The following is a 57,671-nucleotide window of genomic DNA, read 5'->3' on the forward strand; positions in this document are numbered from 1 at the left end:
TTGGAAAACTCATTAATGACCACATCACCATCTTTGATCATACGGTCAACCCAACGCTGCAATTGAGCGGTTTTTTTCGCGCCTTGTTGCGGTGTCAAATAAGACAAAATCACCGTTTCATCTTCATTACGCAACAACTTCCCAATGCGTAAAAATTGGCGACGACGAGCTTCATTTGATGTAATTAGTTTTACATCCAAAAGAGCTTCAATCAAACGCTCTTCAACAGGTAAGTTTTGAATTTGTTTAGTGTTCAACTCTGCAAGTTGAGAACCCAAAGATGCCATACGTTGTACGGCTTTTTTCTGTTCAGTTTTACTTGCACGTCCTTCTAAAGATTCAAAGTCTTCTTCAGTAAAACTATGCGGTCGACGTGCCACGATTAATCTGCCTCGTAAAATTTTGCTGCAAATAGTGCCTGAATCTCAGATAAAGCTTGTTCTTCATCTGCGCCTTCAAGCACCAAGCGTAAAGTGGTGCCCTTTCCTGCGCCTAGCATCAGGAGGGACATAATATTTTTGGCATCCACCAATTTGTCTCCTTTTCCAATTTGGATTGAAGAACGGAATTTAGTGGTCACTTCAATGAGCTTGCCAGATGCACGCGCATGTAACCCTAGTTTATTAATTACGTCAACAGTTGTGTCAATCATGCCCAGTGCTTCATTTCTCGATGGAGGACCTGAATAGACCATTTTGCCTCAAGGGCTTTTTTTAGTCTATCCACAATATATACAGAGCGATGCTGCCCACCCGTACAACCAATTGACACGGTCATATAGTGACGATGCCCTTCAGCAAAAGCTGGTAACCATTTATCTAAAAACTTATAAATATCTTGGAACATTTCGTGCGTTTGCTCACTTTGTTCCAAAAATTTTTGCACAGGAGCATCCAGTCCTGAATACTTTCGTAGTTCTAAATCCCAATGTGGATTGGGTAAATGTCGAACATCAAACACATAGTCAGCATCCAACGGAATACCGTGCTTAAAGCCAAAAGACTGCAAAATCAAAATCAGGTTATCCGACTGCCCCAACTTTGACAGCAAGGTATGCTTTAAATCGTGCACACTTTTATCGGTGGTATCAATATGCACGGTTGAGCGCAAATTAATCGGCAATAGAAGGGTTTTCTCTTCTTGAATACACTGGTTCAAACTTTGAAAGCGTGTCGCCAACGGATGCGGACGACGTGAAGCACTAAAGCGCGCAATCAGCTCTTGGTCACGCGTGGTCAAATAAATAATATCGACCGTACCATGCCTTTGCAATTGTTCAAACACCAAGTCGAACTCTTGCAAATCTGCACGTGTACTGCGTACATCTACACCAAGCGCCAACTGCTCAAGATTATTTTCCCGATCCAGCTTGGCAACAATCTCTGGGAGTAAAGCCAAAGGCAAATTATCAATACAGTAATAACCGAGGTCTTCCAACAATTGTAATGCAGAGGATTTACCCGAACCAGACTGTCCTGTAACAATTAAAATGCGCTTCATCTTAATCCTTTGAGAGGTGAGCTTGACTAAATATGTTTCACTTTCAAGTTATCAATTAAACGAGTTGCCCCGAGTTTTGCCGCAATGAAAAGCACCACATCTTGGTCAAATGCATCCATTTTTTGCAATGCAGGTGTGCGTGCTTCCACATAATCCACAACAAAACCAGCCTGTGTCAATGTCGCCTTTATATTTGCTAACACATCCGCTAAAGCGGTACCGGCTTGTAGCGACTGTTCAGCCGCTTTTAAGCTTTGATATATGGTCGGTGCCTTTTGACGGTTTTCTTCGCTTAAATAACCATTACGTGAACTTAAAGCCAAACCATCTTCAGCACGTGCAATTGCCACACCCATCACTTCAAGCGGCATATTCAAATCACGAACAAACTGACGAATCACAGCCAACTGTTGATAGTCTTTTTCACCAAAGAAAGCAAAATTAGGTTGCACAATATTGAACAGTTTCGTCACCACAACAGCGACACCATCAAAATGACCTGGGCGTTGTAGACCACACAAATCATTGGTGATATCTGAAACAGTAATATTGGTCAAACGTGGGCTGTTGCCATACATTTGCTCAACCGATGGTGCAAACACGATGTCACAACCAACCTCGGCCAACAAGCGCTGATCTTGTTCCAAGGTACGTGGGTAACTGTCAAAATCTTCATTGGGTCCAAATTGAATAGGATTCACAAAAATGCTGACTACAACCACATCACAGAGTTTTTTCGCTTCGCGTACAAGGTTCAAGTGCCCCTGATGCAAGTTCCCCATGGTCGGGACGAAACCAATACTTTTTCGAGCCGTTCGCGCAGGGTTCAATGATGCTGATAGGCCTTGGATCGTGGTTTCAGTTTTCATGTTTTACAGCTCGACTTGGAATGTTTGTTCTTTCGCAGGGAATGAGCTATCAAGCACCGCTGCATGGTATGCCTTGAACGCATCCAAAATCGCCGTTTCCCCTGCTTGTTCTTTCATAAAGTTACGCACAAATTTTGCAACACGACCAAAAGTCAGTCCAAGCATGTCTTGTACCACCAAGACTTGACCATCGGTATCCACACCTGCACCAATGCCAATGACAGGTACATGTGGGAACAACTCACTAATTTCTTTACCGAGCTGCGCAGGCACACACTCTAATAACAGCACCGCAGCGCCTGCATCGACCACAGCTTGGCAGTCCGCAATTAATTGGTCTGCCGCTTCACGTGTACGTGCTTGTAATTTATAGCCACCAAACACATGTACAGACTGTGGGGTTAAACCTAAGTGTACACATACAGGAATACCGTTTCGTGTCAAAACTTGAACCGTTTCAGCCAGCCATGCACCACCTTCAACTTTGACCATTTGCGCGCCCGCTTGCATCACCACTTTTGAGCTTCGCAAAGCATCATTTAAGGTGGCATAACTCATAAACGGTAAATCGGTCATGATTAAGGCATGTTGATTACCACGGCGTACAGCTGCGGTATGATAAGCCATATCTTCAACTGTAACAGGCAAAGTGGAATCACGACCCTGTATCGCCATACCTAGCGAATCGCCAATTAAAATGGTATCAATTTCAGCAAGTTCCATTGCCTTTGCCATACTTGCATCATAGCAAGTCAGGCAGGAAAATTTGCGACCTTCTGCTTTAAATTTTCTTAAGTCATTTAAACTAATCATCAAACTATTCCTTTCAACATCTTTAGCTCGGCTAAATTAAATCTCTGCCCAATTGCCTGCATCCAGCACGCTCAACGTGGGTTGTTGTACAACAGGCAGCTGTTTCAACGCAATACCATCAATGTGTAAATTGGGGTCTAAATCCAGTAGTGGAATCAACACAAAATCACGCTCCATCACACCGACATGTGGCACGGTTAAGCGTTCATGCTGAATTTTCTCTTCTGCATAGATCAGTAAATCTAAATCTAAAGTGCGTTCACCCCAATGGCGTAAACGTACACGTCCCGACTCTTGCTCAAAACGTTGCAGTTCATCCAGCAAAGCCAACGGCGCCAAGTCTGTGCTGAGTTGCACCACAGCATTTAAATAATTGGGTTGGTCTTGCGGTCCCATCGGTGGGCTTTGATACAGCTTGGAGATCTTCACATCGCCAAGACTGGCCAACTTGTGCACCGCTTCAGTCAAAATCACCTTAGAGTCGCCTAAGTTACTACCTAGACCAATGTACGTGACGATGCTCATTGTGTCGGCCCAAAAATCACGCTGCTTAAATCACGTTGAACACGTTTACGTTTTAAAATTGGGTGGTCTGCGCCAATCTCTGTCGAGCTGTGACCTGCTCCCCTACCAGTCTGCGTACGAGCTTCAGCGTGTTGCTTCGGTTTACGTGCACGGCGACTGCGCGATTCTTGCTCTTGCACCAGAGGCTCAATTTCATGACTTACCGTTTTGGCAATCGCTGCTTCTTCAGCACTTGCTTTACCACTGCGACGTGATTTTGCACGTTGGCGGTTATATTGGCTGATAGCACGTTCTTTTTCATCGGTGCTCATCAACTGATACGCGTCCCACCATTGTCCCATGCCGAGCGTACCCTCATCACCGGATTTTTCGCGAAGTAACAAGAAGTCAAAGCCTGCACGGAAACGTGCATGGCTAGATAAGGCTTGAATTTGCTGTGCTTTCGGATTGAGTAAGCGAGTTTGCATTTCCCACACTTCACGAATGAAGGTTTCGGCAAAGCGCGGAATAATAGTCCGCGTGGCTTGGCGTTTTAATACATCCAGTCCTGCTTGTGCACGCGCTTCAGCTGCAACCACACCCTTACTGCTATAAAACTCACAACGTTCTAAGAACGGTTGCCATAACAATACCGCATAGAAAAATGCAGGGTTGATGGTTTTGCCCACTTGAATACGCTGATCGGTATTCTTAGCGGCACGTTCAATAAATGGGGTAATATTCGGTTGGATATCTGCAAATAACTGCTTCCAAATGCCGAAGTCAATCAGCATTGGCAACACACGATTTAGATGTCCCATCGTGAACAACTTCTGAGATTCATCATATAAACGGTGCGGCGAAACATCACGCAGCAACTGCGTCATTTCCAAGGTGAAAACGTCGAGAATTTGCTGATCGATTGAGAAACCTAATTTTGCAGCAAAACGCAAAGTCCGTAGCATTCGCACAGGATCTTCTTCAAAACGCGTTTGTGCATCGCCCAGTAGACGTAAGGTTTTATTTTTAATGTCATCCACAGCATGACAGAAATCTAAGACAACGCCCTTGCGTGGCTGATAGTACATTGCATTAATTGAAAAATCGCGGCGAGCAAAGTCTTGCTCTATCGTGCCCCAATTGTTATCACGCAAAATCATGCCTTGCGCAGAGGTGACTTCTTTCTTCGGCGGTGCACGGAAAGTTGCCACTTCAACCAACTCACGACCTGAATAGACATGAGCCAGCTCAAAACGGCGTCCGATAATACGGCAACGTCGTCCGAAAACTTCTTTTACCTGTGACGGTGTTGCATTGGTCACTGCATCAAAATCTTTGGGATTTAGGCCAAGCATCATGTCGCGGACACCGCCACCGACGATATACGCTTCATAGCCTGCCTTAGTTAATGCATCGATCACATCTAAAATGTAAGAAGGTAATTGAGCGGTTGATAAACCACATTTTGACGCGCGCAAAGTTTGCAAAAGCCGCTGTCTCCTACGCCTAAACGTAAAATTCTAAGATGACGCTAATCATATATCTAACACAATCAAAGGGCAATTTGATTATCGAAAGCAAAGCAGGATTCTGATCAATTCACCAATAAATGACACCGCTTTTTTCACAAGCCCAAACGAGTTTTATTTTTTGCAAAAATTGCCGGTCCAATCCCGCGCACCTGTTGTAGCTCATCTATGGTCTTAAATGGCCCTTGTTTCTGGCGATAGGCCACAATTGCCTGTGCCTTTTTTAGACCCACACCCTGAAGTTGCTGTAATTGATCAACACTGGCTTGATTTAAACTAATTTTATTTGTGCTCGACACAGGTTGAGCCTGAACAGGAGACACAGCACGTTTCACGCTTTTAGGAGCTTGAATACGATCATCCCACACCTGCTGCTCTGCTTTCCAGTTCAGATAGTTCTGATCAAAAGACTGTGCATAACTACTGGGTATCCACGCCAGTAAACTCAGTAATAACAACGCAATGATCAACAAACTTACTTTTATTTTTATCAATTCAAGCCACCATTTTTATTATTTCAGTTGTAATTTGGCTTGCTCCCACAGTTGATCCATTTCTTCTAAGGACATCTGCTCAATCTTTTTTTGTTGTTGCAAAGCTTGATCTTCAATGAAAGCAAAACGAGTACGAAATTTATGAATCGTACTCAAAAGCGACATTTCGCTTGAGACGCCCAGTTTACGTCCAACATTGATCATTGAAAATAAACAATCGCCAAATTCATCTGCTATTTCATCGGAATTTTGCTGTTGAACCGCATGTTTCAATTCAGCTAATTCTTCTTCAAGCTTGGTATAAGCACCTGCTACATCTGGAAAGTCAAAACCGATCCGTGCTGCATTTTTTTGAATCTGTTCCGCTTGTTGTAAGGCTGGGCCATGCTTGATGCTGTCTAATCGTGACTGTGCCTTACCTTGTTTTTCCTGTTGTTTAATTTGCTTCCAAAGCTCGCCTACATCTTCGGCAGACAAAGCTGAAAACTGCTGTGCTTGAAAAACATGGGGATGACGACGAATCAGTTTTTCTGTGATGGCATGGACCACATCTTGAAAATTAAAAGCCCCTTGCTCGGCATACATCTGTGACTGGAACACCACCTGTAGCAGTAAATCACCCAACTCATCGCGCACCTCATCAGCTTTACCTGAACGCACAGCAGCTTCAACTTCATAAGCCTCTTCAATGGCATAGCGGGTTAAGCTTTCTGGAGTTTGCTGTTGATCCCATGGACACTTTTCACGTAATTCACGCATCACGTTCAGCAATTGTTCCATGTTTATCTCTCTTCAAAAATCATATTGATAAAAATTACATTATGACGGCATTCATTTGTTATGCTCAATCCAATCACAACAATAACATCAAGAAAAAGAGCAACAAGGAGCAGTTTCAATGCGCAGTATTTTGATTAGCGGTGCAGCCCAAGGTATTGGTGCGGCCATCGCCCGCTTATTTTATACACATCACTACAAAGTCGGGATTTATGACATCAATAGCGCTCAAGCCCAACAGCTAGCAGCTAGCCTCGGCCCAAATGCCAAAGCAGGACAGCTCGATGTTTCCAGCTATCAAGACTGGCAAACAGCTTTAGCCGAGTTTGTCACATGGGCAGGTGAGCTCAATGTTTTGGTCAATAATGCAGGAATTCTATTCTCTGGGCCTTTTGAACACACAGAGATCAGCGCACATCACAAAACCATCTCGATCAATGTTAATGGTGTACTGAATGGCTGCCATGCTGCATTGCCCTATCTCAAACAAGCGAATTTTGCCCGCATCATCAACCTTTCATCAGCTTCAGCCATCTATGGTCAAGCTGATTTGGTCTCGTACTCTGCCAGTAAGTTTGCAGTACGCGGTATCACCGAAGGCTTAGATACCGAATGGCAGAAATATGGCATTCGCGTATTAGATGTTATGCCGCTATTTGTACAAACTGCCATGGTGCAAGATATGCAAGCGAAGAGTATTCAAAACATGGGGGTACACTTAACTACAGAAGATGTAGCGCAACACGTTTTTCAACGTGCTGTTGCAAAAGATACGGCACTCACTGCAACCCATCAAGCCGTGGGTGCCAAAGCCAAGCTTTTATTTCAACTGAGTAAAATCAGTCCCCAATTTCTGAATCGCCTAACCAACTTGTACCTTTCTAAATAAAAAAAGAGCCTGCAATTGCAGGCTTTTTTTTCAATTCGCTTAGTTACCTTGTACCAAACGACGCGCACTAATAATGCCTGGTTGTTGCTCTAATCGCGCCAACAGTTTTGATAATTGCGATAAGCCTTTCACTTCAATCAACAATTTCATATTGGCAATACCGTCTGCTTCAGAGATGGTATTAACCTGACGAATATTGATTTGATCGGAGAAAATCACTTGGGTCAAATCTTTGAGCAAACCACGGCGATCATAAGCTTCCACCACAATTTGCACACTCTGACCACGCGTTGGCTGCATTTCCCAATCGGCTTCTACTGCACGTTCAGGTTCATTTTGAATCATGCGTAAGTAGTCAGGACACGCTACTTTATGGATGCTCACCCCACGGTTCAAGGTGATATAACCCGCAATTGACTCACCATGCACAGGCTGACAACACTGCGCCACATGCAGCTCAACGTTATCTAAACCATCAATCAGAATGCCATGCGCTGACAAGGTATGACTAGCACGTGGATTCAAAGTTGGCTTCAGCACCAGTTCAGGTTCGTCCTGATCCAAATGCATATGACGGTTCACCTGATTGATCAATGCATGCAGACTAATGTCACCATTGACCAGTGCAATCAGAATGTCTTCACCCGCTTTGACATTAAAATGATTGCAGTAATCATTCAAATCAATACTTTTTGGGTGAATTGCTAAACGTGAAAGTTCTTTGTTGAGCAGGTCACGGCCCACTTCCAAGTTTTTGCTGCGGTCTTGTTGTCTAAACCAATGGCGCAGCTTGTCACGCGCACGTGCCGTCTTGATATAACCTAAAGAGTTCACCAACCAATCACGGTTTGGCTCACGGTCTTTCTTGGTTAAAATCTCAACTTGTTCACCCGTTTTTAAGGTATAGGTCAGCGGAACATAACGCTGATTCACTCTCGCGGCATAACACTTGTTCCCGACTTGAGTATGCACATGATAAGCAAAGTCGAGTACGGTCGAACCACGTGGGAGCTCTTTAATATCGCCATCACGGCTAAAGACATAAATCTTCTCAAAATCCTCAAAATCTTGAATCTGCTCAAAATTTTCAGAGTCTTCATCAGACTTATGTACATTCGCATCATTTCGCTCTTGATAGTGTTCAAGTACTGCACGCAATGAATGTAAACGATGGTTAAAAGAGCGATCGGTATTCTTACCGCCCTCTTTATAGTTAAAGTGCGAACACACCCCAAGTTCTGCTTCTTCATGCATGCTCTTGGTACGAATCTGAACTTCAAGTGACTTATTTTCCGCAATCACAGCCGTATGCAGTGAGCGGTAACCATTGGCTTTCGGATTGGTAATATAGTCATCAAACTGATGCGGAATATGCCGCCAAATTTGGTGCACGATCCCCAACGAGTGATAGCACTCAGGAACCGTTTTAACCAAGACCCGAACGGCACGAATGTCATACAGCTGATCGAAGCTCAGGTTCTTACTTTTCATTTTTCGATAAATCGAATAAATGTGTTTTACCCTGCCACTAATTTCAGCTTCAATACCATGCTCATTCAAAGATGCACGCAAAGTATCAATCACAAACTGAATATATTGCTCACGCTCCAGTCGCTTTTCATTCAGCAGCGTCGCAATTTCTTTATAGCGATCGGGTGCTAAATAGCGAAAGGCTAAATCTTCCAGTTCCCACTTTAACTGCGCAATCCCTAAACGGTGTGCCAGTGGTGAGTAAATGGTTAAGATTTCTCGTGCTACACGCTCTTGACGCTCTTTAGATGAAGTCGCCAATTCACGCAGTGCATAAGTCCGCTCAGCCAATTTGATCAGTACAACGCGCACGTCTTCCGTCACTGAAATCAACATTTTATAAATGCCGTTTAAGTGCTCGCGCTGATTGTTATTAAAGTGATCTTCGAGGCGTTTATTCTGCTCGATGAGGTCAGATAACTTACCCATAGCCAAAGTGCCTTTGACCAGTGCATGCACTTGTTCGCCAAAATGCTCTTGTACTTCCGCCAAAGGAATCACGCCTTCGCGTACACCACGATAGAGCATCGCAGCAGCCAAGGTGTCTTCATCGACATGTAGATGGGCCAGAATATCCGCCATTTCAATACCGGTATAAAAGGTATTGGAACGATGATTAACCGTGGTTTCTAACTCTTTTTGTAAAGTCAAATTGGCAACTTCTTCGAGTTGCTCAAGCTTCGCATCATCTAATATGCTTCGAACACGATCTAACCATTCAGCCAAATCATGTTGAGCTTGTTCGGCATGCTCTACAGTCGCCTCCTGAGACAACTCATTGAGTCGCCCAGGTAGTTGCTCACGTACTGTGACCATACCCTTCTCCTACACTTTTACGCTTCATATTCTTTAATCGTTTATCTCATTATCTTTTTCAAACAATGCTATCGACTCAACGTGACCTGTGTGGGTAAACATGTCCATCACACCGGCTTTGACTAATCGATAACCCTGTTGTACCAACAGCCCCGCATCCCTTGCGAGTGTCGCTGGATTACACGACACGTAAACGATTCTTTTTGCACCAAAGTTAGGCATATAATGCATTATTTCCTCTGCGCCTGCACGTGGAGGATCTATCAATAATGCATCAAATCCTTGATTTGCCCAAGAATGATGCGAGAAATCTTTTGTTAAATCTTGTGAAAAGAACTTCAACTGGCCAAGAGCATTACGTTCCGCATTTTCTGCACCACGTTGAACCATTTCTTCACTGCCTTCAACACCAACCACTTGTCCTGTTGCACCCACGCATCGAGCCAAAGGCAAAGAGAAATTTCCTAGACCACAGAACAAATCGAGAACACGTTCTCCTTGTTTTAAATCTAGCAAGTCACATGCCAATTTCACCATTTGCGGGTTAATGGTTGAGTTTACTTGAGTAAAGTCGTGTGGGTTAAATCCAAATGCCACATCAAAATCATTTAAACGATAATGTAAACGCATCTCTGCATGTTCATCATCCATACGCTTTAGACTGTCTGGGCCTGCAGCTTGTAAATACAACTGCCACCCTCTGTCTAACGCAAATTGTTTTAATCGGTTGACATCCTCTGTGTTTAATTTTTCAGTATGTCGCACCGTGAGGGCGATGTCACAATCCCCCATGGCCAATTCTATATGACCAATAGCCGCTTTGGCTGTTAGACTTTGGAGTAACTGCTTCAAGCGTGTGATTGAACCAAACGCTTGATCTAACACCAAGCAGCGATCAATTGAAGTTAGTTTATTGGTTTGACGCTCTCGAAAACCCACGACCAATTGATCTTTGTGCGGCAAATAACGCACCCCAATGCGTGCTTTACGGCGGTAGTCTTCACGTAAAGAGCGCAAAGGCGGCAACCACTCTTCAGGTTGAATCCCTGCAAAATGCTGCAAATGCGATTTAAGCACTTCTTGCTTTAAACGAATTTGCTCATCGGGATGAATGTGCTGCATATTACAGCCACCACAGCTTTTAAAATGCGGACACTTCGGCTCAACCCGAAAAGCAGAGGCTTCACTGAGGAGTTGAACAGCATCGGCTTCCTCTAAACGCTTTACCGCATGGGTAATCTGCGCTTTAACCGTTTCACCCGGCAATGCATAGTTAATAAAGACTTTTTTACCCTGCTTCTCTGCAGGATGGTCTGGATGCGAACCATAGTGCGCTATGCCGCGTCCTTCATGCGAAAGTGACTCAACCTGAAAAATATAACTGGGCTGTTGAGTTGGACGAGGTTTGGCTCTATGTTTCATGTGTACCTATAGATGGGAAGGGGAAAAATCGGCAGCGGTAAAAGCCGTCTGCTGTGAGGTCTCACGCCACACCGACAAAAAGTCTTGATGCTGCGGTTGGGCCTGTAAAAACTGGATGGTTTGATCAATAAAATGACGGTGGTCTTGAGCGAGCAATTGCCCTTTGAGCAAGAGCCAACGCAAATACACCAACCATGTATTTAGCACATCACCTTCACAATAACTGGTGAGTTTGAGCCATTCCTGCGCCCGAACATATTCAGGTACATGATAAGCCCCATCGCCTCGTTTACCGGGATACCCCAATAAATGGGCAACATCATCTAGCTTTTGGAAATGACGTCCATTAAACATTGCCATCACATCCATCAGGTCGATGTGACGCTGATGATAACGGTTCTGATAGTTATTATAGCGCTTTTGTGTGTCAATTTCGCCTTGATCGAACAAAGCAGGTGCAGTTAAACCATGATACATAGCACGAAGCATGATTACAGGTAAGTCAAACTGAGCACCATTCCAGCTCACTAAAGTTGGTAAGCGCTTATCAAATATGGATAAAAACTTACTGAGGATTTCTGCTTCCGAATATTGCTCACGGCTAAAAGAAAAAAGTTTCATCTGGCCTTGGTCATCCAGCCATAAGCCTGAAATACACACAATTTCATGCAAAGCCAAACGCTGAAAATCCATGCCTGATTCTTGGCGACGCAATTTGGTCAGTGCCGCCTCCAAATCAGCCTCAGGCAAATCTAAACCATATAAATGCGCCCCCGATCTCAAATCTGTCATTGTTTCGATATCAAAGGTGAGAACGGGTAAACGCATAGCAGGACTCTCTTTTATTGTTTTATTCAGGATCGACCACAGAGAAAAGACCCGTCGATAAATAACGGTCACCACGGTCACAAATAATGCACGCAATGACAGCACCAGGGTTTTCTTCAGCAATTTTAATCGATGCCCACACCGCACCACCTGAAGAAGTTCCTGCGCTAATCCCTTCTTTTTGCGCCAATTTACGCATGGTTTTTTCCGCTTCAATTTGCGGAATATCAATAATTTGATCAATCCGACTGCGGTCAAAAATCGTTGGTAAATATTCTTCAGGCCAGCGGCGAATCCCTGCGATACTTGAACCATCCGATGGCTGTAAGCCAATAATTTGAATGTCGGGGTTCATCTCTTTGAGATATTTAGAGACCCCCATAATGGTACCTGTAGTGCCCATTGAACTTACAAAGTGAGTGATTTTGCCACCTGTTTGCTGCCAAAGTTCAGGCCCAGTCGTTAAATAATGTGCTTCAACATTATCAGGATTACCAAACTGGTTGAGTACATGCCCTTTGCCTTCTTCTTGCATTTGCAAAGCCAAATCACGTGCACCTTCCATGCCCTGTTCTTTGGTCACTTCAATCAGTTCCGCGCCATAAGCACGCATTGCATCTTTACGTTCTTGGCTCATGTTGTTGGGCATAATCAGTTTCATCTGATAGCCACGCATCGCAGCAACCATCGCCAGTGCAATGCCGGTATTTCCACTGGTCGCTTCAATCAAGGTATCGCCCGGCTGGATTTGCCCTCGCTTTTCCGCTTGCATAATCATGTTATACGCGGGACGGTCTTTGACAGAACCTGCGGGGTTGTTGCCTTCTAACTTTGCCAATACTGTTGCTTGAGTGTGACTAGCCAGACGCTGTAAACGCACCAGTGGAGTTTTTCCAACATAGTGATCTAACAAAAATTCGTCTGCTTGAAAATCAGTGGATGTAGTACTCATTCTTTGCACCTTGATCGAGGTGCGCCTATTGTATGGAAAAATGCCAGTCCCTGCACCCATTTAGCGTGCTTTTTCGCGAAAGTGATTAAAGCACCATCGATTTTTTATAAAGCGTGCTACACTTCAAAGCATAGGGAATAAATCACTTGCACCATGTCAAATATCAATAAAAAGTTATTTAATCGTCTGCACTTAAACCATGCTTATGGACAGCTCATTGCACTTATTTTCGTGCCGATTATGATTTTGGCCTGTGTAGGTGCATTACTGGTTATTACCGAAACTTCAAATGCAGCCAAAGCCCAGCAGCGACAAATGGCGATTGCGATTTTAACGCGCTACCAACTGGATGCAGAAGCGGCGATCAATTTGGTGAATGCCTCCCCTTGGCAGTATGAAAATGCACGTTATTTGATGCAAAAGATGTTAGATGAAAAACATCTGATTCGTGCCGCAATTATTGATGAAAAAGGCAATAACAAACTCAGCATTGGCTACCAAGACCAAGCGCCGTGGCCTGCGTTGAAAAAAAATACTGATTTTTTTGGCCCGATGAATTTTAAAGGTAATACAGTATATGGTTTGCCCATCAACCAATTTACAGGCACGCCTGCGCAGTTGGTGGTTGAATTAGATAACCAGCCTTTACAAATTGCCCGTTATCGCGTGTTGATTGTGTTGATTGCGACAGGTCTGTTGACACTATTACTACTTTTACTCTGTTTAAATTTCTACTCGCGTCGCTGGATTGCGCCGATGTATGAAATTCGCATGCAGCTGCAACGTTTAAATGCCGACACCCTCGATCAACACATGCTGATTAACAGTACTGGTGAATTACGCTTACTACAGCGCGATATTGCCAATGTGGTGAAACGCCTGCATTTTAGTTTTTTAGAATTGAAAGAACACACTGAGCAGACGGAAGACGATTTACGTCGAACCCTTGACACTTTAGAAGTACAAAACATTACCTATCGTCAAGCGCGTGACCAAGCCATTTCAGCAAGTCAGTCCAAGTCTGTATTCTTGGCCAATATCAGCCATGAACTGCGCACGCCACTGAACAGTATTGATGGTTTTATTCACCTGTTACTGCGTCAAGACAACCTCAACAATGATCAAAACCTGTATTTACAAACCATCCGTAAATCATCTGCACACTTACTAGCACTGATTAATGATGTTTTAGATTTTTCAAAAATTGATGCCGGTAAACTAGAACTCGATACTGCAACTTTTGATTTAGAAGAAGCAATTTTTGATGTTATGGATATGCTATCTCCTCTTGCTGCACAAAAGCATATCGATATGGCCTTTTACTATGCCGACAATGTGCCAAAGCATGTGGTTGGAGATGCCCTACGCTTCAAACAAATTTTAACCAACCTGATTTCCAATGCCATTAAGTTTACTCCTGATGGCGAGATCATCGTCCGCGCAAGAATGGAACAAGATGATATTGGACAGTGCCTATTGCACTTTAGTGTACAAGACAGCGGCATCGGACTCAGTGGAACCGACCGCAAAAAACTGTTTGAGTCTTTCTCGCAAGGTGATGCTTCAGTCACGCGCCAATTTGGCGGTACAGGTCTAGGCTTAGCGATTTCCAAACAGCTAGTGCATTTGATGCAGGGGCAAATTGGATTTGAGGACAACCAAGAACGCGCGCCCACCGAAAAAGGTTCCACCTTCTGGTTTACAGCCATGTTTATGGTCAATGAAGAAGATGAGTACGTTGAGCATCCTCAGTTTAGCGACATGCAAGTGGTTTCGTATTTGGCACATCCTGCAACGGCCAATATTCTGCGTCATTATCTTGAAGACTATGCTGTGGAGCACATCGAATCGAGTTCAATTTTAGACTTGTTCAGTCACCTCAACAGACTGCCTCAAGATGTGGAAAACACATGGTTGATTGTTGACCATAGTGGGGATACCGAAGCTTTATTAAAAGAAATTCGTCAACGTTATAGCGGTAACCTTGCGGTTTATGGTTACCAGATGTCACTCGATTTGACTACGCTGAATGAGTATCGCGCACGACCATTATACCAACCGCTCAGTCGGAGTGCTTTGATTCAATTACTCAGCAATCAACCGCTATTTGAAGAAGATGAAATGGAGTCCTTCAATGGTCAAGGCTTACATATTTTAGCGGTGGATGACCATCTCCCTAACCTGATTGTCCTTGAAGCCCTGCTGGGCGAATTGAATGTCAAGACAACAAAAGCTTTAAGCGGTCAACAAGCCTTAGAGATTTTACAAGAGCGTGCTGAACACGACAGCAAAGCTTTTGATTTGGTATTTATGGATATTCAAATGCCTGTCATGTCGGGGGTCGATACCACACGTGCCATTCGTGCGCTGGAGTCAACCATTGAAAACCATAAACGTTTGCCCATCATTGCCCTCACCGCACATGCATTGGCCGATGAAAAGCAAAAACTACTGCAAGTCGGCATGGATGACTATGTCACCAAACCAATTCAAATTGATCAGATTATTCAAATCCTGACCCATTGGACCACTGATCGCTTCAATAAAGGCTCACCCGTTGAAAAAGCTATCGTGATTGAAGCACTCGATCCTAAGGTGCTCGACTGGCAGCAAAGCTTACAGTTAGCCGCCAATAAAGAAGATTTAGCGGTCGACTTATTGCGTATGTTAATGGACAGTTTTGATACTGAGTTGCATGAAATGAAGCAATTGATTGAAATGGAAGATTTCCCACAATTGGAGCATGTGCTACACCGCCTGTATGGTGCAACACGCTATGTCGGTGTACCCAACTTACAAGAAGCAACAGGGACATTTGAACAGTTTGTTTCAACCTTACGTAAAGAGCGTCGTAAAGCAGATGAACAATTTGTTCAAGAAACCATCAAGCGTTTCAATGAACTCAAAGTCGTGATTGAACAAGTACAACATGCGGCACAGCAAATTTTAATCAAACATAGCCCATAAAACATTCAAAAGAGCATGACACCTAAGACAAGTTGTGACGTGACTCTTGGTGTCATTTATCCGTACGAGAGCTATGCTATGCTCCGTGCGAGCAAAAAATAAGAGTTCTCATCATGGCTTTACTTCGCATTGAAAACAAAAACGGCATTGCCACTGTTTCACTTAACCGTCCAGATAAACGCAATGCGATGAGTTTCGACTTGTTACGCGAATTGGTTAAAACTGCTGAAAAAATTAAAAAAGACCGCAGCATTCGCTGTGTCATCCTCACTGGTGAAGCGCAAGTCTTTAGTGCAGGCATTGATCTTGCCGATTTGAACAATCCGAAGAATCGCGCCTATGCCGCATGGGAACTGATCAAACCTGGACAAAGCCTCTTTCAAAAAGCTTTCCTAATTTGGCAAGAACTGCCTGTTCCTGTGATTGCCGCGATTGAAGGATTTTGCTTTGGCGCTGGTATGCAACTGGCTTTAGCGGCAGACATTCGTGTCGCACACCCTGCAACCAAAATGTCGATTATGGAAAGCCGTTGGGGACTGGTTCCTGATATGGGACTGACGCGTTCTTTGAAAGGTTTGATCGGACTAGATCTTGCCAAAGAGTTAACGCTTACGGCACGTATTTTCGATGCAACTTATGCCAAAGAAATCGGCTTAGTCACACATCTTGATGAATCACCGCTTGCTAAAGCCCAAGCCATTGCAGAAGAAATGTTACAACGCTCACCAGATGCACTCATGGCCTCAAAATATGTGTTGGATGCCATGCAGCATAAGCCTAAAAAATCCTTACGTTTGGAAAAAATTTGGCAGCTCAAATTACTGTTAGGTAAAAATAGCCAAATCGCACGTAAAAAAGATAAACAACCCGACGCGCAGTATCTACCACGCCAATACAAATAACAGTATTTAAGCACTGACAATCAAAGAGGGTCCCATGAGTTTCGATCGACACACTAAAATTGCATTTCTTGGCATGGGACTCATGGGCAGCCGTATGGCCACCCGCTTACTTCAAGCGGGTTTCGAGGTCGCTGTATGGAACCGCACCCGCAGTGCCTGCGATGCACTCATTGATTTAGGGGCGACAGACTTAACGCTACAGAATATTGCCGACTATCCTGTAATCCTAACCTGTTTAGCGGACGACAAAGCCGCACTCAGCGTTTATGAACAAATCGAACCGTTTTTGACGGCGAAGCAAGTGATTATCGACTTTTCCAGTCTTTCGGTGGAGCAAACCCTGAGCCTTGCAGCACGTGCCGAACAAAAACAGGTGCAATGGATCGACTCACCTGTTTCAGGGGGAACTATCGGTGCGGAACAAGGTACGCTGGTCATCTTTGCTGGTGGCGATGCACAGACGATTCAAGACTTGTCTTTGATTTATAATATCTTGTCGCAACGTGTCACCTGTATGGGCAACACTGGAACAGGACAAGCCACCAAAATTTGTAATCAACTGATTGTGGCAGCCAATAGCACGCTGATTGCAGAAGCGGTTGCTTTAGCAGCCAAAGCTGGCGTGGACACTCGCTTACTTGCACCTGCGCTTGCAGGCGGTTTTGCCGATTCGAAACCCTTTCAAATTTTAAGTCCACGTATGGCGACTCACCTATTTGAGCCCGTACAGTGGAAAGTTCAAACCCTGTCTAAAGACTTGAACAATGCCGTGCAGCTTGCTGCGCAGCACCAACTCGACATTCCTGTTGCAGCGCGAGCACTTCAGCAATTGCAAGCACACCAACAACAAGGCTATGCTGAAGCTGATCTTGCCTCAGTCATATTACAAGTAGAACAACAAGCCAAATAAAATCAGGAGAAAATCATGTCCAAACTTGCTGTAAATTTATCCATGATTTTTACCGAAGTACCGCTGCTTGAGCGTTTTGCTTTGGCTCAAGCCGTTGGCTTTAAACATGTGGAAATCCAATTTCCCTACGAACTTAGCATTGAACAAATTCAAACTCAGCTTACGCTTCATGACTTAAGTCTCTGCCTGATTAACGTTCCTGCGGGCGACTTAATGACTGGTGGCAATGGACTCGCAGGTGTCCCCGGCAAAGAGCTAGAGTTTCATCACGCTCTTCAGTTAGCAGTGCAATATGCCAGCGCACTCAAAGTGCCAAGTGTGAATATCCTTGCTGGCAAACAACCCCTAGATGCCGACCTACTGCCCTGTTTAAATACCTTGTCTAAAAACCTGAAACTGGCCTGCCATATGTTCAGTGAACATGACATTCAGCCTGTCTTTGAAATGATCAACGGCACAGATATGCCACGCTTCTTAGTACAAAATATTGCCCAAGCACAGGAAATGTTAGAAGCAGTACAACACCCTGCACTTAAAATGCAATACGACTGCTATCACATGGCCATGATGGGTGAAGATGTGTTGCAAGGGCTACAAGAAAATATTCAAGATATTGGTCACATCCAATTTGCAGACTGTCCGGGGCGGCATGAGCCAGATACCGCACAAATTATGTATGCAAATATTTTTGAATGGCTACAACACAGCAGTTATGACGGTTTTATTGCGGCTGAATATCGACCAAAAACTGTTTCAACTCAGTCCTTTGCATGGAAGGCAAAATACTTTGCTACACATCCTCAAAGTTGAACTGTTGCGGATTTGAAATTTTCGCCTAAAAACGCTATATTATAAGATGAGTTATTGTCCGGAAAAATTCCCTTTATGAATTTAGAACCATCGCCCAGCGCTTCTAATTCTCACGATTTCGCAATGAATACCCAAGCTGCCGACGTACAAGCTTGCTTAAAAGTTGTACATGAAGCCCTTGAAGATGTAAAAGCAAAAGATATTTTAGCGATTGATGTCAGCCTAATCAGCAACGTCGCTGATGCAATTGTGATTGCAAGCGGTACATCAACGCGTCACATCAAAGCACTTGCTGATAACGTTGCTGAAGAAGCACGTAAAGCAGGTTTTCGCCCTCTCGGTGTCGAAGGCGAACGTGATGCAGAATGGATCTTGATTGATCTTGGCTTTGTTGTTGTGCACGTGATGTTGCCAACAGCACGTCGTTTCTACGACCTAGAAAGCCTTTGGCGTGCAGCCCCAGAAGAAACTGTAGCCTAATATGAAAAGAGCGACCTGAAGGTCGCTTTTTTTATGTCTATTTTTATTTAAATTAAGCGATGCATATCGACCATTGGGTAACGCTCTTTCACTTGGCGCTTCACATGGGCATAGAGTTGATCTGCTTTTGCTGGACCATAAAATTCACAATAATTTTCATAACAGACCGTCAAGACCTGCGCATATTGAGTCATGGGCAAAGCTTCAAGTACTGCTCGATCATCCAAGGCCTGATATCTATCAATCACAATGGATAAAGCATCTAGCTGCGTTTTCACCTCACGCTCAAACTCCTGCACATCAACGGCTTTGACTGCTTGACAGATATTTTGCATAAAAAACGTCAATGCATCGAATAACGCTGCTCCCCCTTGTTCGCTTTTCGATGCTTTTGCAGATGGGTTCAACAACACTTGTTTTTCAACTTGGGCCATCTCTGCCAAGACATTTTTGAGCATGTCTTTTCGAAAGTAACGTAATTCTTCTGTGGTGCAAATTTCACTCAAAAAACGATTCAGGACAAAGGAGGGTTGATCACCATATTTCGCTTCCCAGTGATTCAATACTTGCTCTAAAAGTGTTCCTTGTAAGTACTGACTCAGTCCACGCTCGATCGCTTGGCGTTTTTGTAAAATAGTTAATGTTTCAGTCGACATGAGCTATCCTCTTTCATTAATGACGTTTGGTCATATCATCAGTTTCAAACGTCACATCACGCTGAAACTCGGGATAAGACAGTTCTGCATGTTCGGTATAGTCCAAGCCACGTTGTTCATGTTGTTTACTCACCCGCAAACCACCAAGAACGAGGTCCAAGACTTTAAAGACGATCAATGCCACACCAAAACCCCACGCAAAGGCTGTCAAAATCCCCAAGCCTTGTACCGCAATGATCCCCGCATTAAACTTATTGTTTTCAAAAAACAAACCCGCTGCCAATGTGCCCCATGCCCCACAAAAACCATGCACAGTCACCGCATCGACCACATCATCCAAGCGGAGTTTTTCCATCACCACTGGTAAAATACTGACCAACACACCTGCAACCGCCCCACTGATGATGGCATACAGTGGACTCATGGTTGCACAGCCCGCCGTAATTGCAACCAGCCCACCCAAGGAGGCATTAATGGTGCCGCGCATTAAAATTGCTTTACCACATATTAGGGTATAAACCATATAGGCAACTGCCGAAGCACACGCCGCCAAATGCGTATTCAAGGCAATCCGCCCAATACTCACATCCGCCTTCACAGTAGAGGCCGCATTAAAACCAAACCATGCCAGCCATAGAACAAAACCGCCTAGCGCCACCAACGGTAAATTATGTCCTGCCAAGTAATGGACCTGTCCATTGCGCCCAAACCGCCCTAAACGAGGCCCCAACACAATAATTCCGGCTAAAGCCACCCATCCACCAATCGAATGCACCACCGTTGAACCTGCAAAGTCAATGAAACCCATGGCTTTTAGCCAACCTTCGCCATCAAATAAGCTCCCCCAAGCCCATGCACCAAAAATCGGGTAGATCAAACCACTGACCACCGCAGCACTCACGATATACGCCACAAAGTGAATCCGCTCAGCCATCGCCCCACTGGCAATCGTCGTGGCTGTGGCAGCAAACATCATTTGAAAGAACAAGAGGTTCCAGTGCCAGTCATCCATGGCATTGGGGGCAAAATGTGAGGTTCCTATCCAGCCACTCGAATTGACACCAAACATCAAACCAAAGCCAATCAACCAAAACACCAAGCCCCCTAAACACGCATCCATATAGTTTTTCATGAGTACATTAATGGTGTTTTTAGAGCGCACCGAACCACTTTCAATCAGGGCAAAACCTGCTTGCATGAAAAATACCAAGATGCCACCCAGCACCACCCAGACACTGTCAAGCGAGAGGCGAATCTCTTGAATATTTTGAGTCTGTGTTGGCAGGGACTCTGCGGCAAAACTGGGTAAGGCAATACAGCACACAAAGAAGAGTAAGTATTTTATTTTTTTCATGAATAATCCCCCAAAGATTATTCATCTCAATTGCAAAATCAATGCCAGTGTTTCAACACCTTATAGATATTTAAAAATGATCTATGTTCGCCAATATAAATGGAGCGATTTAAACAAGGTGAAAAAGCGATACACCATACAAGAGGTCAAAATGAATTTATAAGCTAATTGCTAAAACATGGCTTTTAGTTTTTATAGTATTCATCCACAGCATAATAGTGGACCCTCTCTATCCATCGACCACGATTCAGCGTTCGCTCCGTCACTTTAACCTTTCCCGCTTGGACTGTTGCATCTTCAATAAACTCTTTGACTAAACTCAAGCCGTGTTTAGGAATCACGATATATTCCGAACGGATGTGATAACAACATCCACTTTTATTGAAGGTTAAGATTCTTTTCTGTTTTGGATCGACCTCAAACATGCCCAAATTTTCATGAGTTAAGGCCGATAACTCCTGACTCAGCACAAATTTATTTTTAGTCCGATGAAAGACATAAACATCGTAAGTTGGCCCGCCATAAGCACCATAATTACCATTACGGATGGCGACATCCTCACTGCCGTCAAAATTAAAGTCGGCAAAAATCACGGCACTTTGCTCACCATAAAGCTGCACCACATTGACAGATGGTTTGTCAGTTTCGTCCAGATCCATAGTCAATTCAGCCGAGGAAAAATGCTGAAAGTGCTGTGTTGTCCCTTTTAGGTAAAGATCAATATTGGCTTGTCCATCACAGCTACTGTCCGAACAGTTCGTCATCATTTTTACATCATAGTGCTTCGATGCATTTTTTATTTCGAAGACTTGAGCCAGTGCTGATTGACTCAAAACGAACCCACCAAAGATCAGCAACACCTGAAACCAGATCTGATTTATGTTCATCTTGTTTTCTTATTGAAAAGATACACATCATCTTAGCAAAAGCTGCAAACATAAAAAAACCACCCGAAGGTGGTCTTTATACACTCTAGGAGGAGAATTAGTGTCCACCACCATTGATTGCTTTGGTCATATCTTCAACCACTTTCTTCGCATCACCGAAGATCATCATGGTTTTTTCGTTATAGAACAAATCGTTGTCTAGACCTGCATAACCTGTCGCCATAGAACGTTTGATGACCATAATGGTACGTGCTTTATGCGCTTCAAGAATTGGCATGCCATAGATTGGAGATGTTGGATCATCTTTTGCCGCAGGGTTCACCACGTCGTTCGCACCAATCACAAGCACCACGTCTGTTGCAGGGAAGTCAGAGTTAATCTCATCCATCTCTAAAATGTCTTCATACGCGACATCTGCTTCAGCCAAGAGTACGTTCATGTGACCCGGCATACGACCAGCTACTGGGTGAATCGCAAAGCGTACTTTTACACCTTGTTCTTTTAAGATTTCACACAGTTCTTTTACCGCATTTTGCGCACGACCTTGCGCCATACCATAACCAGGTACGATCACAACGCTGTCTGCATTCGACATCAAGAAGCCTGCATCATCTGCTGAACCAGAACGGTGGTTACGCTGTGCTTGCTGGCCTTTGTCCGCAGCAGCTACCGCAGTTCCGCCCATTGCACCACCAAACAAAACGTTGATGATTGAACGGTTCATGGCTTTACACATGATGTAAGACAGAATCGCACCTGAAGAACCCACCAGTGAACCCGCAACGATCAACATATTGTTTTCAAGTGTGAAACCAATACCTGCTGCTGCCCAACCAGAGAAGGAGTTCAATAGCGATACCACCACTGGCATATCACCGCCGCCAACTGGTGCAATCCACACCCAACCGAATGCAAGTGCAAGTACAGTCATAGCCCAGAATGCATTCATGTTGCCTGTGGTGAAGAAGTACACACCACACGCCAACATTGCAAGGAAAATCAGTGCTTGTACAGGTTTAACCCATGCACCAGAAATGGTTTTTGCCCATTTTTTCGCAGCCAATTTACCATAAGCGAATACAGACGCTGTAAAGGTAATCGCACCAACGAAACAACCCACGAACAATTCAAATAAATGAACCTTACTCATGTGTGCATGTTGCACACCCGCAGCAGTTAATGCTGCTTCATTTTGTGCAAATAATGCAGTCAGTTGGTTGTTATGTAGAATTGCCGCAATTGCAATTAATACCGCAGCCAGACCCACCAAAGAGTGCATCAATGCGACCGTTTCAGGCATCTGCGTCATAGGTACAGTACGCGCACGGGCAATACCCACTATCGCACCCAGCACCATCGCACCGCCAATCATCCAAATCACAGGATGATCTGCCACAAAGAAGGTGGTCACTACAGCAATCGCCATTGCGATCATGCCGTAACGGTTACCTTGAATTGCCGTCTTCGGGCCAGACAAACCACGTAAAGTTAAGATAAAGAGGACAGCACCAATCAGGTAGAACCAATCCGCATAGTCTCGAATGAATTCCATATATTAGCCCTCTTTTTTCTTTTGCTTTGGCTTGAACATTTCAAGCATACGCGCTGTTACTGCGAAGCCACCGAAAATATTGATACTTGCTAAGAACACCGCAATTGCACCTAAGATGCTCACCACATTCACACTTTGGAATGCAACATTCGCATCAACACCAATTGCAGGAATCCCCACAGTTTGAATCATTGCACCGACCACGATGATCGATGATAACGCATTGGTTACTGCCATAAGCGGTGTATGTAGTGCAGGCGTAACGCCCCACACGACGTAGTAGCCTACAAAGATGGCAAGGACGAAAATTGTAATTGTTTCAACCATGATCTATCTCCTTAACCACGCTTCAGCAGTACTTGACCGCCATGAGTTACTAGAAGGGCTTTTTGAATTTCTTCTTCAGGATTGATAGCAAAATTTTTCTCTGCATCAAATAAAGTATCTAAGAAGTTCAAGACATTTCGTGCATACAAAGCAGAAGCTTCAGTTGAAACCGTAGACGGAATGTTTGGAATCCCTAGAATGGTCACACCGTTGTCAGTCACAACATTTTCACCATTCTTAGAACCTTCAACGTTACCGCCTGTTTCAACCGCCATATCAAGGATGATTGAACCTGGTTTCATTTTGGCAACCGTTTCCGCCTTAATCAGACGTGGCGCATTACGACCTGGTAAAAGTGCAGTGGTAATCACGATGTCAGCATTCGATACAGCTTTATCCACAATAATGGCTTGATCACGGATATAGTCTTCACCTGGCATCCAGCCATAACCATTTTTCGCAGCATCGGCTGCTTTTTGCTGTTCTTCCGCTGACATAGGTACGTCTAACCATTTGCCACCCAAAGACTCCACCTGATCTTTCGCCGTCGGACGTAAATCCGTTGCTTCAACCACAGCACCCAAACGTTTTGCTGTCGCAATCGCTTGTAGACCTGCAACACCGACACCCATGATCACGACACGTGCAGGTTTTACAGTACCCGCAGCCGTCATCAACATTGGGAACATGCGCTGGTACTCTGCCGCAGCAAGAAGCACTGACTTGTAGCCTGATAAGTTGGCTTGTGAAGATAATACGTCCATGTTCTGCGCACGAGATAAAGTTCGTGGCAGTAGCTCCAAAGCAAATGCAGACACGTGTTGTGATGCAAACTGATCAAGCTCCGTATTACGGTACGGGTCAAACATGGCAATAACCGATGTATTTGGCGCAAGCTTTTGAATTTCAGCACCCTGAGGGGCACGTACTTTCAAAATCATTTGGCTACCAGTATAGGCATCATCTGTCAGCGTAGCACCGACTTGCTCATAGGCACTGTCGATATAAGCAGCTTTCACGCCTGCTCTACGTTCAATCACTACACTATGACCAGCACTGATCAACTTTTTTACCGTTTCTGGCGTTGCGGCTACACGATTTTCACCGACGACAGTTTCGGCTGGAATTCCGATCTGCATGAGCGTCCCTCAAGCTAGTTTTTCTTAAAGTAAACATCACCGATTAGGCAATGTTTTCTCACAGGATGTTCTTATGAATTTTTGGATTCTAATGAAACTTTTTTAAAATACCACCCACTATTTATTTAATAAATACCCATATACTGAACTGGTGATTCATAAAAAATATTGGGTGATATCTCGTTTATTTACTTTGAATCCGCTTAAAAATTGATTTATTTCTATTCAAATTCTGAGCTACAGATTTTTTTACACTAAAATCTGCACTTTTTTTGTACAAAACCAAGTCCTTTAATTCCGCAGTATTGATCTTTTTGACCAATCCAAGAATATGATCCACCACGTTCACATTAACCCGAACCTGTCATTCATCGAGCTTTGCCATCTGCCGTCGCGCAAACTTTGCAGGCATTGACTTGAATGACAGTTTTGCCCCATTTGCAAAAGCTTAGAATTGGCCTGTTCCTATTTTTCATCGATCAAAAATGCCAATGTGCAAAATTTAGTCTAACTAAAACGTTTATTTGAAATGGATCATCTAAAAATACGAGGAGGGATTGATCACGTTTAAGTAGATCTGAAACGCGGAACGACCAACAAAAATGTTTTTTTCATATTTTATGGGATGATAATGGCGTGCATTGGCACACTAGGGTTAAGCAAAAATGCACCACAATTGAGCAAAAATACTTTAAATAGATGAATATTTCAGCAATCAGCCCCAAATGCTTGGTGTGCTTCATGAGTAAAAATGATCGAATGCAACAATTTCACACAAAATAGACGGGTGCGTTCAGAATTTTTTAAAGATTTTCATCATTTTTTGACAGGAAATTCGAAACATCATCATTTTTTGATTGTATTGGACGAAAATGCTCTCCTGAGAACAGGTCATGCTATTTTCTGTGTCTTCATCTCCGACGCTTTTTTTTATGCGGTCATTTCTCGCCTGTTTTAGGCTTTTACCTCAGCTTCGTATACAATTTCTGAAACGATGCATCTATTTAGCTCAAGCACGATGTAAACGTCTTTCTGAAAAAATACTCCCTCATCAAAGGCTCATTATGAATACTTCTTTCGACATCAGTCGAGATAAATCTCTGCTCTGGCTGATGGCAATTGTCTGTGGCTTATGTGCAGGGGCAAACTATTATTGCCAGCCTTTGATTTCCTCTATTCAGCAAAGCTTTCAAGCGCCAGAAGAACAAGTGGCTTTGACCGTAACCTTTGCGCAAGTTTCCTATGCTTTGGGTTTACTGTTCATTGTGCCCTTAGGCGACATGTTGAACAAAGCCAAACTGATTCCATTCCTGATGTTTGGCGCATCTGCTGGACTGTTTATCTGTGCAACATCCACCAACTTATCGATGCTCTGGCTAGGCACCATTATTACAGGACTCTTTTCTGTCGCAGCACAAGTGCTGATTCCTCTGGCCACGGTGGCAGTCAAACCTGAAAAAACGGGAGAAGTCGTCGGTTTCCTCATGAGTGGCTTATTGGTCGGGATTTTACTGTCGACCAGTGTGGCTGGATTACTCTCAGACTTATGGCACTGGAAAATGATTTATGTGCTGAGTGGCATCGCCATGTTTGCTTTGGCCCTTCTGATGAAAGGAAAACTGCCTCAACTACCAAAACTCAAAATCACCTATTTCGACATTTTTAAGTCCATGGGGAGTCTGCTGCAACAAGAGCCTCGTTTGGTGTTTCGCTCAATCACGGGTGGATTTGCTTTTGCTGCCATGAGTATGCTGTTTTCAACCATTGCCCTACTTTTAACCTCTGAGACATTTCAACTTTCGGATGTTTTAGTCGGCGTGGTAACTTTAGTCGGCGTATTTGGTGCACTCTCCACTCAGTGGATTGGTAAATGGGCCGATCGCGGTTATACCCTGCTTTTGACTTGGGTCGGCTGCGGGACGTTAGCCCTCAGTTGGGTGTTCCTATATTTAGGCGGGAGTTCACTCATCAGCTACATCATCGGTTATGCACTGATTAACTTAGGGCTTGCAACCACACACAGTTGTAACCAAAACGTGATTTTCCGTTTACGCCCCGATGCGAAGTCTCGGGTGAACTCCATCTATATGACCTTATATTTTATCGGTGGTGCGTGTGGCTCGGCGCTAGGTGTCTATGCATGGCATCACGGCGGCTGGAGCAGTACGTGTTTAGTCGGTATTACACTGGTGATGATGGCAGGTGTCTTTGCTCTGCTGGATACCCTATATAGCAAAAGACATGGTATTGCTTAACCCTCAAAAAAGACAGTTTACTGAGTAAACTGTCTTTTTATTTGGACACTACTTTTTTAGCTCTAACTGACCTGAGCCACGGGATAAAAAGGTTTCCCCAAATCGAGGCTATCGGCATTTTCCAAAGCAATGTACAAAAATGCGGGCAGCAAAGCCGATAAAATTTGACAGCCATCTTGTAGCTGCTTGCGGTTCAACGAACTCTTATAGGTTGAACCGCCATGCATCAACTGATTTCTCAAGGTATATAAACGGTTAAACAGTACCAGTAAAATATCAACCGAATGCTTCTGTTGTAACGCTTTCGCCACTTTCTTCTTTTCTTGTTCAAGCTGAGCCTTACAGACTTCTAAACCAATTTTCTTATTTTGATAGTCCCAATACCCTTGATAGGTATATTGGTTGTCTAAGAGCATACGAATAGGCTGACTAAACTTGTCCCATAAAATACTATAAATTCTATGATCGGCATCATGCTGGCAAATTAAATATAAGAACTGACGTAAACTCTGCTTGTCCTGACTTTGCCCCAAGTCTTGTGCATATATCGCATTGAAGGAAATCCAGAGGCTGATAAATTGTAAATCGGAATCATGATCGAGCAGTAATGCCTGCTTCAACCAACTCAGCCCGCGATGTATTCTCAGATTAAACTCATCACTCTGTTGTACTTTTTTAGTTTTAAAAATTTCTTCTAAAAGCAACATCGGCTTTTCCTATACTTTATTCTTCTATGTATTCAACATACTGAATGATTAAGCTAAATTCAATTTAATCCTGCTAGGACCATAGTGATTGATAAATCCCGCTAGTTCAGTGTGAATGTTCTATCGAAAAAAACATTCTGTTTTCTATATTTCAATGTATCTAATGAATATTGGCTGCTCCTCTTACCATTAATTATAAGTTCTAAGCTTGATAAAAGCAGATAATATCTCTCAATGAATGTATTCCATTTTTGTGATAGTATTGCGTGCTATCGGAAATACCTGAATAAAATGAAGCATCGAGTTTCATTTTTCGTCCACTCCCAAAGATCCTCCTATCGGTAATGAATGCATTTCAGCTCATTACATTGTGCTGTATCTTGCTCAATAAATGGATTGACGCTTTGGCTTTGCGACATCTGATTTTCATGTAATTTCCCACATATTTCTTTGCACCGCTTCCGCTCTAAGACATAGGTTGTTCACCATGTCTTTGCAGACAAAAGCGGATAAACACTGATCAAGAGCCTGATTTTTTAATGAATACTGACAAAACCATTGAAACCCCTCAATCTCCACGAATCAGTGTTGCCCCGATGATGGATTGGACGACAAGTATTTAAATAATATTTAAAATCAATAGCATATAAAAAGTAAAATTAATTACGGTGCAAAATTGGTGTAAATTTAAACCTCATACAAAAAGTATAAAAAAGATTTCAATTACATCTACTAGTTGAGAAATTAAAAGTCTTATTAACCTTTATTTGCCTTAGACACTAATCTAGCAATTCCTTCAACCCTAGGCATAGTTGGACCGGACTGTGAAGCAAGCAGTCCTGTTTCAGCTCTACTAAACAAAACCTACAGAACAATTTTTCTAGACTCCTCATCCACATTAGTTTCTTTACTTAATGTTAGATAAACATAAGCTAGCAGTTGCCTTTCTTCTGCATCACGTTACAAATGAAATGAGCTAAGTATTAATCTTGATAAAACCCGTATAAAAAACAAAACTGGAAATTATGACTACAAGTAAAATAATCATAGAATCAAAAATGGATTCTTCAGCACTTTTTAATTTATAACTATTGAAAGTATGAAAAACTACTCCATATATATTTTCTTGCTTTATTAAAATATATTTAATTATTACAAAAAATAAAGACCCTGTTATTATTTATGCTTTTTTTACGTAAATTTTACGATAATTTTACTAAATACAAACATATGAAAATCTAATATACATAACTCAAACTTCTATTCTTTTAAAGAGGATCTTATGAGTAATTTTCATAAATTATTAGTTTTGCTCTCAACCCTACCATCTAGTTATATATTAGCATCAGAAAACTCTGAAAATATAAATTTTAAATTATCTGGAAATACTTCTCTCGCAAGTGAATATCGCTGGCGCGGTCAAACCCAAACCAAAAATGATGCTTCTTTTCAGGGAAACTTACTCTTAAATCACTCATCAGGATTCTATATTTCAGCATTTGCATCAAATGTAGATTTTGGTGATGAAGCTCACCTAGAGCTAGACCCACTTATAGGTTATACTACATCATTTAATATATGGAAAATACAACCTACATTAGATATAGGTATGCTTCGATACAATTATGTTGGAAAAAGTGATTTAAATTATAATGAATACTACATAAAAGCCATCCTTACTAACTTATTAAACAAAAATGACAATTTCACACCCAGCATAAGCTATACAAACAAATATGGTGGTGAAGCAACGAGTCAAAATATCGGTGATGATATTAAAAACTGGTACTTTAATATTTTATATACGGCCGCTTTTTCTCAATCCAATTTCGGAGCAATTGCAAACTTAGGCTATTCTAAGGCCAATAAAGAAATTTATGGTGGAAAATCAGAAAATAATTTTTTTGATTGGAAAATAGGAACAACTTACAACTATAAACCAATGGATTTAAGTGCTGAGCTAGCCATTATTGGTACAAATATAGATACTAGTGGTTTTACAGAAACCAATAAAAAAGGTGTTAAAAATTCTGCTGTTTTCACTTTAACAAAATATTTCTAGAGTGCGCTGAATATAATTTCAGATAATTTAAAATTTGCTAGAAGCCTACTTGCACATAAATACAATTAGGCTTCTAACCTTTAAATTAATTTTTTTTATTTAATTTCAACAAAACTTCAATTTCACTACGATCAAAACCTCTCTCTTTCAAAATTGCAGAAATTAATTTCTGCATCTTTTTTGATGCCGTTGAATATTTTTGTGCTAATTTTTCTGTATCAATCATTTGTAAATTGTACTTCAAGAACAGATCTTTTGTGAGTTCCTGATTTTCAATCATATCCTTAGAGGAACTTAGACTCTGATACATGGTAAACTCCTAGATATCCCAATTTTGTTCAATCACTGTAATTTGATTATAAATATTCTGATATTCAGCATGTTTAACCGTACACCATAAATCAATAAAATCTTTTCCAAGATATTCTTTTATAATATTATTTCCATTAAAAAGTGCTAAAGCTTCTAACTGATTTGTCGTTAAAAAAATATGTTCTTCTTTACGTTTTAACTGATTAGCTTGCTTAGGAACTTCCAAGTTTTGAGTTAAACCATGTAATGCCCCCACTAGAATCATTGCGACCGTTAAGTACGGGTTACAATCAGCTCCAGCAACACGATACTCTAAGCGTTGATTAGCAGTATCTGAACATGGTATCCGAATCGCAACATTACGATTATTGACGCCCCAATTTGCTTCTAAAGGAACATGGTTGCCAATTCTAAATCGTCTAAATGAATTTACATTGGGTGCAATGACTGCCATTGAAGAAGGTAACAATAGAACAAGTCCACTGATTACTTTCAACAACTGGGGTGATAATAAATCTTTTGTTTCTGTGCTAAAAACATTCTGTTTATTCTGATCTAAAATACTCATATGAAAATGCATACCACTACCAGCTTTATGCATATCAGGTTTTGCTAAGAAACTTGCACTCAAGCCATGCTTTAATGCGACCTGTTTTATGGTTCGTTTCAATAACATCACTTGATCACATAATTTCAGCACATCATTACTATGCTGTATATTAATTTCATATTGCCCAGAGGATGACTCAGCAACCATCCCTGTAATATTAATACCTTGTAAAACTGCTATACGTTCAACTTCGTCAAGGACACCTTGATAGCCACTTGGTGTATTGATATCAAAACACTGGCTATTATTCACAATCTCACTCTCTGAACCATTATTATTGAAAAGGTAAAATTCTAGTTCAGCAGCCATACAAGGGTAATAATTTTTCTCATGCAATTTGCTCAATATACCCTTTAATAGATTTCTAGGTTCAAATTGACAATCACTCTCATTATCTTTCATTGTTAGAAACAATTGTGCATTGAGTTCAGGGTCTATTGGACAAGGTTTTAAACTACCTAGTATTGGCTTACATAAAAAATCTGGCTCTCCAATAAACTTACCTAAACCAGTTTCTTCTATTACTTTACCATCCAGACTCATTGCATAAACAGATAATGGAAAATAACAACCATCAGCTAATTTATTTAAACAACTTATGTCTATACGCTTTCCTCGTATATGACCATTAATATCATGCAAACAAATATCAATATGTTTAGTTTTTGGATAGGAGCAAAGATAATTCTTCACCTCTTCTAAAAATAAAGTACTTTCTACATTATTTAAAGATTGAGTATTAAATGGCATTTCAATTTTAATACTTTTCTCTTTATTTTTTAACATGAGTGCAGTACTCATAATTTTAAACCTTACTAACTTTGGTATAAATACGATAAATTAGGGCAAGCTTAATGTAACGTAAAAAGATCGTAAATTTTATAAAGTATTTAAAAAGAAAAGTTATAAAATATCATGATGTAGAAAACCGCAACCCTATACCTGCTATAGTCGCAATATATTTTGGTGTGACCGCAGAATCCCCAATTTTGGTTCTCAGTTTTTTCACCAAGATGCGTAGATAATGAGTATCTTCTTCATGGGTACTTCCCCACAATTCTGTCAGAATTTGCTTTTGCGTAACAACTTTACCTTGATGACTTATTAATAATGCTAAAAGCTGGAATTCTTTTTTACTTAAAGCAATTTCTTGCCCAGCCAATTTTACGACATGCTCTACCACATCAACAAATAATGTTCCATCATCAAAAATTTCAGCTTGTTCCGTCTGTTGCGGCTTAGTCCGAAACATCACCCTAACTCGTGCAGATAATTCCTGAATGCTAAAGGGTTTAGTCACATAGTCATTAGCACCTGCATCGAGTAATTTAATTTTTTGATTTTCATCAGGACGTGCTGATAACACAATCACAGGAATATCTGACCACTGTCTCAACTCAGTCAAAACTTCCAGCCCATCCATATCAGGTAAACCTAAATCTAAGATCAATAAGCCAATACGTTGTGTCACCAAAATTTCTAAGCCTTTCAAGCCATTTTCAGCAACATGCACCTGATAGCCTTGCGCACGTAAAGCAATGTCTAAAAATTTTCGAATTTGCGGTTCATCGTCAATAATAAGAATTGATACTTGATGGTTCAATGTTTGCGGCATAAAAGATCATTTAACCCCGATGTAACGGTAATCGTATGCGAATTAATGTTCCTTGACCATCTGTTCCAGCAAATGCTTCGATACTGCCCATATGTGCGCCGATAATTGCTTTGACAATCGCAAGCCCTAAACCTGTTCCCGTTTTACCGCGATCGCCACGCTGCATGGTATAGAACATATCAAAGATCTGCTCACGTTCATCTTCAGGAATGCCAATCCCTTGATCGGTAATGTCAATTCGCAGACATTGTTCCTCTTGCTGAATTTTTACTTCAATCGGAATATTATCTGGTGAGAACTTTGCGGCATTTTCTAAGACATTAAAAATAGCCTGCTCAATCAAGGCCGGATGTACATAAAGCTGAGGTAAATCATCCGCTAAGGTCACATCGATTTTGACATTCGGTTGATAGCGTTTGAGTCGTTGAGTTGCCGAGCCAATCAGCTCATCCACACCAATCCAGTCTCGAGCTAAAGTTAATCCTTGATGTCCTAAGCGAGTCATATCCAACAGATTTTGAATATAGCGATCGAGTCGTTCCCCTTCAATGTGAATGGTGTCTAATAATTCATGCCGATCGCTTTCAGGCATCTGTTCACCATAATATTTGAGCGTATCTGCCGAGCCAATCATCGCGGCTAAGGGTGAACGTAAATCATGTGATACCGAAGACAGCAAGGCGGAGCGGAGCTTTTCCGTTTCAGCCACCACCCTAGAATTTTCTAACTGTAACGAGAGTTGTACCCGAGCAACGGTTTGCGCAATGTCTTCAATCATCAACTCAGTTAAACGTTGCAATTCAAAGCTGATGGTTTGAGCGTTTTGATTAAACCGAATTGCAATCACTCCATATTCTTTCACCAGATTTAACGGAATAAACCACCAATCAGAATTGGTCAATGTATTGGTAAAACGTCCACAGGGTTTCGCATTCTTCTGCGTCCAATCTGCGGCTATTTGATCTTTTTCATTTAAGGCAGATATATCACCCAAAGACTGATTTTCAACTTTTAACCAGACCGTGGCATTTAATGAAGTTTCCAAATGTTGTTTGGCAACAATGAGCACTTGCTCAATATCTACACAGGTCGATAGCTTTCTTTCCAATTCTTGCAACTGTAACGACACTGAATTTGCAGCACGTAGGCTAAGCACCTGAGCGCGTAATTGGTTGGCTAAACGCCCAACCAGTAAGGCTGAGACAATGAACATGATAATGGTAATCACGCCACGTTCAGCGCTAATCATAAAGGTAAAGCGAGGTTCAATAAAAAAGTAGTTATAGAGTAAAAAACAGATGAATACGCTAATAATCGTGATCAACATGCGGGCGCGTATCGCAACAAGTAATACAGTCACAATAAAAATTAAAGCTAAATCACTATACCCAATAAAATGATCACTGATTGCAGCCACAATCAGTCCTAGCGATATAATAATAATACTTTCAAACACTTCACGTTGATTAAACGCCAATCCTTGTTCTAACCAAGATGAATGAGCTGCATCTTTCTGCAAACGCTTTTCATTATTTTTGGCTTTTAAAGGCTGAACAAAGGTGATTTCAAAAGGATGCTGTTTCTCTAACAGTTGATCGGCAATATGATCTGAAAATAGGCGCTGCCATAGCGATTTTTGAGGGCTTTTGCCGAGTAAAATATTGGACGCACCATAATCATAAGCTGCCTGTAAAATGGTGGGTGCAATATGGTTATTATGCAATAAATACGTGTCTGCGCCGAGTTTCCGCGCCAAATTAAAGGCTTTAGTGACAGCAAGGATCTGTGTATTTCCCACTTTACTTTTCTGAACCGAGATGACACTCCACGTTGCATTGCGCCTTTCCGCAATCCGATGCGCACGGCGTACCAAATCTTCTGAAAACTCAGAGCCATCTATCGCCAACAGGACATGATTTTGAATCGGGATGATCTGCCCTTGTGCAACAAATTTCTCTCGATAATCAACATCGACCTGTCCTGCAACGGTTTGAATCGCCAGATCACGCAACGCTGTCAAATTTGCAGTTTTAAAAAAACCTTGCAATGCATGGGGGGCAACATCGGCGAAATAAATCTTGCCATGATTCATCCGTTCTAATAATTCAGGAACAGGTAAATCAACTAGACGAATATCTTTCAAACGTTTAAGTAATGCATCGGGAACCGTTTCACTGACCCGAATGCCAGTGATCTGATAGACCACGTCATTGAGGCTTTCCAAATGCTGAATATTTAAAGTGCTATAAACATCAATACCTGCATCCAATAACTCATTCACATCTTGCCAACGATATTCATGCCGACTATTGGGTACATTACGATGGGCAAGTTCATCAACAAGCACAATTTGAGGCTTTAATTTAAGAATTTGGTCGAGATCCATCTCGTCTAACATTCGCCCTTGATATTCCACAGACTTTCTTGGAATCACATTGAGCCCTTGAATCAAAGCTTCGGTGTCAGATCGACCGTGAGTTTCCACCACTCCGACCACCACATGCTGTCCTTGCTGCATCAACTCATGCGCTCGGGTCAGCATGGCATAGGTTTTCCCTACCCCTGGTGCTGCACCCAAGAAAATGGTCAAACGTCCAAATTGTTCACGTTGACTATGTGCCAACCATGCATCTGCTTTGTTATTACGGTCGATCTGCATAATTACGCTCTATCAACGTGTGGTCGATGACAATTGATCTAAGGCTAAATTTAGCTGTAGCACATTCACTCGCGCTTGCCCATAGATGCCGAACTGCTCAGCTTGGATCTGCTGTTGGACTAAATCACGAACTTGTTGCTCAGGTAAATGGCGTTGCTGCGCCACGCGTTTCACCTGTAATAATGCACTTTCAGGTGAGATATCGGGATCAATCCCACTGCCTGATGCCGTCACCATTTCATTCGGTACTTGTTGCTCAGTCATCTGATTGTTTTGCGCAAACTGTGCGGTTCGTTCCTTGATCTGTTTTTGCAAATCAGGATTTGAGATTGCTAAATTACTGCCTGCCATACCGTCTACACTGTAACTTACCGCACTCGGGCGACCTTGGAAATATTGTTCACTGACAAAATTCTGCCCAACTAAGCTCGACCCCACAACGTTGCCATCTAGTTCAATTAAACTGCCATTGGCTTGTTTGGGAAAGATCAACTGCGCAATCGAGACACTTGCAGTAGAGTACAACACTCCTGCAATCAAAAACCCAACTAAGATAAGACCAATGCTAGGACGTAGCAGAGATTGAGTTTCACTTGATAGCGGTAGAGTTTCTAAAGTATTCATATCTCACTCCTAAATCCACAATGACACAACAAGGTCAATTAACTTGATGGCAATAAACGGAAAGACTACCCCACCAACCCCATAAATCAGCATATTACGGCGTAACAATTGCAGTGCACTGGCAGGTTTGAATTGAACGCCTTTGAGTGCCAATGGAATCAGCATTGGAATAATCAAGGCATTAAAGATCAAAGCGGAAATCACGGCACTGCTTGGGCTACTGAGTTGCAGAATATTCAGTACCCCAAGTTGTGGAATCGCCACTGCGAATAATGCTGGTAAAATTACAAAGTACTTAGAGACGTCATTTGCCAACGAAAAAGTGGTTAATGCTCCACGGGTAATCAGTTGCTGCTTACCAATTTCGACCACATCTAGCAATTTGGTTGGATCGGAATCCAAATCCACCATATTGCCTGCTTCTTTGGCTGCTTGCGTACCCGAATTCATAGCTAAACCAATATCCGCCTGTGCCAAGGCTGGTGCATCATTGGTTCCGTCACCGACCATCGCCACCAATTTTCCTGCTGCTTGTTCATTACGAATACACGCCAATTTGTCCTCAGGTCTCGCTTCCGCAATATAGTCATCCACCCCTGCTTCGGCAGCAATCGCAGCCGCAGTCAATGGATTGTCTCCCGTGACCATAATGGTTTTGATGCCCATCTCACGTAATAGTGCAAAGCGTTCTTTAATGCCTTGTTTAATCACATCCGAAAGTTCAATCACACCCAAAATATTATGATTTGATGCTACTACTAACGGAGTTGCCCCCTTAGACGCGACTTGTTCAACACGAGTTTTCAATTCAGTATTGTCTTGAATATTCTGATTGGTAAACTTTAAGATGGCATCGGCTGCACCCTTACGAACTTTCTCACCTGATACCAAATCCACACCAGAGAGTCTGGTCGATGCACTAAACTGAATAAACTCGGCATCTTTCGGCTCACGGACACTTTCACCCAGTTCCTTACCTAAAGCCACCACTGATTTACCTTCAGGGGTTGGGTCGGCAAAAGAAGTGAGCATTGCCGCTTGGCGTAACTCACTTGGTGTCACACCAGCCAATGGATAAAAAGCGGTGGCTTGGCGGTCTCCATAAGTAATCGTGCCGGTTTTATCTAACAACAACACATCAATATCACCCGCAACTTCAACCGCTTTGCCCGATTTGGCTAAGACATTGGCTTTTAAAGCACGGTTCATCCCCGCAATCCCGATTGCAGGCAGCAAGCCACCAATCGTGGTTGGAATCAAACAGACCAATAGGGCAATCAATAAGACGATGCTGATTTTGATTCCGACCATTGAACCAATGAATGGTAAGGTTGCCACTACCACAATAAAAGTGATGGTCATGATATTGAGCAAAATACTCAATGCGATCTCATTCGGTGTCTTCTGACGATTCGCACCTTCCACCAAGGCAATCATGCGGTCTAAGAAACTATGACCAGCCTCATTACTGACCCGAATAATAATTTCATCGGACAAAACCTTGGTGCCGCCAATCACGCCTGAACGATCGGTATGAGCTTCACGTAATACAGGCGCAGACTCACCGGTAACGGCTGATTCATTAATCGTGGCAAAGCCTTTGATGATCTCACCATCCGCAGGAACAATTTCCCCTGCTTTAACGATGACGAGATCATCTTTTTTCAATAAATTTGCAGCAATCAGACTTGGACTGGTATTGAGTTCACTGAGTAGATTTGCAGTTAAATTTTCACGGGCTTGTCGTAAAGATGCAGCTTGTCCCCGGCCTTTGGCTTCTGCAACCGCTTCTGCATAATTGGCAAATAACACGGTCACTAATAGAATCAAACTAATCAGTAAACCAAAACCTAAGCTAGCATTGCCCATCAATGTCGCCGCAATGGTTAAAACCGTTCCCACCCAGACACATGCCATCACTGGATTTTTAAACGCGTGTTGAGGCAGCAATTTATGGAAAGTTTGCTGAATAATTTCTTTATTCAAAATATCCATCTGTTGTGTCGCATTTGAATGTTTCATTGTTATTGCTCCACACTTAAACTTTTATCGATAAATAGTCAGCAATTGGCCCAATCACCAACACTGGCATGAATTGCAACAGGGTCAGAATCAACACGATCCCAACCAACGTCAATGCAAAAGTTGGAGACTCGATATGTAAAGAACCTTTGCTTTCGGCTGCTTGAGGTTTGGTTGCTAAACTAACTGCAATTAAGATAGGAATGATCAACACGCTATAACGCCCTGCCAATAAAGCCACACTGGCACTCAGGTTCCACCATAAAGTGTTATCGCCTAAACCTTCAAAACCTGAACCATTGTTGGCATAGGCAGAGACATACTCATAAAACACTTGGCTAATGCCGTGAAATGCTGGATTTGAATTCCCGGTCATGGATGGGAAAGCGATTGCGATGGCAGTCAAACTAAGAATCACCACAGGTTGTAAGAGAATCACCAGTGCCAAAAGCTTGATTTCAGTGACTTCAATTTTTCGACCAAATAATTCAGGGGTACGTCCTGTCATCAAACCTGCGATAAATACCGCGAGAAACAGGTAAATGAAGAACTGTAATAGCCCACAGCCTATGCCGCCCCAAATGGCATTGATCAACATATTGCACAGTTCAACCAATCCCGTCAGTGGTGAAGCAGAGTCATGCATCATATTGACCGAGCCGTTATTCACTTGTGTGGTCAAACTTCCCCACAATGCCGATGCCTCAGCACCGAAGCGAACTTCCTTGCCTTCCATTAATGCCGTATTTGGAATTAATGAGGATTTTTCTGCCCATAGGGTCAATAGCGTTGAAGATAGAGACATCAACAACATCGTGCCAAAAATCATCCACATCAGTTTCTTGCGCTGAATAAAGCGCCCAACCATAAACACCGCAGAGAGTGGGATCAATAAGATCGCAATCATCTCAATCACATTGGAAAAAGGTGTCGGGTTCTCTAAAGGCACACTACTGTTTGGCCCATACCAGCCACCACCGTTACTGCCGAGTTGTTTAATCGCCACCATCGGTGCAACTGGGCCCAGTGGAATATGTTGAGTTTTAACTTCTGTAGTTTGGTCTAAAACTTGCGCTGTAGGACCCGCAGAGAGCGTTGCGGGTACACCTTGAAAGGTCAAAAGGACAGAAAAAACTAAGCCGAGTGGAATGAAAAACCGAAATAAAGGTCGGATGATATCCATCCAATAATTACCCAGATTAATCTTGTTCCAATCTCTTTGATCAGGCGCATCATCTGTACGTTTAGATTGTAAAAATAATGCTCTTAACATAGCGACCAGTAAGGCAAGCCCGATGATCGGAGACAAATATTGCAATCCTACAATTACAGTCATTTGCGATAGATATGACAGTTGAGACTGCCCAGAATAATGCTGCTGGTTGGTATTGGTCAGGAATGAAATGGTGGTGTGTAAAGCCAAGTCCCAATTCATATTTGGAATATGGTCAGGGTTCAATGGCAGCCATGCCTGAGTCATTAAAACTGCGACACTGGCGCCAAGCAGTAGAACATTGCTCAGTACAAAAGCACCTAGATATTGCCGCCAGTTCATACCACTGTGCTTGACACCGAGCACAGCATAGATCGGTTGTTCAATCCACTTAAAGAAGCGGTCACTCTTCATTGGTTTGGCTTGCATCACATCCGCAAGGTAGTGCCCAAGCGGATAAGCCAACAGCAATGAAAGGACAAATACAGAAATAAATTCCCACATAGCATATGCCATTTAAAAATAGGTCAGCTTTAGTATATAAATTGATCACGTAAATTCTCTATATCTAAAATGGCATAAAGCGTAAATTTTGCGTAAAGAAAAAAATAACCTAATTACACCAATCTACGAACAGTGATGGTTTATTTATATGAGAATAACTCCTCTGAATAAAACCTTACTTAAGCTCATGCAAAGATCATTTTTCAATTGAATAAGCCCGAATCAAAACGATTTGAAAATGACAAAATATATTGATAATGCAGTTATCTATCAATAAAGTAGTAATGGGCTGCATCCACTTGCAAACAGGACTAAAAATTTTTAAATGAAGGGAATGTACGCGTAAAAAGCATTGACCTGAATATAGTCGCCAATAGCCAAAATTCTAAAAGACTTAGTTAAAATTTTACTATTACATAAGAAAAGCAAGCTGTAAAAGGAGTACAGTTTTGCATATCCCGACTTGGATATCTTAGAAATTCATATTCAAAAACTAGTAATAACTATTTCAATTGGTATAAACCAAAATGGGATATGCTAAGGCTATCTAATTAAGCCTCTTTCATTAACTCAAAATCTGAATAATCCTTGTAAGGCAGACCAGTCTTGGTATCAAGAACTTCCACAGAGCCCTGCTGCCATAAAACTGTATTCCGCTCAGATATGCCATTGAGCTGAATTTTAAGTTTCCCGTTATCAGTAAATACAAATCGTCCTTCGTATACTTCGGGTTTATTGTGTCCACTATTACTGGTTCTAACCAATTTAAATGTCTGGTTTTCCTTAACATCTAAATCGACAGTCATACCTTCGCACCCTTCACAGAAAGAAGTACATGCTGCACAAGGTAAAATTCCTTTATATTGGCCTACCCATTTCTGTAATTCAGGATCAATTACTTTTATAGCTTTGGTCGAAGCTTCTCCCGATTTAGGGTCAGGTTCAGATTGACTACATCCGAGGCACAAACTAGCAAAAACAAAAGAACATAATAAGGTATTTTTCATAAGTTATATCTCTTAGCAACTATGAAGGAGCGGTCACATCTTGTGACACCGCCCCTCCTGACTCCACAGACTAGAATTTCCAATTTAGACTGAGTGTTGCTTTGAGCGGTTCACCCACCTGCACCCAATAATTTGTATAGCTTGCGACGTAGTAATCTTGATCAAAAAGATTATCAATATTCAGTTGCGCGCGTAGGTCTGGTCGTAGCTGTACATAGCCCCCAATATTAACGACAGTAAAATCAGGAAGACTGGTTCCATTATCAATATAATTTGCACTGCGTTTACCGTAGTAATTAATATTGCCAACCAAGCCCGCATCATGTCCTGCAAGGTCAAATTGATAGTCAGCACTTAAGTTTGCCGTATGTTTAGGAATATTTTTAAGCCTTGCGCCTTTATCCTCAACTTCACTTTCTACAATTTCAGCATCTGTATAAGTATAGTTAGCATTAACACGTAGCTTGTCCGTGAATTGATGTTGTAGTTCTAACTCAACACCACGGCTTTGTACTCTCCCGCTATCTACGTAGCTATCAGTAATGCCTTCAGTGAGCAGATGTTGTTTTTCCATATCAAAATACGTTAGACCGAACCAACTTTGCGGTAAAAACTTATATTTACCACCCACTTCCCAACTTTCTGTTTTCTCTGGTTCATACAGTTCATTGTCCTTATTCAACCCTGTGTTCAGTTCAAATGCCTTCCCCCAGTTACTGTAAAAAGACAACTGCTCAGTGGGCTGATAATTTATCCCTGCACGTGGTGTAAATGGTGTGAAAGCTTGCTTTGATGTCTTTCCAGTTCGATGATCATCAATTTGTTGTTCTAAACGATTAAAACGACCGCCTACCAGTACATTCCATTGATCATTCAAGAAAATTTGATCTTGAATGTTAAACCCAAACATATCTTGAGTTTCTTTTGTATCTTTAGTGATTCGGGTTAATGGCAAAATATTTTGACCGTACACGGGATTATAAATATCAATCTGACTCGAAGCCCCAACAGCACTACGACGTTGCAGTTGATCAATCGTATAATGACCTGCTTCGACATTTGTAACCAGTTCATGTCTGATTACCCCAGTATCAAACTTACCTCTTAAGATAGATTGAAAGTTTGTGGTGTCTGTCTCAAATTGACGGGAGCGGCGGAAGCGATTTGCCGTTCTTCCATCTGATGCAATGGACGAAATTTCGGTTGATGTACCTGCACGCTCACCATGACTATAAGTGATTGCCGTTGTATTGTTCCAATCATCATTAAATTCATGGTTTAAACGTAGTTGATACATTTGATCTTTAATCTCAATATCACCATCGCTTGGCTCACCTAAAAAGGTTCTCTTATTGACTGGAAGTTTCCCATTGACCATCGGTACGCCACGATCAAAAACGCCTTTAGACTCTGAGAACTCAGTATCAAGATTCAACTGGGTTTGCTCAGAAATTTTCCATGCTAATTGTGGTGCAATGTAATAATGCTGATTATCAACATGATCACGGAAGCTTTGATTATTATCATAGGCTAGTCCAAGGCGATAAGCCAAATCCTGATTAATCGCACCCGTGGTATCTAAGGCAGCTCGATATTCTTCAAGCGTACTTCCGCTCAGACTTAAATCACTTTTTTTCTCCCATTCAGGTTGCTTAGTGGTGATATTCATAATCCCGCCTACCGCACCTTGCCCATACATCGCGGCCATGGGGCCTTTCAAGAAATCAATCGCTTGAATGTTCACCATATCTCGTGCGGTATGGATACCACTCACAGAGCTCAAACCATTACGCATGTAAATCGTACCCATATTCGGATCGGTACTAAATCCGCGAAATGAGTAATTGTCCCAAAAACCTCCGCCATAACTGTCTTGATAAACCACACCATTTACAAACGAAAGCGCATCACTGATACGCTGAACATTATGATTTTGGATATCTTGTGCTGATACATGTGATTTAGTAAACGGTACTTCTAACAGGTCATGATTGAACTGCGTAATCGCTTGTGAAGAACTATGTCTTTCATCCTGTTTTTCTGCAGTAATCGTGATACTCGGCAGTTGAGCTACAATTTGATTTGAAGCAGATTCATTTTCGGCCGACACAGCGTGGGTTGAAAGTTGAACAAGTAAAATACTCCACGTCAGTGGATGAAATAAAAATTTAGACATAAGTGACTCTGAATGTGTATATGCTGATATAGGGTTATGAAATCTGGTGCTTAAAATTTAAATGTGACGCCGAGTTCGACACTTCTTGGTGCACCAATATAAATTTGCTTCGCGGAGTAGCCTGAATACTCACCATAAAATTCATCGGTCAGGTTTCGGCCCCATAGTGTAAAAGTCATATTTTTTAGGTCATATGCTAAGGAAGCATCGTACGTGGTATGACCATCTACAAAGTATGTATTCGCTGTATCTGTGTAGAAACCACTCGCATATTTTGCAAATCCACTCACAGTAATTGGTAAAGTACTAAACTGGTAACTTAATGAGGCATTGGCAACTTTTTCGGGAACATTAATCGGCTGATTGCCTGAACGATTCGCACCGCCCGCTTCTATTAATTTCTTGTATTCTGCATCAACCCAAGCCAAACCTAAGCTCGCTTTTAACTGCGGTGTAATCGCAGCAGATGCTGTAAATTCAGCGCCTTTAGAGACCTGCTGTCCTCCCTGAACAGTTAAATTAATATTGTTCGGATCACGAGTTAAAATATGATTTAATTCAATCCAGTAAACTGAACCAATCATGTCCAGCTTGCCGTCTAATACACTCGACTTAAAACCAAGTTCAGCCGATTTCCCTTTTGATAGATCGAAACTTCCATTCGCTGTCGAGATCACAAGTAAAGAAGAAACGGGGGTAACCGCTGTACTATATTGACCGTATAGCTGGGTATCTGGAGTTAGATTATAAACACTGCCTATACGCCAAGAGAATGGGTTAAAAGTAGGATTAAATTGCTGCTGACTATCGGTTAGGATGTTATCAATTGTTCGCTCTACATCAAGACGTTCATAGCGTGCCCCACCGACAACAAGCCAATCTGGCGTTATGTTAAAAGCATCCTCTGCAAAAACAGACCAATTCTTAATTTGAGTTGAAAATTTATTGTAACTCGTCCATCCCGCCCAATCACTGGTAGGCATCTCTCCAACATTTGGATGATATGGATCTACAGCGCTGAGGTTGCCACTAGGTCTGGGACTACTAAAATCGGTATAGCTATATTCAGAGCCTATGCTCAGTCGATTACGATACGTCCCTGCAATCAATTGATCATGACCGAAACTAAAGCGATTACTCCATACATCATGATCATGGCTCCAACGCTGTACTGTCCGTTTGAATAGCCCCGTTTGGCTGTCAAAATTTTGTTCTGGGGATAGATAGAATTTTCGATCTGCATGGTAATACGTTGCAATATTATTGAACGTCCATGATGGTGAAAGGCGATAATCCGTCGACCAAGAGAGAGTCGTTGTGTCAGCACTTAACTCACCACCGTCTGGATTATAATTTTTATGCCTTGTTGTCTTATCCACGACTAGACCATAAGGATTATCTACGATGTGACTAGGATTTTTAGCTGTCGAAGCTGAAACTAACGGTGAGCCGTTATAGCTTGAAGTTTCTTTGTCATGATCAAAATTTGCTGAAAACAGCATTGATAAATCATCATTCGGCTTATACAGCAGACTCACTGCCGCACCGAATTTAGTCGTTTCTTGATCATCAATATCATACAAACTATCTGATTTGAGATAACTCACATCAGAGCGAATAGCCAATTCATCATTTATTGGTAGATTCCCACCTATAGCGACTCTTACTGTATTAAAACTACCGTAGTTAAGCAGCCCTTCCACAGTTTTCTTTTCTAAATTAGGTTTTCGGGTGACTAAATTCACTGCACCGCCTAAAGCACCTTCACCAAAAAGTACAGATGAGGGTCCTTTTAAAACCTCAATCTTTTCATACTTCCAAACATCTAAATCCCTTGTTACGAAGGTAGAAGCCCCCACACGAACGCCATCCTGCAATACCGTGTTGGCATTACCAGAAAAACCACGCATCGTAAGCACAGCGGGGTTACCCGGCACATTACCTACAGTCGCACCTGTCACATTGCCAAATGCCTCTTTAACCGTTCTTAAGCCTTTTTCTTGTAAGTCATCTTGAGTAATGGTTTGAACTGTTGCAGGGGTTTCTTGAGCTGTTAACCCTAAGCGACTGCCCGTTGAGTTGACTTGTTTCAGTTGGAGTGGGTCAGCCGTACTTTGTTTTTGAGCTTCAATCACTAAAACAGGCAATTGCATAGATTGCGCTGAGTTATCTTCAGCATAGCTTAGTTGTAAACCAAGCCCATAAATTGATAGGGCAACAACAGAACGCTGTGCTAAATCAATTAAGGCGTGATTGTGTTTAAGCCCTGTTACTTGAGGCGAAACAATAGAATGATTCCCTTTTAAATAAGGGTTCAATTTGAATTGAGGCATTTCAATTCCTTTTAAGCATAAGTTTCCATTGGAACACTTCATCCATGTTCCATTTACATAAGAGGTTGGAATCTAAGCAAATAAAGGAGGTGCACGCCCCTGAGGAGTTAAAAAAAGCCGCTGGAGTACAAAATAGACATGTTTAAACGCTTTCTGAAACGACATTAAACGAATTTGAATACGATCTAAAATAGGGTTTAGATCAATCTCTAAATTTGCGACCAAATGACCATATGCAGTACAGAACATACATTGATGATCTAACTGATGATGATGTGCGGTTTTTGCGGTTTCTAATTTAATAGCATCAACATCGTGATGGTGTGATACATGCTGATGCTGTAGTTCTTGATTTTGTATCTGAGCTTTTAAATCGGAAATAGTTACGCATACCAGTGAGAATTGAAATTTCTCTGGTAGTAAAGGTTGCATAAAAACGGTTATTTGCAACAACATCGCAACTATCGCAAGGACAAATGCAGCTCTCAATTCAATAGATAAATTGTAAAATCATAATTTACAATACCATTATTATTTTAAGATATCTAATGAGTAAAACTGATGAAATAATTCAATTTAAAAAAATCGAAAATCTTAAAGCACAAAGATTTAGATAATAATCGAATGTGTAATAAATACCCCTACAATGTAGGGAAAATACTCTCATCTACTTTACTTTATAAATTTTAATCATTATTTTTTAAAAGCAAAATTAATCATGCATGATTTTAATCTGAAACAATTCAGATTAAAATCAACTACTTAAATTAAAATAATCTATTTTTAAAATACTTTAAGTAGACAAAATTAAATAAAAATATAAGACTTTCAATTTAATACAATGTACTTTTAATAAATATATATTCTGCTACAATCCATTTTCCTTACTTGGATAATTGAGACCATCTAAGTGATCATGGTTTTAGGAAGATTGCTAGCACTCTCTGCAATCTTGTTACAGATTGCTGTTTTTCTACAGCCTTTACTTCCAGAGAAATATCAAATTTCTCCTGTCTGTGAAACTATTGTCCATGCACTTCAATTAGATACTTCTCACCATGAGCATAGCTCACATCATTCTACGCATAATCACTCTCATCAAGAGTTGGGTTTAGCTAATCATGATATTGAAAAGCTTAATCATGCAAATCTTGAACAAAAAACTTCATCTAGCCATCATCACGATGCAAATCATCAATGTCAGTACTGTGTAGTTTACGCACATGTCGTTCCACTACCAGACATGGGTGTTAAAGAAGTAGTCGTGAGAATTCAAGTTCGGTTATTAGCTTTTAAAGAAGCTTTCTTTCATATCTTTTTTCTTTTAAAACAATTATTTCTGATCCCTCAAGGTCGAGCACCTCCTGTCTCTTTTGCTGTCTAAATTTATTGGCAATTCCTTATTGTTTTAAAATTTAATTAGTTGAAGAGACTAATCGCTATGTTTTTACTTTTAAAAAATGCACGTATCTGTGTAGGCACACTCATATCAGAGCTTATGCAATCTAGAGCACGCTTCGGATGTGGAGAGTTGCTATGACCTTAGGCTTTACGGCACTTGAGTTAGCACGTATTCAGTTTGCATTCACGGTGTCATTTCATATTATTTTCCCTGCGATTTCTATTGGACTGGCAAGTTTTCTTGCTGTTTTGGAATGGCGATGGCTTAGAACAAACGAGTCTATTTATCATGATTTATTCAAATTCTGGGTGAAAGTATTTGCATTATCATTCGGCATGGGTGTCGTTTCTGGTGTCGTGATGAGCTATCAGTTTGGTACAAACTGGAGTGAGTTTTCTCGATTTGCAGGAGGAATAACAGGCCCATTACTGAGCTACGAAGTTCTAAGTGCTTTCTTCTTAGAGGCTGGATTTTTAGGCATCATGCTTTTTGGATGGGGTCGAGTCGGCAAAAAAGCACACTTTTTTGCCACATTGATGGTCGCCATCGGCACATGTATTTCAATGTTCTGGATTTTGTCTTCAAACAGTTGGATGCAGACACCTCAAGGCTTCACCATTGAAAATGGAATTGTAGTACCTCAAGATTGGTTTGCTATTGTTTTTAACCCGTCCTTTATCTATCGCTTATTCCATATGGCACTTGCAGCCTTTTTAGTGGCAGCTCTTCTTGTTGCTGCTACTGCTGCTTGGCACTTACTCAAAGGCCGTAGAGATGCATTAGTGAAAACATCATTTTCTATGGCACTTTGGTTAATCCTCATTTTAGCTCCCCTCCAAGTTTTTATAGGTGATGCCCATGGTTTAAATACCCTAAAACATCAACCAGCCAAACTTGCTGCTATGGAAGGCCATTGGGAAACGAACCATGATCATGGGATGCCCTTATATTTATTTGGTATTCCTGATATGCAAGAAGAACGCACGAAATATGCGATTGCAATTCCACATTTAGGAAGCCTAATTCTGACCCACTCCATGAATGGGACAGTGAAAGGATTAAAAGACTTTGCGCCTGAAGATCGTCCAAATTCAACAATCGTATTTTGGAGTTTCCGTATCATGGTTGGGCTAGGCATGCTTATGCTCTTCCTTGCAGTCACTGCCCTATGGCTCAGAAAAAAAGGCAGCCTCTATGAGAATAAGTGGTTTCATCGCTTTGCAATCGTGATGGGCCCTTCAGGCTTCATCGCATTACTCGCAGGTTGGTTCACCACAGAAGTAGGACGTCAGCCATGGATTATCTATGGTGTTATGAGGACAAAAGATGCCCTTTCTCCTGTTTCGGCGGAACAGGTTGGATTAACTCTGATTATTTTTGTGATCGTGTATTTCATTGTCTTTGGTGTGGGCATTTATTACATGCTCAAACTCATGCATAAAGGACCTGAGTTTTTACATAACGCACCAGAAGAAATTGGAGGCGTTGGCCATTTCAAAACACCAATGCGACCTCTGAGTGCCATTGATGAAAAAATTGATGATCAGGATCAAGGAGCATCTTCATGATTGATTTATCTTTAATCTGGATTGTCATTATTGCAGTTGGTGTTTTTATTTACGTTGTACTTGATGGCTTTGATTTAGGTATCGGGATTTTATTCCCCTTTATTAAAAATCAGCAGGAACGTGATGTCATGATGAACACCGTTGCCCCCGTTTGGGATGGTAATGAGACATGGATGGTTTTAGGTGGTGCTGGTCTTTTTGCGGCTTTCCCTATTGTCTATTCAGCGGTTCTGTCAGCCCTATATTTACCTATCATTTTGATGGTAATAGCTTTGATTTTTAGAGGCGTGGCTTTTGAGTTTCGTTTCAAAGCCAATCGAACAAAGTACATTTGGGATAATGCATTTATTTGGGGCTCTATTGTTGCCAGTTTCTTACAAGGGGTAATCTTAGGCGCTTATATTCAGGGTATTGATATTGTTGATAATCGTTACGCTGGTGGTGGCTTTGACTGGTTAACACCTTTTTCATTATTTACAGGTTTGGGAGTTGTAGTCGTTTATGCAGCATTGGGATGTGGTTGGCTCATCATGAAGACTGATGACGTACTACAAAAGCATATGTATAAATTAATGCCCAAGCTTTTGATTGGCTTATTGGTTATTTTTATTGCTGTCAGCATCTATACGCCAATTGCACATCCACAAATTGCTGAGCGCTGGTTTAATCCCACTCAATTGATTTATTTTAGCCCAGTCCCTTTACTTGTTCTAGTTTGTACCGTTTTAGCGGTGCGCTCATGTATTAAACAAAATGAAGCTATGCCCTTTTTATATACCTTAGGACTCGTATTTCTGGCGTACTCAGGATTCTGTATCAGTATTTTTCCTTACATTATACCGCCCTCAATTACCATTTGGGATGCTGCTGCACCTGCCAATAGCCAGCTTTTCGCACTGATTGGGGCACTGATCTTGATTCCAATCATACTGGTCTATACCGCCCTTTCATACTGGGTATTCAGAGATAAAGTTCGTGTTGGGGATGAAGGTTATCATTAAAGGAATTTCTAATGAAATTATCTAAATTTCAATGGTTCATCTTGTTATGGCTAGTCGGTTTCTTAAGTTTATTGGTCATTGCTATGAGCTTTAGATTCTTACTTCAACTTGCTTATTAGGTCCTTAGAAAGAAGAGGGTATTTATGCATCTACTTCAACAGCACCATGTGAATTTTAATCATGATTTCCCATATATCGTTAATTTAACATTAGCTCAGGAAATCATTAAGGCACGTAAAAAAATGAATATCTCTCAACAACAGTTAGCATCTAAACTTGGCATATCTCCAAGAACGCTAGAAAGTTGGGAAAGAGGTGTTCGACACCCATCAAGCTCAGCACAGGCTTTAATCAAACTATTTATAAAGTCGCCTCAATTTGTATTGGAAAATCTAAATTAGAAAAAAAGGGCCATACATTTGTATGGCCCTTTCCATTTAAAAAATTCTAATGTTTAATCTATTCTAACTTTAAGCGAATAATTATAAGGTCTTTTGTGGAAAATTCTGAGATATTAACAATTGATACTAAATATGAAATTTACTATACAAACAAGAATTTCATACCAATTGATGAAATTCTTTCAAGTCTAAAGTCCTTAGAAAGCAATATTCATTATACGTCGAAATTTATTGAAAAAATTTATCCTGATTTCAAAGTAGTAGATTCTGAAATATTTATTGAAAATCTTCATAGCGGAAGTTTAGATCTTAAATTAATTATTAGAAAATCACTACATGCTACAAAAAATAGCCGCAAAACGATTTCAGCGGCTATGCCATCCAAAGAAACGATAAAAGATATTGTCAAACAAGGTACTATTGCTTTAATCATCGAAGGTGCAAAACTTGCAATTCCTACACCTCAGACTCCAACAATCAATCAGACTATTACTATAAATAATGTAGTGAATGTTCAAACCATGAATATTTCACAAAATGATTATCAATCGGTTATTGATAAAATTCCTCAAAAGGCTTTGGCCGAAAATGCAATCAACATTGCAAAACCCGCTAAACTTGAAGACACAGCAGAAATTAAATTTAACCCAAATGATAAAGATGAAGTAATTTTCGATCGTAGCGTTCTAGATCCAATCCCTTCAAACTATGTCCAGCAAGAACAGCAACAACGTGAAAAGTTTCTCCAAGATATTAAATTATCTATCTATGCTTCTGATAAGGACAGAAGAGAAAATGGGTGGGCGGGCTCCATACACTCACTGAATCACAATCGAATGAGACTTAAACTTAATGAAAGTATTAAACCAGACCAACTTCATGGAAAAACTGAAGTTACTGCTAGCGTAATGGTTCATGAAAAGTTTAATAAAAACACAAAAAAATATGAAATATCCTATATTGAAGTTTTAGGTTTCAAACCTTAAAACAGTTCAAAAACAAGATGAGCATACATAATGTCTCATCTTGTTAATACGAACGCTAATTCGCTCAAATGATTGAGTGATCCGTAAAAAAGTAACTTTTGAATTTTGCTTAAGCCTCAATTTACTGCACTGACAGACTGTTGCAATCCTTTCTGAACATGTGTCAAATCATGCGTTTGATAGTGTTGCTCTGGCTTTGGCTCACCCGTATAGAACTCCTCAACCAAATCCAACCCTTCCTCCGTATTCACCTCAAACTGTGCATTGCTAAAACCATGGCGAGCCATCTGATCTAAAGCCACTTGAGGCATCATCCAACCTGACAAAGAGCTCCAAGTATTTGGAGAAAAAAGACGAAGCGATTCCCAAGCATGTGACCATGCACCGCCAGCCTGAGATTGGTCATCTAAAATAATAAATGGAATTTTCTTACGTTTGAGGAAATAAGCTGTAGCAAGAGCTGCCTGACCACCACCAATAATGATCACATCGACTTCAGCTTGTAATTGAGTCAAAGCTTCTCTCCTATTCTTTATTGTCATAATCAAAATAACGCCCAGTCTGCTCAACAGACTGGGCGTATTTCATACAATTTTCAAGCGTTTAAATGAGCCTTTCAATTACTCAATTGATCAAGATACTTTTCGGCATCCAAAGCTGCCATACAGCCTGAGCCTGCCGAAGTAATTGCTTGGCAATAAATGCTGTCAGCAACGTCACCTGCAGCAAATACCCCTGCCACAGAAGTGGCTGTTGCATTGCCTGAAGTACCACTTTGTACTTGAATGTAGCCATCACGTAGGTTGAGTTGGCCGTCAAACATACCTGTATTCGGTTTGTGACCAATAGCAACAAATAAGCCCTGAACTTCAACGTCTTGTATGCTTTCGTCCAAAGTTGACTTCAAGCGGACTGAAGTAACACCAGTATTATCACCTAAGACTTCATCAACTTGATTGTTCCAAAGAATACTAATTTTGCCTTCTTTTTCTTTGGCAAAAAGATGATCTTGTAGAATTTTCTCTGAACGTAAACTGTCTCTACGGTGAACTAAGGTGACATGTTCAGCAATATTAGAAAGATAAAGTGCTTCTTCAACTGCTGTGTTACCACCACCCACGACCATGACTTTTTGATTCTTATAAAAGAAACCATCACAAGTTGCACATGCGCTGACACCTTGCCCCATGAATTTAGCTTCAGATTCAAGACCCAAGTATTGTGCTGTCGCACCTGTTGCAATAATCAGTGCATCACAAGTAAATTCTTCCATGTCGCCTTTTAGCACAAATGGACGGACGCTTAAATCAACTTCATTGATGTGGTCATACACAATCTCTGTACCAAAGCGTTCAGCATGGGCTTGCATTCGTTCCATAAGTGCAGGACCAGTTAAACCTTCTGGGTCGCCCGGCCAGTTATCTACCTCAGTGGTCGTTGTTAATTGACCACCAAGTTGTATACCTGCAATCAATGTAGGTTTTAAGTTTGCACGTGCTGCATACACAGCAGCACTATAACCAGCAGGTCCTGAACCTAAGATCACTAATTTAGAATGTCTCTTTTGCATTTCTGATCACCTAAAATTTATAAGCTACGTTGATTGACACGCTTAGATAATTCTTCTGCCGACTCTTTTCGCTCTGAATAACGGTCTGTGAGGTACTGACTTTGCCCGCGAGTGAGCAAAGTGAACTTATATAGTTCTTCCATGACATCGACAATTCGATCATAGAAGGATGAAGGTTTCATTCGTCCATCTTCTTCAAACTCTAAAAAAGCTTTAGGAATAGACGATTGGTTTGGAATGGTGATCATCCGCATCCAACGGCCTAAAATACGCATCTGGTTTAAGCTATTAAAAGACTGTGAACCGCCACTGACCTGCATCAAAGCTAAAGTCTTGCCTTGGGTTGCACGAATTGCACCACCTGCCAGTGGAATCCAATCAATTTGCGATTTAAAGATTGAACTCATGGAGCCATGACGCTCAGGCGAGCACCACACCATTCCTTCTGCCCAAGCGAGTAAATCATGCAACTCTTTAACCTTTGGATGTTCAGTGTCCGCATCTTCAGGTAAAGGCAGCCCTTTAGGATGAAAGATTTTAACTTCTGCACCAAACTGCTCTAAGATACGACCAGCTTCCATCACCGCCAATCGGCTGTATGAACGCTCTCGGTTAGAACCATACAGCAGCAAAATACGCGGTGGATGCTCTAGCGCTTTGGCTTGTACCTTTTCTAAAGTCGGCTGATCAAGAAGATTCATATCTACATTTGGGAGAGTCATAGAAATTACACCTCTTCTTTAAAAAACTTTTTTCTAAGCCACAAAGATACACTGACTAAAGCAATCAGCACTGGTACTTCAACCAATGGGCCGATCACCGTGGTAAATGCGACTGGTGAAGCTAAACCAAAGGTCGCAATCGCTACGGCCAGCGCCAATTCAAAGTTATTCCCCGCAGCAGTAAAAGAAATGGCTGTGGTTTTAGGATAATCGTTCCCCATCCATTTGCTCATGAAGAAGCTGATGAAGAACATCACGATAAAGTAAATCGTCAATGGAATCGCAATACGCAAGACATCCATCGGTAAGCTCACTACGTCGTTCCCTTTGAGACTAAACATCGCCATAATCGTGAACAATAACGCCAACAAACTCAGTGGACTAATTTTCGGTAAGAAGATATGTTGATACCAATCCAGACCTTTAGCTTTTACTAGAGTGAATCGCGTCATAAAGCCAAGGAAAAATGGAATTCCCAAATACACCAGTACTGCATGGGTAATCGTCCAGAAATCGACATTGATTACCTGTCCTGCAACACCAAAATATGGTGGTAAGAAGGTCAAGAACAACCAAGCATAGGTACTGAAAAATAAAATTTGGAAGATACTGTTAAAGGCCACCAATGCAGCAACATATTGGTTATCCCCACAGGCCAAACCGTTCCACACCAAGACCATGGCAATACAGCGCGCTAACCCGATCAAGATTAAGCCCGTCATGTATTCAGGATAGCTGTGTAGAAAAATGATGGCTAATGCAAACATCAATACAGGTGCTATCACCCAGTTCTGAACCAAAGACAAAGTTAAGGTTTTTTTGTCTTTAAACACTTGTGGTAGCGCTGCATAATCCACTTTAGCTAATGGTGGATACATCATCAAAATCAAACCGATTGCAATCGGGATATTGACGGAATCCACACTCATTTTATCCAAAGCGACAGGGGCTTGCGGAAAAAACACGCCTATCGCAATCCCTAAAGCCATGGCAATAAAAATCCATAGCGTGAGGTTACGATCTAAAAAGGATAATCTTTGTTGAGCCATGATGTTCTCATTCAATATCTGAGATGTGATTGATTGCAGCAATCAATTCAGGACGAGACATATGCGCTGTATCGAGTGCCCATAAAGCGTCTAAGCGACGGTTGATATGGTCTACAGTCACTTGGAATGCTTTGAGCTTTTCTTCTTTCGGCAAATCTAAATGTGATGGATCAGCCAAACCCCAATGTGCCTTAATTGCACCACCTAAATACAGTGGACATGCTTCTTGAGCTGCCGAATCACAAACCGTAATCACCACGTCAGGTTGGTATTGTTCACAATCATCAATGGTTTTACTCCACAAACCATCTGTTGAAAGACCTAGGTTTTCCAAGGTTTCAATGGTCAATGGATGTACTTGCCCTGATGGCTTACTACCTGCACTGTATGCTTTCCAACCTTCAGGCGCACGGCTGTTAAAAAGTACTTCAGATAAAATGCTACGACAGCTGTTTCCAGTACATAAAAAAAGAAATTTCATATTTTTACTACTCGCAATAACTATTAATTTGTTGAAATGATGGAGCAACTTTTGGCTGTAAATCGGCATTTTTAAGGGTATTTAAGACGTCTATGCACCAAGTGGGTAAATTGGGATTGAGACTGTAATAGACCCATTGCCCTTGACGTCGATCTTGTAAAAGACCAGAAGAGCGTAATAAGGCTAAATGCCGTGAAATCTTGGGTTGGCTCAACTCTAGTTTTTCCGTCAAGTCGCAAACACACTGTTCATTATTTCCAAGAACCAACATGACGATGTTGAATCTCGTTTCATCAGCCAAACATTTAAAGAAATTGATTTGATCCATATTTTTACTCACTCAAACATATGGATATATCAATATTCACATATATCCATTAAATTTTTATTTCAATCGCTGCCCATTTGCATCAAGTACTTGTTCACCATCTTCTTTAGTGAAAGCACCCTTTTGTGAGAGTGGCAGAATTTCTAAAACCAGTTCTGACGGACGACTTAAACGAGTTCCTAATTCAGTCACCACGAATGGGCGATTAATCAAAATTGGACGCTGAAGCATAAAGTTAAGCAATTGATCTTCAGTCCAATTCTCTTGATCAATTCCTAAATCTGTATATGGAGCAACATTCTTACGAATCGCCTCTCTCACCGTTAAACCCGCATCCGCGATCATTTGAATCAGTTCATTTTTAGATGGAGGATTTTTAAGATACTCAATCACTTCTGGTTCAATATTGGCATTACGGATTAACGCCAATGTATTACGTGATGTACCACATTCAGGATTGTGATAGATCTTAACTTTTGGAGTAGCAGACATTTGCTCAAACTCAATTGAATCTTTGAATATATTTATATACGAATAAACATATATATGCAATTCCATATTTTTGTAAAAGGGCTAAAAAATTAGCCCCTAGAAAGTCTAAAAATATAAAATTACTTCAAAGCTTGATCTAAATTTTCAAAATTCAAAACTATCGAACTCTGTTCTATCCTGCACTTCATGAACTCGCTTATAAGATATCTCCATTCTCGACATTCACCACCTAAACACCAATTGGCAGATTTTGAGTAGTTCTTAAGTTCAGTATGTAGGAGTGAAGTAAAATAGAAAAAAGATAAGGCCCTATTTTCTGATATATTTAAAGATAAATAAAGCATTAAAAAACATTAATAAAATGAACTTACCTATATTCTCATTCCACTTTTTTTTCTCAGAATGTAGCTTCACATATGAGGAGGAGGAGCTATCTTTAGCAGATGTTTGCTCATTTTTTGAAAAAATTGGATTGAATCTAGGATCAGATCCTTTACAAAAGCTTACATCAGGATATAAGCAGTTTTTGTTAGAACATTTTTCTGAATTAACTAAGCATAATCCTGAGTTTCATGGAGTTGTTCAAAGTATAAAAAATGAACCAGAAAATAGTTTCTTTATGATCTTTCATCTAGGAAATGGACAACCATTCCCACAAGAACAATTCGATAAAATTGATCTATATGTAGATGCAATTCATAGAGTGGAAAATATAGAGAAACTAGAACTCAATGAATTGCCTATGGATGAAATAAATAAGCTATATCAGATGTATATAGAATATTATAAAGATCACCTAAATCCTTTTGAAGAGCTATACGCCTACACAAGTATAAAATCTAATAGCAAGGTAACGACTAAAATTTCAAGCCAAGAAGGGGCTGAAGTAAAACGTTGTAGATTTTGCTTTAAAGATTCGACAAAAATTACATTTAAGAAAAAAGCTCATGCTATTTCAAGGGGACTGGGCAATATAAGTATCTTCTGTCTTGATGAGTGTGATGAATGCAACGAGCATTTTGGCACTACAATTGAGAATGATTTAATGGCATTTTTAAGCGTACAAAGAATGTCTGTAGTTAATAAGGCGCTAGAAGTACCCTATGAAAATTTAAAATTAAAAAATGATGGAAATATTACCGTTATCGAAAACATATCTGAAGCTATAGTTGAGCATGAAGATTTTGCAGAACTAACACTAGAACCTAAGGAGAAATTCATCCCAAAAAATCTATATAAAGCATTATGTAAAGTTGCCTTATCTATAATTTCTGAGCAGGCTGATTTAGATAGCTTACAAGATACGATTAAATGGGTTAGATCAACAGAATTGACCTCACATGATAGCCTTATGAATATTGGTCTTTTTCATGAGCTTAATGCGGAACTTCATGTCAAAATCCATATGTGGACTAGAAAGGGTGATGATAAAAACTTACCTTTTAAAATCATAAGGTTGGAGATAGGTCAAACTAGCATTCTGTATGCATTACCTTTTGCATCTAATCAAAACTCTGGATTAGATTTAGAGTCACTTATCAATAAGCTCAAAATTTTCAAAGATAAAGAAATAGCTTGGAAAAGTGTTGAAGATGTTCATCCTATCAAAATAAAAACAACACTACGCATTCCTCGAAAAACATAGCATTTACTGGACTAGAGGAAAATTCAGCTTTAGTTCTTTTGGTTTGAAATCAGTTTGGTTATGTAAGGCTTTAAAAATTCGTTTAATGATGCGCTAATTACACTGTCTTTTAAGTTGCCAACGTATATCTACAGAGTCAGTATTATTCAATGTCTGTAAAAAATTTAAATATCCCACCCAAACTATAAAACCTTCATCTAAATAAATTATAATATTCAAAATGTTAAATCTTTTTTAGAATATCTTTTAACGTACATAAGCTTAATCTTACATTTATAGATTAAGAAAATTTAAAATACAAGGCATCAACAGATGCCTCCTACTTTAGTTCAAAGCTTGTACCGATTGCTGTAGGCCTTTCTGAATATCTTGCATCTGAAGAAAGTCTTGAACTTGTTGCTGTGATTTATTTTCTTTTGGGTAAAACTCTTCAATTTTATCCAATCCCTCCTCTACATCTACTTCAAACTGTGCATTTGTATAACCCTGTAAGGCTGTTTGATCCAAAGCGGCCTGATTAAAACCACACAGCTTACTTTTCTGATCAATTTCTTTAGCGGTGTGTATGGCCTCTTGTAAATGAATGCCTTCACGCAGGGTTAAGTCCACGTAATACACAGGGGTACGATAGCTTTGTGTGGTGCTCTTGCCTCTTAAGGTCAGCTGTAACGGTAAACAGGACAACAAGCCATTCGATGCAGCGTGGTAATAACTGAGTCGTGCAGCTAAGGTGCGAATGCTGTTAAAACCCATAGTTCTAAAAACAAAAGTCCCGAACTCATCCGATTCATCGAGATTCACATATAGACGACCATACGGTTTACACAGTCCACCTTGTGCCAATGAGCATAAATCAGGGGATGGGCATGGATGATGTTCTACCCCTTGATTGGTTAAACGCTGACAAGTTTCACCATTGCCGATACAAACTGGTCGGCCTGTCTGTCGGTCAAAGAGACTGTACTCAGCCCGTAAGTTAAGTTCAGGATCATTGAAGATCATACGGACTGGAATGCTGCG

At 41.1% G+C, this 57,671-nt stretch carries 52 protein-coding genes and 2 pseudogenes (2 of these 54 running past the window's edge); 14 read left to right on the plus strand and 40 right to left on the minus strand.

Annotation, left to right across the window (positions count from 1 at the left end; genetic code table 11):
* The 9 genes from yjgA to mazG form a co-directional block, all read right to left on the minus strand.
* Positions 1 to 380: the 5' portion of a ribosome biogenesis factor YjgA gene (gene yjgA, locus ACFN7Z_RS14520; RefSeq protein ID WP_005400753.1), read on the minus strand. The gene continues 154 nt to the left of window position 1, outside the view; only the first 380 of its 534 coding nucleotides appear in the window; its start codon is at positions 378 to 380; the stop codon falls past the left edge of the window.
* A 2-nt stretch (positions 381 to 382) separates the two neighbouring features.
* Complete coding sequence (locus ACFN7Z_RS14525; RefSeq protein ID WP_010325935.1) at positions 383 to 652, minus strand: HPr family phosphocarrier protein; 270 nt, start codon at positions 650 to 652, stop codon at positions 383 to 385.
* A complete protein-coding gene (gene rapZ, locus ACFN7Z_RS14530; RefSeq protein WP_395442122.1) occupies positions 649 to 1,500 on the minus strand; it encodes an RNase adapter RapZ in 852 nt (283 codons plus the stop codon). The genes ACFN7Z_RS14525 and rapZ overlap by 4 nt, the downstream gene beginning before the upstream one ends.
* A 26-nt stretch (positions 1,501 to 1,526) precedes the next feature.
* Positions 1,527 to 2,369 (minus strand): pantoate--beta-alanine ligase, encoded by an 843-nt coding sequence (gene panC / locus ACFN7Z_RS14535; protein WP_010325934.1) that lies wholly within the window; start codon positions 2,367 to 2,369, stop codon positions 1,527 to 1,529.
* A 3-nt stretch (positions 2,370 to 2,372) separates the two neighbouring features.
* The gene (panB, locus tag ACFN7Z_RS14540) at positions 2,373 to 3,182 is read right to left on the minus strand and encodes a 3-methyl-2-oxobutanoate hydroxymethyltransferase (protein ID WP_010325933.1); all 810 of its coding nucleotides are present in this window, start codon (positions 3,180 to 3,182) and stop codon (positions 2,373 to 2,375) included.
* A gap of 36 nt (positions 3,183 to 3,218) precedes the next feature.
* The gene (folK, locus tag ACFN7Z_RS14545; protein WP_010325932.1) at positions 3,219 to 3,707 is read right to left on the minus strand and encodes a 2-amino-4-hydroxy-6-hydroxymethyldihydropteridine diphosphokinase; all 489 of its coding nucleotides are present in this window, start codon (positions 3,705 to 3,707) and stop codon (positions 3,219 to 3,221) included.
* Positions 3,704 to 5,173, minus strand: a complete 1,470-nt coding sequence (gene pcnB, locus ACFN7Z_RS14550; protein ID WP_010325931.1) for a polynucleotide adenylyltransferase PcnB — start codon at positions 5,171 to 5,173, stop codon at positions 3,704 to 3,706. Before pcnB ends, folK begins: the two co-directional genes overlap by 4 nt.
* A 137-nt stretch (positions 5,174 to 5,310) precedes the next feature.
* The gene (locus ACFN7Z_RS14555) at positions 5,311 to 5,709 is read right to left on the minus strand and encodes a ComEA family DNA-binding protein (RefSeq protein WP_029574943.1); all 399 of its coding nucleotides are present in this window, start codon (positions 5,707 to 5,709) and stop codon (positions 5,311 to 5,313) included.
* 18 nt (positions 5,710 to 5,727) lie between these two features.
* Entirely contained in the window at positions 5,728 to 6,489 is a 762-nt protein-coding gene (gene mazG / locus ACFN7Z_RS14560; protein ID WP_010325929.1) for a nucleoside triphosphate pyrophosphohydrolase, read from the minus strand.
* 118 nt (positions 6,490 to 6,607) lie between these two features.
* Between mazG and ACFN7Z_RS14565 the strand changes: the two genes are divergently transcribed.
* Positions 6,608 to 7,375: an SDR family oxidoreductase gene (locus ACFN7Z_RS14565; RefSeq protein ID WP_010325928.1), complete on the plus strand. Its 768-nt coding sequence runs from the start codon at positions 6,608 to 6,610 to the stop codon at positions 7,373 to 7,375.
* 39 nt (positions 7,376 to 7,414) lie between these two features.
* Here the strand turns inward: ACFN7Z_RS14565 and ACFN7Z_RS14570 are convergent, their stop codons facing one another.
* Genes ACFN7Z_RS14570 through cysM form a run of 4 tightly spaced genes read right to left on the minus strand, consistent with a single transcriptional unit; the run spans position 7,415 to position 12,923 of the window.
* Positions 7,415 to 9,721 (minus strand): bifunctional (p)ppGpp synthetase/guanosine-3',5'-bis(diphosphate) 3'-pyrophosphohydrolase, encoded by a 2,307-nt coding sequence (locus tag ACFN7Z_RS14570; protein ID WP_004979149.1) that lies wholly within the window; start codon positions 9,719 to 9,721, stop codon positions 7,415 to 7,417.
* A gap of 33 nt (positions 9,722 to 9,754) precedes the next feature.
* Positions 9,755 to 11,143, minus strand: coding sequence for a 23S rRNA (uracil(1939)-C(5))-methyltransferase RlmD (rlmD, locus tag ACFN7Z_RS14575; protein WP_010325927.1), 1,389 nt, complete (start codon positions 11,141 to 11,143; stop codon positions 9,755 to 9,757).
* 6 nt (positions 11,144 to 11,149) lie between these two features.
* Complete coding sequence (locus ACFN7Z_RS14580) at positions 11,150 to 11,971, minus strand: 3'-5' exonuclease (protein WP_004692313.1); 822 nt, start codon at positions 11,969 to 11,971, stop codon at positions 11,150 to 11,152.
* Positions 11,972 to 11,993: 22 nt separating this feature from the next.
* The gene (gene cysM / locus ACFN7Z_RS14585; RefSeq protein ID WP_005400763.1) at positions 11,994 to 12,923 is read right to left on the minus strand and encodes a cysteine synthase CysM; all 930 of its coding nucleotides are present in this window, start codon (positions 12,921 to 12,923) and stop codon (positions 11,994 to 11,996) included.
* Positions 12,924 to 13,076: 153 nt separating this feature from the next.
* On the opposite strand from cysM, the gene ACFN7Z_RS14590 reads away from it, so the two are divergent.
* The 5 genes from ACFN7Z_RS14590 to rsfS all read left to right on the plus strand — a co-directional run bounded on the left by ACFN7Z_RS14590 (position 13,077) and on the right by rsfS (position 18,992).
* Positions 13,077 to 15,890: an ATP-binding protein gene (locus ACFN7Z_RS14590; protein WP_010325926.1), complete on the plus strand. Its 2,814-nt coding sequence runs from the start codon at positions 13,077 to 13,079 to the stop codon at positions 15,888 to 15,890.
* Positions 15,891 to 16,003: 113 nt separating this feature from the next.
* The gene (locus ACFN7Z_RS14595) at positions 16,004 to 16,792 is read left to right on the plus strand and encodes a crotonase/enoyl-CoA hydratase family protein (RefSeq protein ID WP_010325925.1); all 789 of its coding nucleotides are present in this window, start codon (positions 16,004 to 16,006) and stop codon (positions 16,790 to 16,792) included.
* Positions 16,793 to 16,826: 34 nt separating this feature from the next.
* Positions 16,827 to 17,702 carry an NAD(P)-dependent oxidoreductase gene (locus tag ACFN7Z_RS14600; RefSeq protein ID WP_010325924.1) on the plus strand — a complete coding sequence of 292 codons (876 nt, stop codon included), beginning with the start codon at positions 16,827 to 16,829 and terminating at the stop codon, positions 17,700 to 17,702.
* Positions 17,703 to 17,717: 15 nt separating this feature from the next.
* Positions 17,718 to 18,512: a hydroxypyruvate isomerase family protein gene (locus tag ACFN7Z_RS14605; protein WP_010325923.1), complete on the plus strand. Its 795-nt coding sequence runs from the start codon at positions 17,718 to 17,720 to the stop codon at positions 18,510 to 18,512.
* 75 nt (positions 18,513 to 18,587) lie between these two features.
* Positions 18,588 to 18,992, plus strand: coding sequence for a ribosome silencing factor (gene rsfS, locus ACFN7Z_RS14610; RefSeq protein WP_004692321.1), 405 nt, complete (start codon positions 18,588 to 18,590; stop codon positions 18,990 to 18,992).
* Between the two features lie 47 nt (positions 18,993 to 19,039).
* Here the strand turns inward: rsfS and ACFN7Z_RS14615 are convergent, their stop codons facing one another.
* From ACFN7Z_RS14615 to ACFN7Z_RS14640, 6 genes are all read right to left on the minus strand, one after another.
* On the minus strand, positions 19,040 to 19,648 hold the full coding sequence (locus tag ACFN7Z_RS14615) for a hypothetical protein (protein WP_010325922.1): 609 nt from the start codon (positions 19,646 to 19,648) through the stop codon (positions 19,040 to 19,042).
* A gap of 16 nt (positions 19,649 to 19,664) precedes the next feature.
* On the minus strand, positions 19,665 to 21,002 hold the full coding sequence (locus ACFN7Z_RS14620) for an ammonium transporter (RefSeq protein WP_010325921.1): 1,338 nt from the start codon (positions 21,000 to 21,002) through the stop codon (positions 19,665 to 19,667).
* 185 nt (positions 21,003 to 21,187) lie between these two features.
* Complete coding sequence (locus ACFN7Z_RS14625) at positions 21,188 to 21,889, minus strand: XAC2610-related protein (protein ID WP_010325920.1); 702 nt, start codon at positions 21,887 to 21,889, stop codon at positions 21,188 to 21,190.
* A 97-nt stretch (positions 21,890 to 21,986) separates the two neighbouring features.
* The gene (locus tag ACFN7Z_RS14630; RefSeq protein ID WP_010325919.1) at positions 21,987 to 23,441 is read right to left on the minus strand and encodes an NAD(P)(+) transhydrogenase (Re/Si-specific) subunit beta; all 1,455 of its coding nucleotides are present in this window, start codon (positions 23,439 to 23,441) and stop codon (positions 21,987 to 21,989) included.
* A 3-nt stretch (positions 23,442 to 23,444) separates the two neighbouring features.
* Complete coding sequence (locus tag ACFN7Z_RS14635) at positions 23,445 to 23,768, minus strand: proton-translocating transhydrogenase family protein (RefSeq protein ID WP_004692331.1); 324 nt, start codon at positions 23,766 to 23,768, stop codon at positions 23,445 to 23,447.
* An 11-nt stretch (positions 23,769 to 23,779) separates the two neighbouring features.
* Complete coding sequence (locus ACFN7Z_RS14640; RefSeq protein WP_005400772.1) at positions 23,780 to 24,907, minus strand: NAD(P) transhydrogenase subunit alpha; 1,128 nt, start codon at positions 24,905 to 24,907, stop codon at positions 23,780 to 23,782.
* Positions 24,908 to 25,971: 1,064 nt separating this feature from the next.
* Here ACFN7Z_RS14640 and ACFN7Z_RS14645 point away from each other — a divergent pair.
* Positions 25,972 to 27,162: an MFS transporter gene (locus ACFN7Z_RS14645; RefSeq protein ID WP_010325918.1), complete on the plus strand. Its 1,191-nt coding sequence runs from the start codon at positions 25,972 to 25,974 to the stop codon at positions 27,160 to 27,162.
* 62 nt (positions 27,163 to 27,224) lie between these two features.
* On the opposite strand, the gene ACFN7Z_RS14650 is transcribed toward ACFN7Z_RS14645, so the two are convergent.
* The gene (locus tag ACFN7Z_RS14650) at positions 27,225 to 27,869 is read right to left on the minus strand and encodes a HEPN domain-containing protein (RefSeq protein WP_010325917.1); all 645 of its coding nucleotides are present in this window, start codon (positions 27,867 to 27,869) and stop codon (positions 27,225 to 27,227) included.
* Between the two features lie 1,282 nt (positions 27,870 to 29,151).
* Between ACFN7Z_RS14650 and ACFN7Z_RS14655 the strand changes: the two genes are divergently transcribed.
* Positions 29,152 to 29,931 (plus strand): TorF family putative porin, encoded by a 780-nt coding sequence (locus ACFN7Z_RS14655; RefSeq protein ID WP_058952305.1) that lies wholly within the window; start codon positions 29,152 to 29,154, stop codon positions 29,929 to 29,931.
* 85 nt (positions 29,932 to 30,016) lie between these two features.
* Here the strand turns inward: ACFN7Z_RS14655 and ACFN7Z_RS14660 are convergent, their stop codons facing one another.
* From ACFN7Z_RS14660 to ACFN7Z_RS14710, 11 genes are all read right to left on the minus strand, one after another.
* Positions 30,017 to 30,241, minus strand: coding sequence for a hypothetical protein (locus ACFN7Z_RS14660; RefSeq protein ID WP_058952306.1), 225 nt, complete (start codon positions 30,239 to 30,241; stop codon positions 30,017 to 30,019).
* Between the two features lie 9 nt (positions 30,242 to 30,250).
* Complete coding sequence (locus ACFN7Z_RS14665) at positions 30,251 to 31,654, minus strand: glutamine synthetase family protein (RefSeq protein ID WP_058952307.1); 1,404 nt, start codon at positions 31,652 to 31,654, stop codon at positions 30,251 to 30,253.
* A 112-nt stretch (positions 31,655 to 31,766) separates the two neighbouring features.
* Entirely contained in the window at positions 31,767 to 32,468 is a 702-nt protein-coding gene (locus ACFN7Z_RS14670; protein ID WP_058952308.1) for a response regulator, read from the minus strand.
* Between the two features lie 10 nt (positions 32,469 to 32,478).
* Positions 32,479 to 35,127 (minus strand): sensor histidine kinase KdpD, encoded by a 2,649-nt coding sequence (locus tag ACFN7Z_RS14675; RefSeq protein ID WP_058952309.1) that lies wholly within the window; start codon positions 35,125 to 35,127, stop codon positions 32,479 to 32,481.
* 12 nt (positions 35,128 to 35,139) lie between these two features.
* A complete protein-coding gene (kdpC, locus tag ACFN7Z_RS14680) occupies positions 35,140 to 35,751 on the minus strand; it encodes a potassium-transporting ATPase subunit KdpC (RefSeq protein ID WP_058952310.1) in 612 nt (203 codons plus the stop codon).
* A 9-nt stretch (positions 35,752 to 35,760) separates the two neighbouring features.
* Positions 35,761 to 37,773 carry a potassium-transporting ATPase subunit KdpB gene (kdpB, locus tag ACFN7Z_RS14685; protein WP_058952311.1) on the minus strand — a complete coding sequence of 671 codons (2,013 nt, stop codon included), beginning with the start codon at positions 37,771 to 37,773 and terminating at the stop codon, positions 35,761 to 35,763.
* A 16-nt stretch (positions 37,774 to 37,789) separates the two neighbouring features.
* Positions 37,790 to 39,490: a potassium-transporting ATPase subunit KdpA gene (gene kdpA / locus ACFN7Z_RS14690; protein WP_131229948.1), complete on the minus strand. Its 1,701-nt coding sequence runs from the start codon at positions 39,488 to 39,490 to the stop codon at positions 37,790 to 37,792.
* Positions 39,491 to 40,041: 551 nt separating this feature from the next.
* Positions 40,042 to 40,497: a copper resistance protein NlpE N-terminal domain-containing protein gene (locus tag ACFN7Z_RS14695; RefSeq protein ID WP_058952313.1), complete on the minus strand. Its 456-nt coding sequence runs from the start codon at positions 40,495 to 40,497 to the stop codon at positions 40,042 to 40,044.
* 70 nt (positions 40,498 to 40,567) lie between these two features.
* Positions 40,568 to 42,673, minus strand: coding sequence for a TonB-dependent siderophore receptor (locus ACFN7Z_RS14700; RefSeq protein ID WP_058952314.1), 2,106 nt, complete (start codon positions 42,671 to 42,673; stop codon positions 40,568 to 40,570).
* Between the two features lie 50 nt (positions 42,674 to 42,723).
* The gene (locus ACFN7Z_RS14705; protein WP_058952315.1) at positions 42,724 to 45,006 is read right to left on the minus strand and encodes a TonB-dependent siderophore receptor; all 2,283 of its coding nucleotides are present in this window, start codon (positions 45,004 to 45,006) and stop codon (positions 42,724 to 42,726) included.
* Between the two features lie 72 nt (positions 45,007 to 45,078).
* Entirely contained in the window at positions 45,079 to 45,438 is a 360-nt protein-coding gene (locus ACFN7Z_RS14710; protein ID WP_228141072.1) for a DUF2946 family protein, read from the minus strand.
* A gap of 484 nt (positions 45,439 to 45,922) precedes the next feature.
* On the opposite strand from ACFN7Z_RS14710, the gene ACFN7Z_RS14715 reads away from it, so the two are divergent.
* From ACFN7Z_RS14715 to ACFN7Z_RS14735, 5 genes are all read left to right on the plus strand, one after another.
* Positions 45,923 to 46,390 (plus strand): DUF2946 domain-containing protein, encoded by a 468-nt coding sequence (locus ACFN7Z_RS14715; RefSeq protein ID WP_058952317.1) that lies wholly within the window; start codon positions 45,923 to 45,925, stop codon positions 46,388 to 46,390.
* A 152-nt stretch (positions 46,391 to 46,542) separates the two neighbouring features.
* Positions 46,543 to 47,976 (plus strand): cytochrome ubiquinol oxidase subunit I, encoded by a 1,434-nt coding sequence (locus tag ACFN7Z_RS14720; RefSeq protein WP_058952318.1) that lies wholly within the window; start codon positions 46,543 to 46,545, stop codon positions 47,974 to 47,976.
* Positions 47,973 to 48,977 (plus strand): cytochrome d ubiquinol oxidase subunit II, encoded by a 1,005-nt coding sequence (gene cydB, locus ACFN7Z_RS14725; RefSeq protein ID WP_058952319.1) that lies wholly within the window; start codon positions 47,973 to 47,975, stop codon positions 48,975 to 48,977. The genes ACFN7Z_RS14720 and cydB overlap by 4 nt, the downstream gene beginning before the upstream one ends.
* Positions 48,978 to 49,120: 143 nt before the next feature.
* A complete protein-coding gene (locus ACFN7Z_RS14730) occupies positions 49,121 to 49,378 on the plus strand; it encodes a DNA-binding transcriptional regulator (RefSeq protein WP_058952320.1) in 258 nt (85 codons plus the stop codon).
* A 95-nt stretch (positions 49,379 to 49,473) separates the two neighbouring features.
* The gene (locus ACFN7Z_RS14735; RefSeq protein ID WP_228141073.1) at positions 49,474 to 50,364 is read left to right on the plus strand and encodes a hypothetical protein; all 891 of its coding nucleotides are present in this window, start codon (positions 49,474 to 49,476) and stop codon (positions 50,362 to 50,364) included.
* A gap of 116 nt (positions 50,365 to 50,480) precedes the next feature.
* Here the strand turns inward: ACFN7Z_RS14735 and ACFN7Z_RS14740 are convergent.
* From ACFN7Z_RS14740 to arsC, 8 genes and pseudogenes are all read right to left on the minus strand, one after another.
* Positions 50,481 to 50,669, minus strand: a pseudogene (locus ACFN7Z_RS14740) (hydrolase or metal-binding protein); the annotation flags it as partial.
* Positions 50,670 to 50,879, minus strand: a pseudogene (locus tag ACFN7Z_RS14745) (NAD(P)-binding protein); the annotation flags it as partial.
* Between the two features lie 101 nt (positions 50,880 to 50,980).
* On the minus strand, positions 50,981 to 51,934 hold the full coding sequence (trxB, locus tag ACFN7Z_RS14750; protein WP_058952322.1) for a thioredoxin-disulfide reductase: 954 nt from the start codon (positions 51,932 to 51,934) through the stop codon (positions 50,981 to 50,983).
* Positions 51,935 to 51,951: 17 nt separating this feature from the next.
* Positions 51,952 to 52,656: an arsenical resistance protein ArsH gene (arsH, locus tag ACFN7Z_RS14755; protein ID WP_058952323.1), complete on the minus strand. Its 705-nt coding sequence runs from the start codon at positions 52,654 to 52,656 to the stop codon at positions 51,952 to 51,954.
* A 5-nt stretch (positions 52,657 to 52,661) separates the two neighbouring features.
* A complete protein-coding gene (gene arsB, locus ACFN7Z_RS14760; RefSeq protein WP_058952324.1) occupies positions 52,662 to 53,705 on the minus strand; it encodes an ACR3 family arsenite efflux transporter in 1,044 nt (347 codons plus the stop codon).
* Positions 53,706 to 53,712: 7 nt separating this feature from the next.
* Entirely contained in the window at positions 53,713 to 54,186 is a 474-nt protein-coding gene (locus tag ACFN7Z_RS14765) for an arsenate reductase ArsC (protein ID WP_058952325.1), read from the minus strand.
* A 7-nt stretch (positions 54,187 to 54,193) separates the two neighbouring features.
* Complete coding sequence (locus ACFN7Z_RS14770; protein ID WP_005012525.1) at positions 54,194 to 54,514, minus strand: metalloregulator ArsR/SmtB family transcription factor; 321 nt, start codon at positions 54,512 to 54,514, stop codon at positions 54,194 to 54,196.
* A gap of 57 nt (positions 54,515 to 54,571) precedes the next feature.
* Complete coding sequence (arsC, locus tag ACFN7Z_RS14775) at positions 54,572 to 55,006, minus strand: arsenate reductase (glutaredoxin) (protein ID WP_058952326.1); 435 nt, start codon at positions 55,004 to 55,006, stop codon at positions 54,572 to 54,574.
* Positions 55,007 to 55,367: 361 nt separating this feature from the next.
* Between arsC and ACFN7Z_RS14780 the strand changes: the two genes are divergently transcribed.
* The gene (locus ACFN7Z_RS14780; protein WP_131229946.1) at positions 55,368 to 56,651 is read left to right on the plus strand and encodes a hypothetical protein; all 1,284 of its coding nucleotides are present in this window, start codon (positions 55,368 to 55,370) and stop codon (positions 56,649 to 56,651) included.
* Positions 56,652 to 56,975: 324 nt separating this feature from the next.
* Here the strand turns inward: ACFN7Z_RS14780 and ACFN7Z_RS14785 are convergent, their stop codons facing one another.
* Positions 56,976 to 57,671: the 3' portion of a hydrolase or metal-binding protein gene (locus tag ACFN7Z_RS14785; RefSeq protein ID WP_131229944.1), read on the minus strand. The gene runs 195 nt beyond the window's last position; 696 of the gene's 891 nt are visible here — the last part of the coding sequence; its start codon lies beyond the right edge, outside the window; its stop codon occupies positions 56,976 to 56,978.

Source organism: Acinetobacter sp. P1332 (assembly GCF_044057475.1).
Lineage (GTDB): Bacteria > Pseudomonadota > Gammaproteobacteria > Pseudomonadales > Moraxellaceae > Acinetobacter > Acinetobacter johnsonii.

What these genes read in the sequence shown, in the direction of transcription:
- ACFN7Z_RS14525 (WP_010325935.1), bottom strand. Translation starts at nt 652, where the DNA reads ATGATTGACACAACTGTTGACGTAATTAATAAACTAGGGTTACATGCG.
- rapZ (WP_395442122.1), bottom strand. Translation starts at nt 1,500, where the DNA reads ATGAAGCGCATTTTAATTGTTACAGGACAGTCTGGTTCGGGTAAATCC.
- panC (WP_010325934.1), bottom strand. Translation starts at nt 2,369, where the DNA reads ATGAAAACTGAAACCACGATCCAAGGCCTATCAGCATCATTGAACCCT.
- panB (WP_010325933.1), bottom strand. Translation starts at nt 3,182, where the DNA reads ATGATTAGTTTAAATGACTTAAGAAAATTTAAAGCAGAAGGTCGCAAA.
- folK (WP_010325932.1), bottom strand. Translation starts at nt 3,707, where the DNA reads ATGAGCATCGTCACGTACATTGGTCTAGGTAGTAACTTAGGCGACTCT.
- mazG (WP_010325929.1), bottom strand. Translation starts at nt 6,489, where the DNA reads ATGGAACAATTGCTGAACGTGATGCGTGAATTACGTGAAAAGTGTCCA.
- ACFN7Z_RS14565 (WP_010325928.1), top strand. Translation starts at nt 6,608, where the DNA reads ATGCGCAGTATTTTGATTAGCGGTGCAGCCCAAGGTATTGGTGCGGCC.
- ACFN7Z_RS14570 (WP_004979149.1), bottom strand. Translation starts at nt 9,721, where the DNA reads ATGGTCACAGTACGTGAGCAACTACCTGGGCGACTCAATGAGTTGTCT.
- rlmD (WP_010325927.1), bottom strand. Translation starts at nt 11,143, where the DNA reads ATGAAACATAGAGCCAAACCTCGTCCAACTCAACAGCCCAGTTATATT.
- ACFN7Z_RS14580 (WP_004692313.1), bottom strand. Translation starts at nt 11,971, where the DNA reads ATGCGTTTACCCGTTCTCACCTTTGATATCGAAACAATGACAGATTTG.
- cysM (WP_005400763.1), bottom strand. Translation starts at nt 12,923, where the DNA reads ATGAGTACTACATCCACTGATTTTCAAGCAGACGAATTTTTGTTAGAT.
- ACFN7Z_RS14590 (WP_010325926.1), top strand. Translation starts at nt 13,077, where the DNA reads ATGTCAAATATCAATAAAAAGTTATTTAATCGTCTGCACTTAAACCAT.
- ACFN7Z_RS14595 (WP_010325925.1), top strand. Translation starts at nt 16,004, where the DNA reads ATGGCTTTACTTCGCATTGAAAACAAAAACGGCATTGCCACTGTTTCA.
- ACFN7Z_RS14600 (WP_010325924.1), top strand. Translation starts at nt 16,827, where the DNA reads ATGAGTTTCGATCGACACACTAAAATTGCATTTCTTGGCATGGGACTC.
- ACFN7Z_RS14605 (WP_010325923.1), top strand. Translation starts at nt 17,718, where the DNA reads ATGTCCAAACTTGCTGTAAATTTATCCATGATTTTTACCGAAGTACCG.
- rsfS (WP_004692321.1), top strand. Translation starts at nt 18,588, where the DNA reads ATGAATTTAGAACCATCGCCCAGCGCTTCTAATTCTCACGATTTCGCA.
- ACFN7Z_RS14615 (WP_010325922.1), bottom strand. Translation starts at nt 19,648, where the DNA reads ATGTCGACTGAAACATTAACTATTTTACAAAAACGCCAAGCGATCGAG.
- ACFN7Z_RS14620 (WP_010325921.1), bottom strand. Translation starts at nt 21,002, where the DNA reads ATGAAAAAAATAAAATACTTACTCTTCTTTGTGTGCTGTATTGCCTTA.
- ACFN7Z_RS14625 (WP_010325920.1), bottom strand. Translation starts at nt 21,889, where the DNA reads ATGAACATAAATCAGATCTGGTTTCAGGTGTTGCTGATCTTTGGTGGG.
- ACFN7Z_RS14630 (WP_010325919.1), bottom strand. Translation starts at nt 23,441, where the DNA reads ATGGAATTCATTCGAGACTATGCGGATTGGTTCTACCTGATTGGTGCT.
- ACFN7Z_RS14635 (WP_004692331.1), bottom strand. Translation starts at nt 23,768, where the DNA reads ATGGTTGAAACAATTACAATTTTCGTCCTTGCCATCTTTGTAGGCTAC.
- ACFN7Z_RS14640 (WP_005400772.1), bottom strand. Translation starts at nt 24,907, where the DNA reads ATGCAGATCGGAATTCCAGCCGAAACTGTCGTCGGTGAAAATCGTGTA.
- ACFN7Z_RS14645 (WP_010325918.1), top strand. Translation starts at nt 25,972, where the DNA reads ATGAATACTTCTTTCGACATCAGTCGAGATAAATCTCTGCTCTGGCTG.
- ACFN7Z_RS14650 (WP_010325917.1), bottom strand. Translation starts at nt 27,869, where the DNA reads ATGTTGCTTTTAGAAGAAATTTTTAAAACTAAAAAAGTACAACAGAGT.
- ACFN7Z_RS14655 (WP_058952305.1), top strand. Translation starts at nt 29,152, where the DNA reads ATGAGTAATTTTCATAAATTATTAGTTTTGCTCTCAACCCTACCATCT.
- ACFN7Z_RS14660 (WP_058952306.1), bottom strand. Translation starts at nt 30,241, where the DNA reads ATGTATCAGAGTCTAAGTTCCTCTAAGGATATGATTGAAAATCAGGAA.
- ACFN7Z_RS14665 (WP_058952307.1), bottom strand. Translation starts at nt 31,654, where the DNA reads ATGAGTACTGCACTCATGTTAAAAAATAAAGAGAAAAGTATTAAAATT.
- ACFN7Z_RS14670 (WP_058952308.1), bottom strand. Translation starts at nt 32,468, where the DNA reads ATGCCGCAAACATTGAACCATCAAGTATCAATTCTTATTATTGACGAT.
- ACFN7Z_RS14675 (WP_058952309.1), bottom strand. Translation starts at nt 35,127, where the DNA reads ATGCAGATCGACCGTAATAACAAAGCAGATGCATGGTTGGCACATAGT.
- kdpC (WP_058952310.1), bottom strand. Translation starts at nt 35,751, where the DNA reads ATGAATACTTTAGAAACTCTACCGCTATCAAGTGAAACTCAATCTCTG.
- kdpB (WP_058952311.1), bottom strand. Translation starts at nt 37,773, where the DNA reads ATGAAACATTCAAATGCGACACAACAGATGGATATTTTGAATAAAGAA.
- kdpA (WP_131229948.1), bottom strand. Translation starts at nt 39,490, where the DNA reads ATGTGGGAATTTATTTCTGTATTTGTCCTTTCATTGCTGTTGGCTTAT.
- ACFN7Z_RS14695 (WP_058952313.1), bottom strand. Translation starts at nt 40,497, where the DNA reads ATGAAAAATACCTTATTATGTTCTTTTGTTTTTGCTAGTTTGTGCCTC.
- ACFN7Z_RS14700 (WP_058952314.1), bottom strand. Translation starts at nt 42,673, where the DNA reads ATGTCTAAATTTTTATTTCATCCACTGACGTGGAGTATTTTACTTGTT.
- ACFN7Z_RS14705 (WP_058952315.1), bottom strand. Translation starts at nt 45,006, where the DNA reads ATGCCTCAATTCAAATTGAACCCTTATTTAAAAGGGAATCATTCTATT.
- ACFN7Z_RS14710 (WP_228141072.1), bottom strand. Translation starts at nt 45,438, where the DNA reads ATGCAACCTTTACTACCAGAGAAATTTCAATTCTCACTGGTATGCGTA.
- ACFN7Z_RS14715 (WP_058952317.1), top strand. Translation starts at nt 45,923, where the DNA reads ATGGTTTTAGGAAGATTGCTAGCACTCTCTGCAATCTTGTTACAGATT.
- ACFN7Z_RS14720 (WP_058952318.1), top strand. Translation starts at nt 46,543, where the DNA reads ATGACCTTAGGCTTTACGGCACTTGAGTTAGCACGTATTCAGTTTGCA.
- cydB (WP_058952319.1), top strand. Translation starts at nt 47,973, where the DNA reads ATGATTGATTTATCTTTAATCTGGATTGTCATTATTGCAGTTGGTGTT.
- ACFN7Z_RS14730 (WP_058952320.1), top strand. Translation starts at nt 49,121, where the DNA reads ATGCATCTACTTCAACAGCACCATGTGAATTTTAATCATGATTTCCCA.
- trxB (WP_058952322.1), bottom strand. Translation starts at nt 51,934, where the DNA reads ATGCAAAAGAGACATTCTAAATTAGTGATCTTAGGTTCAGGACCTGCT.
- arsH (WP_058952323.1), bottom strand. Translation starts at nt 52,656, where the DNA reads ATGACTCTCCCAAATGTAGATATGAATCTTCTTGATCAGCCGACTTTA.
- arsB (WP_058952324.1), bottom strand. Translation starts at nt 53,705, where the DNA reads ATGGCTCAACAAAGATTATCCTTTTTAGATCGTAACCTCACGCTATGG.
- ACFN7Z_RS14765 (WP_058952325.1), bottom strand. Translation starts at nt 54,186, where the DNA reads ATGAAATTTCTTTTTTTATGTACTGGAAACAGCTGTCGTAGCATTTTA.
- ACFN7Z_RS14770 (WP_005012525.1), bottom strand. Translation starts at nt 54,514, where the DNA reads ATGGATCAAATCAATTTCTTTAAATGTTTGGCTGATGAAACGAGATTC.
- arsC (WP_058952326.1), bottom strand. Translation starts at nt 55,006, where the DNA reads ATGTCTGCTACTCCAAAAGTTAAGATCTATCACAATCCTGAATGTGGT.
- ACFN7Z_RS14780 (WP_131229946.1), top strand. Translation starts at nt 55,368, where the DNA reads ATGAACTTACCTATATTCTCATTCCACTTTTTTTTCTCAGAATGTAGC.